General features: G+C 73.6%; 37 protein-coding genes. 13 read left to right on the top strand and 24 right to left on the bottom strand.

All coding sequences use genetic code 11. From position 1 onward, the window contains the following. Positions 1 to 1,820, bottom strand: a 1,820-nt coding sequence (locus AB6N24_RS09605; protein ID WP_412869175.1) for a glycosyltransferase, incomplete at its 3' end; no start/stop codon positions are given. Positions 1,821 to 2,053: 233 nt separating this feature from the next. Between AB6N24_RS09605 and AB6N24_RS09600 the strand changes: the two genes are divergently transcribed. Further along, positions 2,054 to 3,430, top strand: coding sequence for a TrkH family potassium uptake protein (locus AB6N24_RS09600; protein ID WP_412869174.1), 1,377 nt, complete (start codon positions 2,054 to 2,056; stop codon positions 3,428 to 3,430). Further along, entirely contained in the window at positions 3,423 to 4,127 is a 705-nt protein-coding gene (locus AB6N24_RS09595) for a potassium channel family protein (protein WP_412869173.1), read from the top strand. The genes AB6N24_RS09600 and AB6N24_RS09595 overlap by 8 nt, the downstream gene beginning before the upstream one ends. A gap of 78 nt (positions 4,128 to 4,205) precedes the next feature. Here AB6N24_RS09595 and AB6N24_RS09590 read toward each other — a convergent pair whose 3' ends face one another. Beyond that, positions 4,206 to 5,147, bottom strand: coding sequence for a hypothetical protein (locus AB6N24_RS09590; RefSeq protein ID WP_412869172.1), 942 nt, complete (start codon positions 5,145 to 5,147; stop codon positions 4,206 to 4,208). Positions 5,148 to 5,394: 247 nt separating this feature from the next. Here AB6N24_RS09590 and AB6N24_RS09585 point away from each other — a divergent pair, with 247 nt between their 5' ends. After that, complete coding sequence (locus AB6N24_RS09585) at positions 5,395 to 6,219, top strand: DUF4253 domain-containing protein (protein WP_412869171.1); 825 nt, start codon at positions 5,395 to 5,397, stop codon at positions 6,217 to 6,219. Positions 6,220 to 6,308: 89 nt separating this feature from the next. Here the strand turns inward: AB6N24_RS09585 and AB6N24_RS09580 are convergent, their stop codons facing one another. The 5 genes from AB6N24_RS09580 to AB6N24_RS09560 form a co-directional block, all read right to left on the bottom strand. Next, positions 6,309 to 10,211, bottom strand: a complete 3,903-nt coding sequence (locus AB6N24_RS09580) for an alpha-L-arabinofuranosidase C-terminal domain-containing protein (protein WP_412869170.1) — start codon at positions 10,209 to 10,211, stop codon at positions 6,309 to 6,311. A gap of 76 nt (positions 10,212 to 10,287) precedes the next feature. Beyond that, on the bottom strand, positions 10,288 to 11,346 hold the full coding sequence (yjfF, locus tag AB6N24_RS09575) for a galactofuranose ABC transporter, permease protein YjfF (protein ID WP_412869169.1): 1,059 nt from the start codon (positions 11,344 to 11,346) through the stop codon (positions 10,288 to 10,290). After that, the gene (locus AB6N24_RS09570) at positions 11,346 to 12,392 is read right to left on the bottom strand and encodes an ABC transporter permease (RefSeq protein WP_412869168.1); all 1,047 of its coding nucleotides are present in this window, start codon (positions 12,390 to 12,392) and stop codon (positions 11,346 to 11,348) included. Before AB6N24_RS09570 ends, yjfF begins: the two co-directional genes overlap by 1 nt. Continuing rightward, entirely contained in the window at positions 12,389 to 13,885 is a 1,497-nt protein-coding gene (locus AB6N24_RS09565) for a sugar ABC transporter ATP-binding protein (protein WP_412869176.1), read from the bottom strand. The genes AB6N24_RS09570 and AB6N24_RS09565 overlap by 4 nt, the downstream gene beginning before the upstream one ends. A 212-nt stretch (positions 13,886 to 14,097) precedes the next feature. Further along, positions 14,098 to 15,117 (bottom strand): ABC transporter substrate-binding protein, encoded by a 1,020-nt coding sequence (locus AB6N24_RS09560; protein WP_412869167.1) that lies wholly within the window; start codon positions 15,115 to 15,117, stop codon positions 14,098 to 14,100. A gap of 181 nt (positions 15,118 to 15,298) precedes the next feature. Between AB6N24_RS09560 and bla the strand changes: the two genes are divergently transcribed. Continuing rightward, positions 15,299 to 16,399, top strand: coding sequence for a class A beta-lactamase (gene bla, locus AB6N24_RS09555; RefSeq protein WP_412869166.1), 1,101 nt, complete (start codon positions 15,299 to 15,301; stop codon positions 16,397 to 16,399). 100 nt (positions 16,400 to 16,499) lie between these two features. Here bla and mmsB read toward each other — a convergent pair whose 3' ends face one another. From mmsB to AB6N24_RS09525, 6 genes are all read right to left on the bottom strand, one after another. Then, the gene (mmsB, locus tag AB6N24_RS09550) at positions 16,500 to 17,684 is read right to left on the bottom strand and encodes a multiple monosaccharide ABC transporter permease (protein ID WP_412869165.1); all 1,185 of its coding nucleotides are present in this window, start codon (positions 17,682 to 17,684) and stop codon (positions 16,500 to 16,502) included. Continuing rightward, positions 17,681 to 19,222, bottom strand: a complete 1,542-nt coding sequence (gene mmsA / locus AB6N24_RS09545; RefSeq protein ID WP_412869164.1) for a multiple monosaccharide ABC transporter ATP-binding protein — start codon at positions 19,220 to 19,222, stop codon at positions 17,681 to 17,683. The genes mmsB and mmsA overlap by 4 nt, the downstream gene beginning before the upstream one ends. Positions 19,223 to 19,340: 118 nt before the next feature. Then, entirely contained in the window at positions 19,341 to 20,483 is a 1,143-nt protein-coding gene (gene chvE, locus AB6N24_RS09540) for a multiple monosaccharide ABC transporter substrate-binding protein (RefSeq protein ID WP_412869163.1), read from the bottom strand. 328 nt (positions 20,484 to 20,811) lie between these two features. Next, positions 20,812 to 22,320, bottom strand: a complete 1,509-nt coding sequence (gene araA, locus AB6N24_RS09535; RefSeq protein WP_412869162.1) for an L-arabinose isomerase — start codon at positions 22,318 to 22,320, stop codon at positions 20,812 to 20,814. Beyond that, on the bottom strand, positions 22,317 to 23,093 hold the full coding sequence (locus AB6N24_RS09530; RefSeq protein WP_412869161.1) for an L-ribulose-5-phosphate 4-epimerase: 777 nt from the start codon (positions 23,091 to 23,093) through the stop codon (positions 22,317 to 22,319). Before AB6N24_RS09530 ends, araA begins: the two co-directional genes overlap by 4 nt. Before the next feature lie 33 nt (positions 23,094 to 23,126). Continuing rightward, positions 23,127 to 24,761, bottom strand: a complete 1,635-nt coding sequence (locus AB6N24_RS09525) for a xylulokinase (RefSeq protein ID WP_412869160.1) — start codon at positions 24,759 to 24,761, stop codon at positions 23,127 to 23,129. A gap of 218 nt (positions 24,762 to 24,979) precedes the next feature. Here AB6N24_RS09525 and AB6N24_RS09520 point away from each other — a divergent pair, with 218 nt between their 5' ends. Beyond that, positions 24,980 to 25,309 (top strand): hypothetical protein, encoded by a 330-nt coding sequence (locus AB6N24_RS09520; protein ID WP_412869159.1) that lies wholly within the window; start codon positions 24,980 to 24,982, stop codon positions 25,307 to 25,309. Positions 25,310 to 25,375: 66 nt separating this feature from the next. Further along, complete coding sequence (locus AB6N24_RS09515) at positions 25,376 to 25,630, top strand: hypothetical protein (RefSeq protein WP_412869158.1); 255 nt, start codon at positions 25,376 to 25,378, stop codon at positions 25,628 to 25,630. 3 nt (positions 25,631 to 25,633) lie between these two features. Here AB6N24_RS09515 and AB6N24_RS09510 read toward each other — a convergent pair whose 3' ends face one another. From AB6N24_RS09510 to AB6N24_RS09495, 4 genes are read right to left on the bottom strand one after another with little or no spacing between them, the layout of a single operon-like run. Next, positions 25,634 to 26,623: a LacI family DNA-binding transcriptional regulator gene (locus AB6N24_RS09510; RefSeq protein ID WP_412869157.1), complete on the bottom strand. Its 990-nt coding sequence runs from the start codon at positions 26,621 to 26,623 to the stop codon at positions 25,634 to 25,636. Positions 26,624 to 26,667: 44 nt separating this feature from the next. Then, positions 26,668 to 27,495 (bottom strand): pyrroline-5-carboxylate reductase, encoded by an 828-nt coding sequence (gene proC, locus AB6N24_RS09505; protein WP_412869156.1) that lies wholly within the window; start codon positions 27,493 to 27,495, stop codon positions 26,668 to 26,670. 35 nt (positions 27,496 to 27,530) lie between these two features. Then, positions 27,531 to 28,262, bottom strand: a complete 732-nt coding sequence (locus AB6N24_RS09500; RefSeq protein ID WP_412869155.1) for an ABC transporter permease — start codon at positions 28,260 to 28,262, stop codon at positions 27,531 to 27,533. Then, positions 28,259 to 29,080 (bottom strand): ABC transporter ATP-binding protein, encoded by an 822-nt coding sequence (locus AB6N24_RS09495; protein WP_412869154.1) that lies wholly within the window; start codon positions 29,078 to 29,080, stop codon positions 28,259 to 28,261. The genes AB6N24_RS09500 and AB6N24_RS09495 overlap by 4 nt, the downstream gene beginning before the upstream one ends. 288 nt (positions 29,081 to 29,368) lie before the next feature. Here AB6N24_RS09495 and AB6N24_RS09490 point away from each other — a divergent pair, with 288 nt between their 5' ends. Continuing rightward, positions 29,369 to 30,166, top strand: coding sequence for a thermonuclease family protein (locus AB6N24_RS09490; RefSeq protein WP_412869153.1), 798 nt, complete (start codon positions 29,369 to 29,371; stop codon positions 30,164 to 30,166). Between the two features lie 4 nt (positions 30,167 to 30,170). Here AB6N24_RS09490 and AB6N24_RS09485 read toward each other — a convergent pair whose 3' ends face one another. Then, positions 30,171 to 31,829, bottom strand: a complete 1,659-nt coding sequence (locus tag AB6N24_RS09485) for a DUF7059 domain-containing protein (protein WP_412869152.1) — start codon at positions 31,827 to 31,829, stop codon at positions 30,171 to 30,173. Positions 31,830 to 31,988: 159 nt separating this feature from the next. Between AB6N24_RS09485 and AB6N24_RS09480 the strand changes: the two genes are divergently transcribed. From AB6N24_RS09480 to AB6N24_RS09465, 4 genes are all read left to right on the top strand, one after another. Beyond that, positions 31,989 to 32,558 carry a hypothetical protein gene (locus AB6N24_RS09480; protein WP_412869151.1) on the top strand — a complete coding sequence of 190 codons (570 nt, stop codon included), beginning with the start codon at positions 31,989 to 31,991 and terminating at the stop codon, positions 32,556 to 32,558. A gap of 73 nt (positions 32,559 to 32,631) precedes the next feature. Beyond that, on the top strand, positions 32,632 to 33,711 hold the full coding sequence (locus tag AB6N24_RS09475) for an amidoligase family protein (protein WP_412869150.1): 1,080 nt from the start codon (positions 32,632 to 32,634) through the stop codon (positions 33,709 to 33,711). After that, positions 33,708 to 34,475, top strand: a complete 768-nt coding sequence (locus tag AB6N24_RS09470; protein ID WP_412869149.1) for an RNA polymerase sigma factor — start codon at positions 33,708 to 33,710, stop codon at positions 34,473 to 34,475. The genes AB6N24_RS09475 and AB6N24_RS09470 overlap by 4 nt, the downstream gene beginning before the upstream one ends. Beyond that, the gene (locus tag AB6N24_RS09465; protein WP_412869148.1) at positions 34,472 to 35,287 is read left to right on the top strand and encodes a hypothetical protein; all 816 of its coding nucleotides are present in this window, start codon (positions 34,472 to 34,474) and stop codon (positions 35,285 to 35,287) included. Before AB6N24_RS09470 ends, AB6N24_RS09465 begins: the two co-directional genes overlap by 4 nt. 126 nt (positions 35,288 to 35,413) lie before the next feature. On the opposite strand, the gene AB6N24_RS09460 is transcribed toward AB6N24_RS09465, so the two are convergent. Further along, entirely contained in the window at positions 35,414 to 36,190 is a 777-nt protein-coding gene (locus AB6N24_RS09460) for an endonuclease/exonuclease/phosphatase family protein (RefSeq protein ID WP_412869147.1), read from the bottom strand. Positions 36,191 to 36,422: 232 nt separating this feature from the next. Continuing rightward, a complete protein-coding gene (locus tag AB6N24_RS09455; protein ID WP_412869146.1) occupies positions 36,423 to 38,720 on the bottom strand; it encodes a sodium-translocating pyrophosphatase in 2,298 nt (765 codons plus the stop codon). 327 nt (positions 38,721 to 39,047) lie between these two features. Between AB6N24_RS09455 and AB6N24_RS09450 the strand changes: the two genes are divergently transcribed. Together AB6N24_RS09450 and AB6N24_RS09445 are read left to right on the top strand one after the other, a co-directional pair. Further along, positions 39,048 to 39,587 carry a sigma-70 family RNA polymerase sigma factor gene (locus AB6N24_RS09450; RefSeq protein ID WP_412869145.1) on the top strand — a complete coding sequence of 180 codons (540 nt, stop codon included), beginning with the start codon at positions 39,048 to 39,050 and terminating at the stop codon, positions 39,585 to 39,587. Further along, a complete protein-coding gene (locus tag AB6N24_RS09445; RefSeq protein ID WP_412869144.1) occupies positions 39,584 to 40,669 on the top strand; it encodes a hypothetical protein in 1,086 nt (361 codons plus the stop codon). The genes AB6N24_RS09450 and AB6N24_RS09445 overlap by 4 nt, the downstream gene beginning before the upstream one ends. 189 nt (positions 40,670 to 40,858) lie before the next feature. Here AB6N24_RS09445 and AB6N24_RS09440 read toward each other — a convergent pair whose 3' ends face one another. From AB6N24_RS09440 to AB6N24_RS09425, 4 genes are all read right to left on the bottom strand, one after another. Next, positions 40,859 to 41,194: an STAS domain-containing protein gene (locus AB6N24_RS09440; protein WP_034630011.1), complete on the bottom strand. Its 336-nt coding sequence runs from the start codon at positions 41,192 to 41,194 to the stop codon at positions 40,859 to 40,861. A gap of 126 nt (positions 41,195 to 41,320) precedes the next feature. Beyond that, positions 41,321 to 41,992, bottom strand: a complete 672-nt coding sequence (locus tag AB6N24_RS09435; RefSeq protein WP_412869143.1) for an anaerobic ribonucleoside-triphosphate reductase activating protein — start codon at positions 41,990 to 41,992, stop codon at positions 41,321 to 41,323. After that, the gene (locus AB6N24_RS09430; protein WP_412869142.1) at positions 41,989 to 43,803 is read right to left on the bottom strand and encodes a ribonucleoside triphosphate reductase; all 1,815 of its coding nucleotides are present in this window, start codon (positions 43,801 to 43,803) and stop codon (positions 41,989 to 41,991) included. Before AB6N24_RS09430 ends, AB6N24_RS09435 begins: the two co-directional genes overlap by 4 nt. 398 nt (positions 43,804 to 44,201) lie before the next feature. After that, positions 44,202 to 44,941, bottom strand: a 740-nt coding sequence (locus AB6N24_RS09425; protein ID WP_412869141.1) for a 5-oxoprolinase subunit C family protein, incomplete at its 5' end; no start/stop codon positions are given.

Genomic DNA, 44,941 nt, shown 5'->3' with positions numbered 1-44,941 from the left:
GCGGGCCGGGTCGGTCCGGCGATGACGGTCGCGTCGGGGGCGTCGGGGGCGTCGGGCGCGGGGGGGCGGGAGAAGCCCACCGCGGGGGGGGGCGGGGGGGAGGCGGGCGCGCGCGGGCGCGGGCCGGGCACGAGCGCGCCGGCCGGCGCCGGGGCGGCGTGCTGGACGTGCTTCCAGCCCGCCTCCCGCCCGAGCGAGATGTCGAGGACGCCCTTGACGTACACGAGGTCGAGGAACGCGTCGAACAGGAGCTCGGGGACCATGAGGACCGCGAGCAGCCGCGCCCGCCACCCGCCCTTCCAGACCGTCACGACACGCTCGACGGTGAACAGCACGCCGAGCCCCATCCAGAACGGGAACCAGATCCAGCCGTCGCTCGAGAGCAGCATGAGCGCCATGAGCGCGAAGTAGCAGAACAGCGCGATGACGCCGTAGCCGATGCCAAGCTGCTGGGCCCAGTACCGGAAGGTCTTCGGCGTTGTCCCGTACGCGCCGAGGTTCTCCAGCGCCCCGCGCTGCCAGCGCAGCCGCTGCGCCCACAGCGTGCGCCACGTGGGCATGACCTCCGTGACGACGGTGCACTGCTCGGGCGAGATCATCAGCGCGCCGAGCGACTTGAGCGCGAGCGTGAGCTCGTTGTCCTCGGTGAGCGCCGCGGTGTCGTAGACGTCGCCGCGCCGGCCGGGGAGCGCGCCGCCGCGGCTCTCCGCGACCGTGCGCAGCGCGAGCGGACGGAACAGCGACGCCGTCCCCGTCAGCACGAGCACGCGCCCGCGCCGCCGGCGCATCTCCCGGCCGTACCGGATGTACTCGTTGCGCTGGAGCTGCCCCAGCATCCCGGAGCCCTCGTGCCCGTAGAACAGCCCGCCGACCGCGAGCAGCGCGCGGTCGCTCGTCAGGCGTGCGACGGCGACCTCGAGGAACCCGTCGTCGAGGCTCGTGTCGGCGTCCATGATCATGACGACGTCGTTGTCGCCCTGGCCGGGCAGCACCTGGCGGAGCGCCTGGTTGAGCGCCCCGGCCTTCTTCTGGGTGTTGCCGACCGACTCGAGCACCTCGACGCCCGCGCGGCGCGCGACCTCGACCGTGCCGTCGGTGCAGTTGTCGGCGACGACGACGATCCGCTCCGGGCGGTGCGACTGCGTGAGGAGCGAGGCGATCGTCGCGGGCAGCGACGCCTCCTCGTTGTGGGCCGGGATCAGCACGGTGACCGTGACGGGGCCGGCCCAGACGCCGCGCGTGCGCGCCATGACGAGCTTCGGGGCGAGGGGGTCTGTGCGGACGTCGGCGGAGCGGCGCGAGCGGTTCGCGATCCGCCGCTCGAGCAGCGCCACGCCGGCGGCGACGAGCACCGCGAAGGCGACGGCGGCCACGAGCACACGCACGGTCGGCATCTCCGTGGCGTAGAGCACGTGCCAGAAGCCGAGCAGCGTCGTCTCCGCGGGGCGGTGGTCCTCGAGCGGGACCCCGGCCCCGACCGTGACCCAGAGGAGCGCGGCGGCGGACAGGGCGATCGTGAGCACGACGAGGCCGATGACGCGCTGGAGCCACGGGACGTCCGCGGGTGTGGCAGCCGTGTCGTCGGGCCGGTCGGCGGAGGCGTCGGGGCCGTGGAGCGGACCACCTGCCGGCGCGACGGTGCGGGCGTCCAGCGCGGGCTCGGGGTGGGCGTCGGCGTGGGGCGCGGGGTTCGCGTCGACGGAGGTGGCGCGGCGGCGGGCGACCCGGGGCGCGGGGTGGAGCACGTGCGCGCCCCGCGTCCGCGTCCTCGTCGCATCGACCGGGTGGTCGACGACGCTCACGCCGCCCTGCTCGTCCATGATCACCGTCCGTGGCCGTCCTTCCCCCCTCCGTGGGGTTGCTCCTCTCATCGGCAGGCGCACCGGTTATCTTGAACGTTCAACCAAGTCATCGGGTGATGTGACTCCGCGCACCCGGCCGGCGGACGTCGTCGGGCGCGGCAATCGCCGCGGGGCGTGCCAGAGTGGTGCCCGTCAGAGGTCCCGGCGCGCGCCAGAGACCGCGAGGTCGCGCCGCACGTGCAGGAGGTGGGATGGCTCGGGGCCTCCCGGCAGCGTTCTGGTCCGGTCGCGAGATGGTCGACCGGCTGGCCCGCCAGTCCCCCGCGCGCCTCGCGATCGGCGTCTTCGCCTCCGTCGTCGCGGTCTTCGCGGGCCTGCTCTCGGCGCCCTGGGCCACCGCCTCCGGTGAGCGCGCGTCATTCGTCGACGCGCTGTTCACCGCGACCTCGGCCGTGTGCGTGACCGGGCTCGTCGTCGTCCCGACCGGCACCTACTGGTCGACCGCCGGGCTCGTCACGATCCTCGTCGGCATCCAGATCGGCGCCCTCGGCGTCATGACGCTCGCGTCGATCCTCGGCCTCGCGGTCTCCCGCCGGATCGGGCTCACCCAGCGCCTGCTCGTGACCTCCGAGACGAAGACCACCCGCCTGGGCGAGGTCGGCTCGCTGCTCCGGACCGTCATCGTCACGTCGCTCGTGCTCGAGGGCGCGATCGCCGCCATCCTGGTCCCCCGGTTCCTCATGCTCGGCGAGAGCATCGGGGACGCGGTCTGGTACGGCGTGTTCTACGCGATCTCGGCCTTCAACAACGCCGGCTTCATCCCCACCGCGGAGGGCCTCGAGCCGTTCGTCTCCGACTGGTGGGTCCTGCTGCCCATCATCGTCGGCGTCTTCATCGGCTCGCTCGGCTTCCCCGTGCTGCTGAACATCGGCAGCCGGTGGCGCCGCCCCAGCACGTGGAACCTGCACTCGAAGCTGACGCTCACCACGAGCGCGGCCCTCGTCGTCGTCGGCTCGGTGCTCGTCGCCGCGTTCGAGTGGCGCAACGAGGGGACCTTCGCGCCGCTCGACTGGCCGGGCACCATCCTGGCGTCGCTGTTCGCGGGGGTCATGCCGCGCTCGGGCGGGTTCTCGACCGTCGACGTCGGCGAGATGCACGAGGGCACGTGGCTCATCAACGACGCGCTCATGTTCGTGGGCGGCGGCTCGGCCTCGACCGCGGGCGGCATCAAGGTCACGACGCTCGCGGTCATGCTGCTCGCCATCGTCGCCGAGGGCCGCGGCGACCGGGACGTCGAGGCGTACGGCCGGCGCATCCCGCGCGAGGCGCTCCAGGTCGCGATCGCGGTCTCGCTCGTCTCGGCGACGATCGTCCTCGTCGCGAGCCTCCTGCTCCTCGGGATCACCCAGCTCACCCTCGACAAGGTCCTCTTCGAGGTCATCTCGGCGTTCGCGACCGTGGGCCTGAGCACCGGCATCACCCCGGACCTGCCCGACGCCGGCAAGTACGTGCTCGTCGCACTCATGTTCATCGGCCGGACCGGCACGATGACGCTCGCCGCAGCCCTCGCGCTGCGGAGCCGTCGTCGGGTCATCCGGTACCCGGAAGAGAGGCCGATCATTGGTTGACGCACCGCAGCCCGGGACCCGCTCCGCCCCCGGCAGCAAGGAGCCCAAGCGCGACGCGGGCGTGCTCGTGATCGGCCTCGGCCGGTTCGGGTCCGCGATCGCCGCGACCCTCGAGCGCCTCGGGCAGGACGTGCTCGCCGTCGAGCGCGACCCGCAGCTCGTCGCGCAGTGGGCGGGCCGCGTCCCGCTCGTCGAGGCCGACTGCACCAACCCCGAGGCGCTCGAGCAGCTCGGCGCCCGCGACTTCCCCGTCGCGGTCGTCGGGGTCGGGTCCTACCTCGAGGCGTCGGTGCTCATCACCGGCAACCTCGTCGACCTCGGCACGCCGCAGATCTGGGCGAAGGCGATCAGCGCCGAGCACGCGCGCATCCTGCAGCGCATCGGGGCGCACCACGTCGTGCTCCCCGAGGCCGACGCCGGCTCGCGCGTCGCGCACCTCGTCTCCGGCAAGCTGCTCGACTACATCGAGGTCGAGGACGGGTTCACCGTCGTCAAGATGCGCCCGCCGCGGGAGACCCAGGGGTTCACGATCGCGCAGTCGAAGATCCGCGAGCGCTACGGCGTCACGGTCATCGGGGTCAAGAGCCCGGGCGTCGAGTTCGTGTACGCCGAGCCGGCCACGCGCATCTCCGCGAACGACCTCATCATCGTCTCGGGCCACGCCGAGCTGCTCGAGCGCTTCGCGTCCCGGCCCTGACCCACCGCGCGCAGCAGCGCCCCCGGACCTCGGTCGAGGTCCGGGGGCGCTGCTCGTCCGGGAGGTCCTGGACGACGGTCAGGAGCGCCAGAGGAGCGCGCTCTCGTCGACGTCGCCGTAGGAGCAGCCGACGGCCTGCCCGTAGTCGTTGACGGCGGTCAGCACCTCCACGCGCCCCGGCTGGCTCAGCGGGACGACCCGCGTCGGGCCGGCGCTGTCGCGCACGAAGCCCTGCTGCGTCGACCCGTCGAGCGCGAGCGAGCCGACGACGCGGCCGTACTTGTTCACGTCGACCGCGCCGGCGATGGCCGTGCCCACCGGGTCGAGCGACTCGACGCGGTCCGGGCGCGTCCAGCGCACCGCGTGCATGCGCCCGCTGTCCGACGCGTCGTAGGAGTACCCCACGACCTGGCCGTTGTCGTTGATGTCGTCCGCGAGCGCACCGGCACCCGCCGCGATCGGCGCGAGGCGGGTCATGCTGCCGTCGCGGTTCCAGCGCACCGCGACCTGGACGCCGTCCTCGAACACGTAGCCGACGACCTGGCCACGGTCGTTGAGCCCGTTGGCCCCGGCTGTCACGCCCGGCTCGGACAGCACCGTCACGACGCCTTCGCGGGTGCGGAGGAAGGCGCGGGACGTCCCACCCAGCTGCGAGGAGGTGCCGACGACGTCGCCGCGCTCGTTGATCGCGGTGACGAACACGTACGTGTCCTCGGAATCCACGGGAGTCAGCAGGACCGTCTCGGTGCCGTTCCAGACCGCCGTCTGCCCGTCGACCGCGCCGACGACCTGGCCGCGGTTGTTGATGAGCGAGGCGGACGTGAGGCCCCCGGGCAGCGGCTCGGTGCGGCCGTTGCGGTAGAGCGACGTCCGGAGCACGATCGTGCCGCGCTCGTTGATGTCGGTCGCGCACTCCGCGACCCCGAGCTGCGTGGTGCGGCCCTTGGAGTAGGCCGACGCGGGCGCCGCCATACCCGTGACCAGCACCGCGGCCGCGCACGCGGCGACGGAGACGGACATGACTGATCCACGCTTGTTCACTGATTTCCCCCCTGAGACGACCCGTCCGGGGCCCGCCGTCGAGCCCTGCCGCGTTCCGGTGCCGCCGGTGTTCATGTTCCGTCACGGGTGTATCGGACGCAACGGTCGAAGCCCCGGATACCCGACAGTTCACCCGCTCGCCGCAGCGGCGGGACGCGGCGGCCGGACCTCGCGTCCTCCGGGTGGCGCACGCGGCGCGTGGGCGGGCCGTGGTGGGATCGGGCGCATGTCGTGGTGGAAGCAGAGGTCCTCCGGGGAGCGCGCGAGCGCCGGCCCCGACACCGGCGTGCAGGTCGCGCCCACGGCGCAGCCCGGTGTTGACGCACCGGGCGGCCAGCGCGAGCGTCCCCCGCTCGAGGTGCTCGGGACCACGCGCTCCGGTCGGGAGGTCCGCGGGTTCCGCGCCCCCGCCGACCAGCTGCTCCCGTGGTGGCACGAGCTGCGTGCGCAGCACGCCACGACCGGGCTGTGGCCGGTGCTGCTAGGGCCGGACGTCGGCGACGTGGCGAGCGCGTTCTGGGACCACGCGGGCTACGACGACGCGCTCGAGCTCGACCGGGCGGCCGGCGCCACCACGGCGGACGTCGCCTCGGCGCGGGCCGCGCGGACGGAACCGTACGACGACGAGGACGCCGACGAGGCGGAGGAGGCGGACGACGCCCCGCCCCGGCGGCTCGAGCCGGAGCCGGCGCGGTTCACGGTCGCCGAGACCGACGGGCTCGTCGCGCTCGTGCCCGCCGAGCACGGCTGGCAGGTGCCCGCGGTGCTCGGCTGGATCGGGGGGTGCAACGTCGACCTGGACGTCGTCGAGCACGTGGTGACGCTGCGTGACTGGCACGAGCGCTTCGGTGCCGAGCTCGTGAGCCTGAGCGACGACCAGGTGCTCGAGCTCCTCGTCGCCCGCCCGCCGACCACGCCGGACGAGGCGCTCGCCGTCGCTCGCGAGCACTACGCGTACTGCCCCGACGTCGTCGACCAGGGCGTCGGGTCGCTCACGGTGCTCGCGCAGGGCCAGGTGGCCTCGTCGTCCTGGTACTTCTGGTGGGACTGAGGTGCTGACCGTCCGGGCACGCACGCCCGCGCCCCGGGTCGTGGATCGACCCGGGGCCCGGTGCGTCACCGCGGCGCCGGCGGCGACGCTCAGCCGCGCGGCTTCGGCTTCGCCTCGACCGTGAGCGTCGCCGTGCCCTCCGAGGGCGCGACGGTCGCCGTCCCGCCGTAGCGGGCCGTCACGGTGTGCGTCCCCGGCGCGAGGTCGGCCGGCAGCGTGAACCAGGCGCGGCCCTGGTCGAGGGTCGCCTCGCCGACGACCCGCTCACCCACGAGCAGCGTCACCGTGCCGTCGGGCCGGGTCGTCGAGCTGGGGCCGTCCTGCGCGCGGACGGTGACCGTGGCCTTCGACTCCTTGCCGGCCTTGACCTTCGCCGGAGCGAGCTGGACCGCCGTGGTCGACGGGGCCTTCGCGCCGCCCGGCGCGAGCCGGATCACCGTGACCGAGTGCGCGGGCGCGTCGTACGTGAACGCGTTGCCGAGCCGCTCGGACGTGCGCGTGACCGGCACGACGTTCTCCGGGTCCGCCATGGTGTTGGTCGCGGTGAGCGACTCGGCCGTGAGCTCGGTGATCGTCCCGGTCTCCGCGACCGGCGCGCCCTCGACGGTGACGTCCGTGCGGATCGTCTCGGCGGAGGAGTTCACGAGCTTGACGATCGTGTCGCCGGTCTCGCGGTCACGCGTGACGACCTGGTGGACGTCCTCGTCGCTCGTGGTGTCGGTGAACTCGGTGATCAGCTCGCCGTCGAGGTACGCCTTGACGGTGCGCCCGGAGACCTCGATCTTGACCCGGTAGGTGCGCCCGGTCTCGATCGTCGTGGTGCTCCCGGTGACCTCGGTCGCGCCGCCGCCCGTCGCCTGCTGGATCGCCGAGCGGGTGTTGTTCCACCCGCCGAGGTTCCACCAGTAGTAGTTCCCGGTGTCCTGGACGCCGAACATCACGAGGAATCCCTCGGTGCCGGAGATCTTCCGGGCGTCGACCTCGTAGGTGTAGTCGCTCCAGCCGGCCGCCGGGCCGGTCGTGCGGGCGTCCTCGACGCCGCCGTCGGACTGCACGTACTCCCCGTCGGTCACGGCCCACTGCCCGCTCGTGGCGGTCCAGCCGTCGGCCGTGCCGTCCGCGAAGTCCTCCGCGAGGAGCACCTCGCCCGTGTCGTTCGCGGTGACCCGGACGTCGTCGTACGCGGCCTGGGTGCGCCACGTGGACAGTCCGACGCCGCCGGTGACGTCCGGCGCGGCCTCGCCGCCGGCTCCGGTCAGCGTGCTCGCGAGCACCTCGTCACCCTGGTTGGTGGCGAAGAGCTTCTGCACGTAGTAGTTCGCGGAGCCGTACGCGCGCGAGTTGTCGAACCAGATCGCGTCCGGAGCCCACTGGACGTAGTCCTGGTTGGCGAGCAGCGGCGCGTAGGAGGCGAGCTCGATGACGTCGGAGTTGCGCTCGATGCCCGTCATGAAGGCGGCCTCGGCGAGCGCGTTGCCGAACGTGTTGCCGCGCGAGGCGTACTCGCCGATGAAGACCTTCGGACCGGTGCGGTCGTAGTCGTCGTAGCGGTGCGTGTTCGCGAGGAACCAGTCCGGGGAGTTGTAGTAGTGCTCGTCGACGAGGTCGGCGCCCTGGTCGCGCGCGAAGTCCCAGAGCTCGTCGAACCAGGCGCCCGCGGACGTCTGACCCGAGTTCGAGATGATCTTGATGTCCGGGTACGCGGCGCGGATGGCCTCGTGGAACTGCGGGTAGTTCGTCAGGAACTCGCGCTGGACCTCCTCGTTGCCCAGCCCGATGTACTCGAGCCCGAACGGCTCGGGGTGGCCGAGCGACGCGCGGACGGCGCCCCACTCGGTCGTGACGTCGCCGTTGGCGAACTCGACGAGGTCGAGCGTGTCGTCGATCCACTCCTGGAGCTTCTCGGGGTCGGTCAGCGGGGCGGGACCGCCGCAGCCGTTGACGCCGACCGAGACGACGGGCAGCGGCTCGGCGCCGAGGTCCTCGGCGAAGAGGAAGTACTCGAGGTAGCCGAGGCCGTACGACTGGTTGTAGCCCCAGAAGTTGTAGTTGGTCGGGCGCTCCTCGAGCGGGCCGATCGTCTCCTTCCAGCGATACGTGCGCTTCCGGTCGTAGCCCGGCGCCTCGTAGGGGTCGAACGTGCCGACGTTCGTGACGCAGCCGCCGGGGAAGCGCACGAACTGCGGGTCCATCTCCTCGATCAGCAGCGCGAGGTCCTTGCGGAGGCCGTTCTCGCGGCCCTGGTAGGTGTCGGTCGGGAACAGCGACACCATGTCGAGGCGCACGGTCCCGGTGCCGTCGGCGAGCACGACGAGGCGGCCCGACGTCGAGGTGCCGGTCGCTGCGATCTCGCCGGTGACCTTCGTCCACTCGTCGCTCGCCGCGGTCACGGTGGTCTCGCCCAGGACCTCGGTGCCGTCCGCCGACTCGACACGCACGGTCAGCGGGCGGTCGTGGTCGGCGGTGCGGCGCACGAACGCCGAGAAGCGGTACGTCTTGCCCTCCTCGACGTAGACGCCCGTGTTGTACCCGAGGTTGCGGATGCCGACCCCTGCACCGGCACCCGCGCCCGCCTCGTCGAGGTCGAGCCGCAGGTAGGTGCGGTTGTTCTCGTTGAGGCGCTCGGCGTCGTCGACCGCCTCGATGCTGCCCGTGGCGCCGCCGCGCTCGACCTCCTCCCAGGACGTGAGCGGGGTGTAGGACGCGTTGTCCGCGGTCGAGTACTCGAACGAGCGGTTCTGCACGAGCTCGGCGTAGAGCCCGCCGTCGGCCGCGCGGTTGATGTCCTCGTAGAAGATCCCGTACAGGTCGTCGCTCATGTCGACGGTCGGGCCGGACGCGTCGACCGTGATGGTCGCGTGCTCGGCACGGACGCCCTCGAGCGTGAGCCGCACCGCCTCGTCCCGCGGGCCGACGACGAGCGCGCCGCCGTCCGCGACACGGGCGAAGCCGCCGTCCGCGCCCAGCACCTCGAGCACGAGGCGCGAGCCGCCGGCGTCGACGAACCGCACGTCCGCGGGGTCCTCGCCCGCGTCCCCGAGCACGAGCGCCTCGTCGGCCACGACGACGGGACGGTCGCCCGCCGCGAGGTGCACCGCACCCTCCGCGCCGCCCTCGACGGGGGTCACGGTCAGCGCGACCGTCGAGTCCGGTCGCGTGGCGCCGAGCTCGAGTGCGCGTGCGTCGTCGTCGGTCGCGACCGTCAGGTGACGCAGCTCGTCGCCCGGGCCGTGCAGGGTCACGTCGCCCGTCGGCACGAACGGCTGCCCCTCGGCGGCGTCGAGCGCGAACCAGTCGAACACCGCCTCGTGCGCGATCCCGGCCTGCGACGCGAGCGCGTAGACGCCGACCTGCGTGACGTCGAAGCCGACGGCGACCTCGGCCGCGGTCGCCCAGGCGCCGTCGGCCCAGTAGCTCGTGGTGATCGTGTCGCCCGTGCGCTGGAGCCGGAGCACCTCCGAGGACGAGCCCGGCCGGGCGGTGAACGTCGAGCCGTACGTGGCGGCGGTCTCGACCCCGTTCTCGATCACGACGGGGCCGCCCTCGGCGAACGAGACGTGCGCGAGGCCGGCGCGGACGTAGTTGTCCATGTCGCGCCACGCGATCATCCCGGCGCCCTGGAAGTCCGCGGTGGCGGGCGCGGTGACCTGCGTGACGGCGGTGAAGTCCCCGACGGGGACGTCCACGAGCACGACGTTGCGCGCGGTGTTCGTGGTCTGCCAGGTGTCCCCGGCGAGCGACGTGAGCGTGAGGTTGCCGGGGTTCGCGGTGAGGGACAGGTTGGCGGGCGTCTCGTTGACCACCGACCAGTCGTCGCCGAGCGTGGCCGCGTCGAACTCCTCGACCCAGGCGCCCTCGGGGACGGTGCCGGGTGGCGGGGCGGCGGACGCCACGCCCGTCGCGGACGGCAGGGCGACGAGCCCGAGCGTCCCGACGAGCCCGAGGGCCGCGACCCGCGCCGGGAGGCGCAGGCGTGCTGACGGAGCTGTCATGGGATTCTCCTTCTCTACAACGTTGTAGAACGCGCGCGAGAAGGAGGCCCCTCCCCCCGCGAGACCTTCCGACCCGCTACACCCGGCGGCGCACCAGCAGGAGCCGCTGGATGACGACGAACGCCAGCAGCAGCGCGCCGATGACGATGCGCGTCCACCACGAGCTGAGCGTGCCCTCGAACGTGATGATCGTCTGGATCAGGCCCAGCACCAGCACCCCCAGCACCGAGCCGAGCACGAACCCGCTGCCGCCCGTGAGCAGCGTGCCGCCGATGACGACCGCGGCGATCGCGTCGAGCTCCATCCCGACTCCCGTGAGCGAGTAGCCCGAGCGCGAGAAGACCGTGAACAGGAACCCGGCGATCCCCGCGCAGGTCCCGCTGATGACGTAGATCAGCACCTTGGTCCGCGCGACCGGCAGCCCCATGAGCACCGCCGACTGCTCGCCGCCGCCGATCGCGTAGACCGTGCGGCCGAACCGCGTGTAGTGCAGGACGACGAACGCGACGGCCACGACCAGCAGCGCGATGATGCCGCTCGGCGTGAGCGACCAGGTCTCCCCGATCGGGATGCGCGTGCTCGAGAGCCACACGATCGTCTCGTCGGTGATCGGGATCGACGACAGGCTCACGACGTACGCGAGCCCGCGGGCCAGGAACATCGCAGCCAGCGTCGCGATGAACGGCTGTATCTCGAACACGTGGACCATGACGCCCACGACGAGCCCGAGCACCGAGCCGATGAGGATCACGAGCGGGATCACGACGGGCGCGGGCCAGCCGCTCTGGAACAGCGACGCCGCGGTGATGCCGGAGAGCGCGACGACCGCCCCGACCGACAGGTCGATGCCGCCCGCGAGGATCACGAACGTCATGCCGACCGCGAGCACCACGAGGTAGGAGTTGTTGATCAGCAGGTTCGAGATGACGCGGCCCGAGAGGAAGTTCTCGTAGCGGCTCGCCCCGAGCGCGAACATGCCGAGCAGCACGACGAGCGTGCCGATCACCGGGATGTAGCGGCGGTCGAGGTGCAGCGCCGAGGCGACGCGGGTCACGGCCTCGCGCACACCGCCGCCGGCGCGCGGCTGCGTGCCGCCCGTGGGGCTCGGCGTGCTCTCGATCTCGTGGGTGATCATCAGGCACCGACCTTCGCGGGGACGGGCGCGACGACGGCGGGGCGTCGGCGCGCGGCGAGCTTGGCTCGGACGACCGGGGACTGCAGGAGGCACACCGCGATGACGACGACGGCCTTGAACAGCGGCGTGACCGACGGCGGGACGCCGAGGATCGTCACGGTCAGCGTGAGGGTGACGATCACCAGGACCCCGACGAGGGTGCCCGAGAGCGAGAACTTGCCGCCCGCGAGCGACGTGCCGCCGATGACGACCGCGAGGATCGCGTCGAGCTCGATGAACAGGCCGGCGTTGTTCGCGTCGGCCGCCATCACGTTCGAGCTGATCATGAGGCCCGCGATGCCGGCGAACGTCGCGGCGAGCGCGTAGGCCGTCCAGATCAGGGTCCGCGCGTGCACGCCCGCGAGGCGCGAGGCAGCCGGGTTGATGCCGACCGACTCGAGCAGCATCCCCAGGGCCGTGCGGCGCGTCAGCACGGCGACCGCGACGAACACGATGCCGGCGACCCACACCGCGACCGGCAGGCCGAACCAGAAGCCCGAGCCGATCGCCTTGAACGGCGGGGAGTTCACGGTCGTGATCTGGCCGCCCGTGATGAGCATCGCGATGCCGCGGCCCGCGGTCATCAGCACGAGCGTCGCGATGATCGGCTGGATCCCGACCACGGACACGAGGAACCCGTTCCACACCCCGAGCACGAGCGACAGCGCGATCGCGATCCCGACCGCCGTGAGCACCGTGACCGGGCTCGCCGGGTCGGGCAACGACGCGATGAACGAGCACGCGACCGCCCCGGAGATCGCGACGACCGCACCGACCGAGAGGTCGATCCCGCGCGTGGCGATCACGAGCGTCATGCCGAGCGCGACGAGGAGCAGCGGCGAGCTGTTGCGCGCGATGTCGACGAGGGCACCGAACAGGTGACCGTCCTGGACCCGCACGCTCAGGAAGCTGCTGGTCTTCAGGGTGTTCGCGACAAGCAGCGCGACCAGCGCCGCGACCGGCCAGAAGATCCGGCTGCGCGTGAACGTCGTCAGTGCGTCCTTCATGACCGTCCTCCGCTGGCGATGAGCTCGACGACCTGGTCGAGCTCGACCTCGTCGCCGGTGACCTCGGCGATCTTCACGCGGTCCCGCAGCACCGCGATGCGGTGGCTCAGGCGCAGGACCTCCTCGAGCTCGGCCGAGATGAACACGACCGCCATGCCGTCCGCGGCGAGCTCGGCGACGAGCCGCTGGATCTCCGCCTTCGCGCCGACGTCGATCCCGCGCGTCGGCTCGTCGAGCACGAGGAGGCGCGGGGCCGTCGCCAACCAGCGGGCGAGCAGCACCTTCTGCTGGTTGCCGCCCGAGAGGTTGCGCAGCAGCGCGTCGGGGTCGGCGGGGCGGATGCCGAGCGCCTCGACGTACGTCGTGACGACCTCGTCGGCCCGCTTCGCGGAGATCCGCCGGGCCCACCCGCGCTCGGCCTGGAGCCCGAGCATGATGTTCTCCCGGACGGTCAGGTCGCCGATGACGCCCTCGCCCTTGCGGTCCTCCGAGGAGAACGCGATCTTGTGGCCGAGCGCCGTGCGCGGCGTGCGCAGGCGCGTCGGGACCCGCTCGACGACGAGCTGCCCGGTGTCCGCGCGGTCGGCGCCCGCGAGCAGCCGCGCGAGCTCGGTGCGGCCCGAGCCGAGCAGGCCCGCGAGCCCGACGACCTCGCCCGCGTAGACGTCGAGGTCGAACGGCTCGATGGAGCCCCTCCGGCCCAGGCCGATCGCCTGCAGGTACGGCGTGGTGTCGGCGCGCGCGGCCACCGAGCGCTTCGGGGCCTCCTCGAGCTGCTCGAGGACCTGCATCGACGTGCCGATCATCTTCGACACGAGCTCGAGGCGCGGCAGCTCGGCGGTCGCGTACTCCCCGACGAGCCGGCCGTTGCGCAGGATCGTCATGCGGTCGCTGATCTCGTAGACCTGCTCGAGGAAGTGGCTGACGAACAGGATCGCGACGCCGCGGGCGCGCAGCGTGCGCATGACCGCGAAGAGCTGGCGGACCTCGTCGGCGTCGAGGCTCGACGTGGGCTCGTCGAGGATGAGGACCTTCGCGTCGACGACCATCGCGCGCGAGATCGCGACGAGCTGCTGGACCGCGATGGAGTGCGTCGACAGCAGCGACGACGGGTCGATCGTGAGGTCGAGCCGCGCCAGGTGCTCGGCGGCGGCGCGGCGCGTGGCGCGCCAGTCGATCGCGCCGAGCCGCCGGGGCTCGTGGCCGAGCATGACGTTCTCCGCGACCGTGAGGTTCGTGCAGAGGTTGACCTCCTGGTACACCGTGCTGATCCCCGCGGCCTGGGCCGCGGCGGGGCCGGCGAACGTGTGGGGCGCGCCGTCGACGACGATGCTGCCGGAGTCGATCGCGTAGACACCCGTGAGGGCCTTGATCAGCGTCGACTTGCCGGCGCCGTTCTCGCCCATGAGGGCGTGCACCTCGCCGGGGCGGAGCGTGAAGTCGACCTCCTGGAGCGCCTTGACGCCGGGGAACTCGATGGAGATGCCACGCATCTCGACGACGGGGGTGGGCTGGCTCACGGGCTGACCTTCCGGCAGGACGACGCGGTGCGGGTGTCGCTCGGGGGCTCGGGCGCGCGGGCCCGGGGCGAGCACCGTGCACCGCAGCGGCGGGGGCACCGCCACGGTGCACGGTGGTCTCGTCCGGTCCGCCGCCGCCGCCACGGGTGGAGCGCGGCGGCGGCGGGCCGGTCGAGGTCGCGGGGTCAGTACTCCCGGGTGGGCAGGGCCTCCTTGGCCTGCTCCTGGGTGAACGTGGTCTCCTCGGTGATGATCCGCTTCTCGGGCGTCTCACCGGCGTCGACCTGCTTGACGATCTCGGCGAGCTGCGGGCCGAGCAGCGGGTTGCACTCGACGAGGAAGTTGAACTTCCCGTCGGCCAGCGCCTGCATGCCGTCCTTGACCGCGTCGACCGCGACGATCTTGATGTCGACGCCCGGCACCTTGCCCGCGGCCTCGATGGCCTCGAGCGCGCCCAGGCCCATGTCGTCGTTGTGCGCGAAGACGAGGTCGATGTCCGGGTTCGCCTGGAGGAAGCCCTCCATCACGGTCTTGCCCTCGGAGCGCGTGAAGTTGCCGGTCTGCGAGGCGATGATCTTGAGGTTGTCGTGGCCCTCGATGACCGACTCGAAGCCGGCCTTGCGGTCGTTGGCGGGCGCGGCACCGGTCGTGCCCTGGAGCTCGACGATGTTGACCTCCTCGTCGCCGTACTCGTCGACGACCCACTGGCCGGCCTTCTCTCCCTCGACGACGAAGTCGGAGCCGAGGAAGCTCACGTAGAGGGACTCGTCCTCGGAGTCGACCGCGCGGTCCGTCAGGACGACCGGGATGCCGGCCGTCTTGGCCTCCTCGAGCACCGTGTCCCAGCCGGACTCGACGACCGGGGAGAACGCGATGACGTCGACACCCTGCGCGATGTAGGACCGGATCGCCTGGATCTGGTTCTCCTGCTTCTGCTGCGCGTCGGAGAACTTGAGGTCGAAGCCGTTCTCCTTGGTCAGGGTCTCCTGGATCGACTTCGTGTTCGCCGCGCGCCAGCCGCTCTCGGCGCCGACCTGGGAGAACCCGACGGTGATGAGGTCGCCGCTGCCGGAGTCACCGGTCGCGTCGGCGTCCCCGCCGGCGTCCGTGTCCCCGCCACCGCACGCGGTGAGGCCGAGCGCGAGCACCGCGACGCCGGCGAACGCACCCGCGAGGCGGTGCCGAGCGTTCTTCCTGCTGACCATGCTTCTCCTCCTTGAGCAGCAACGCCGAGTCGTCTTCGACCCGTTGTACCCGATGTTAGCGCTCACATGTCGGATGACAAGAGACTCTGGATCACGGCTTGGTAACGCCGCACGAGACGAAGGTCCCGGATGCGTCCGTAGGATCACCCGCGACGGGGGCCGCAGGGACGAGAGGACCGGCATGCACGACGGAGCGCACGTCTGGCGCACGCCCACCACCACCGGCACGACCGGCACGACGACCGGCACGGCCCGCACGGCGCGGCCCGCCCCGACCAGGGACGCCGCGGCGCGCACGCCGCACGCCGGCAGCCCCACGCGGCGCACGGTCCTCCTCGCGGGGCTCGCGGGCCTCGTGGTGCCGCTCGTCGGGTGCACGCCCGGCTCCCCCGACGCCGCGGCCACGGCGACGGCGACGCCGTCGCCCACCGGGGCCCCGACCGCGTCGTCCGCGCAGGGCGCCCCCGCGATCGACACCGCCGGGGTCCAGGCCGCCCTCGCCGCGCTCGAGACCGAGTCGGGGCTGACCCTCGGGGTCGCCGCGATCGACACCGGGACCGGCGCCGTCGTCGGGCACCGGGCCGACGAGCGCGTGCTGCTCTGCTCGACGGCGAAGGTGCTCGTCGTCGCGGCCGCCCTCGCGCTGCGCGCCGAGCGCCCCGCGCTGCTCGGCGAGCCCGTCCCGATCCCGGCCGGTCAGGTCGTCGACCACTCCCCCGTGACCGCGGAGCACGAGGGCGGTGAGCTGCCCGTCGCGGTGCTGTGCGACGCGGCGATCACGCAGAGCGACAACACCGCCGCCAACGCGCTCATGACCCTCGTCGGCGGCCCGGCCGGCGTGACCGCGTACGTGCGCACGCTCGGCGACGAGCTCACGCGCCTCGACCGGCTCGAGCCCGAGCTCAACCAGGGCGCACCCGGCGACGAGCGCGACACCTCGACGCCCGCGCAGGTCGCCGCCGACCTGCGGCTCCTCGCCGTCGAGGAGGGCCTGCCGCCCGAGAGCCGCGACCCGCTCGTCGGGTGGATGCGCGGCAGCACCACGGGCGAGGACCGGATCCGTGCCGGCGTCCCCGAGGGGTGGACCGTCGGGGACAAGACCGGCACGGGCCCGAACGGCGAGGTGCACGACGTCGGGGTGCTCTGGCCGCCCGCCGGGGCCCCGGTCGTGCTCGCCGTCTACACCTCCCCGGCCGTGGCCGGCACCGGCTCGGTCGAGGCGAGCTCGGCGGTGGTCGCGCGCGTCGCGGCCCTCGTGACCGAGGCGTTCACCACCGCCTGAGCCGCGCTCCGGCAGGCGACGGCGCAGACGCAGGAAGGGCCCCCGTGCGCACGGTGCACGGGGGCCCTTCCTCGACCGCCTGCTCGGCGGCCCGCCTGCGTCAGCTGCGCGCGGTGCTCGCGCGGCGCTTGTTGTAGATGTCGAACGCGACGGCCAGCAGCAGCACGAGGCCCTTGATCATCTGCTGGACCGACTGGTCGATGCCCATGAGCTGCATGCCGTTGCTCATGACGCCCATGATCAGACCACCGACCATCGCGCCGGTGACCTTGCCGACACCACCGGTCGTCGACGCGCCACCGATGAAGCACGCGGCGATCGCGTCGAGCTCGAACATGTTGCCGGCCGCGGGCTGCGCGCCGTTCGAGCGCGAGGAGTACACGACGCCGGCGATCGCCGAGAGCAGACCCATGTTCACGAAGATCCAGAAGTTGACCTTCTTGACCTTGACGCCCGAGAGCTGCGCGGCGTGCAGGTTGCCGCCGATCGAGTACACGTGCCGGCCGAACACCGTGCGGTTCGTGATCACCGAGTAGGCGAGCACGAGCACGCCGAGGATGATGAGCACGATCGGGAGGCCGCGGCTGCGCGAGAGCTGGTAGGCGAACGCCATGACGACGGCGCCGATCAGGACGATGCGCAGCACGAACAGCGGGAACGCCTCGACGGTCTGCTTGTAGCGCAGGCGGGCGACGCGCGAGCGGAACGAGCTCACCGCGTAGCCGACCACCGCGAGGGCGGCGATGACGAGCGTGAAGACGTCGAAGCCCTGCCCGCCGAGGAAGCCGTTGAGGAACCCGCCGGCGACCTTCTGGTACTCCGCCGGGAACGGCGAGAGCGAGATGTTCTGGAGCACCTGGAGCGTCATGCCGCGGAACAGGAGCATGCCGGCGAGCGTCACGATGAACGCGGGGATCCCCACGTAGGCGACCCAGAAGCCCTGCCAGGCGCCGACCAGGATGCCGACGGCGAGCGCCGCGAGGATGCCGACCCACCACGGCTGGCCGCTCTTGATCACCAGGACCGCGGAGACGGCACCCGTCAGCGCGACGACCGAGCCGACCGACAGGTCGATGTGCCCGGCGATGATCACGATCACCATGCCGATCGCGAGGATCAGGATGTAGGAGTACTGCAGCACGATGTTCGTGAGGTTGATCGGGCTGAGCAGGACGCCGTCGGTGAGGATCGCGAACAGGCCGACGATCGCGACGAACGCGATGTAGATGCCGCTCTGGCGCAGGTTGCGCGTGAAGATCTCCCTGAAGGCCGATACCGCAGTCATCGGACTGTCTCCCTTTCCTTGGTCATGAGCTCCATGAGGCCTTCCTGCGTCGCGTCCTCGCGCGTGAGCACGCCGGTGATGCGACCGGCGGACAGCGTGAAGATCCGGTCGCAGATCCCGAGCAGCTCAGGGAGCTCGGAGGAGATGACGACGACCGCCTTCCCCGCGTCGGCGAGGCCGTTGATGATGGTGTAGATCTCGTACTTGGCGCCGACGTCGATCCCGCGCGTCGGCTCGTCGAGGATGAGCACCTCGGGATCGGTGAAGATCCACTTGCTCAGCACGACCTTCTGCTGGTTGCCGCCGGAGAGCTTGCCCGTGAGGGCCATGACCGTCGGCGACTTGATGTTCATGCTCGCCCGGTACTCCTCGGCGACCTTGATCTCCTCGTTGCCGTTGATCCAGCCGAGCTTCGAGATCCCGCCGAGGTTCGCCGCGCTGACGTTCGAGCGGATGTCCTCGATGAGGTTGAGGCCGTACTTCTTGCGGTCCTCGGTCGCGTACGCGATGCCGTGGTCGATCGCCTCGGAGACGGTCCGGGTCTGGATCTCCTTGCCGTGCAGGAAGACCTTGCCGGAGATGTTGCGGCCGTAGCTGCGCCCGAACAGGCTCATCGCGAGCTCGGTGCGCCCGGCACCCATGAGCCCCGCGATGCCGACGATCTCGCCGGCGCGCACGTCGAGGTTCGCGTGGTCGACGACGACGCGGTCGACCTGCGTGGGGTGGTAGACCGTCCAGTCCTCGACCCGCAGGACCTCGGCACCGATCGTGGGCGTGTGCTCGGGGTACCGGTGGTCGAGGTCACGGCCGACCATCGCCTTGATGATGCGCTCCTGCGTGACCGCGTCGGCCTGCATGTCGAGGGTCTCGATCGTGCGGCCGTCGCGGATGATCGTCGTGGAGTCGGCGACCTCGGCGATCTCGTTGAGCTTGTGGGAGATCATGATCGACGTGATGCCCTGCTGCTGGAGCTGGCGCAGCAGGCCCAGCAGGTGCGCCGAGTCGGAGTCGTTGAGCGCCGCGGTCGGCTCGTCGAGGATCAGCAGCTTGACGCGCTTCGACAGCGCCTTGGCGATCTCGACGAGCTGCTGCTTGCCGACGCCGAGCTGGCCGACGGGCGTCACGGGGTTCTCGTGGAGGCCGACGCGCGCGAGGAGCTCGGCTGCCTCGTGGTTCGTGCGGTTCCAGTCGATGAGCCCGCGGCCCTGGCGCTCGTTGCCCAGGAAGATGTTCTCCGCGACCGACAGGAACGGCACGAGCGCGAGCTCCTGGTGGATGATCACGATCCCGCGGTCCTCGGAGTCGTTGATCGAGCCGAACTCGACCGTCTCGCCCTCGAAGCGGATCTCGCCGTCGTACGTGCCCGCGGGGTAGACCCCCGAGAGCACCTTCATCAGCGTCGACTTCCCGGCACCGTTCTCGCCGCAGATCGCGTGGATCTCACCGCGCCGCACGGCGAGCGAGACGTCCTGCAGCGCCTTGACCCCGGGGAAGGTCTTGGTGATGGAGTGCATTTCCAGGATGTTCTGGGTGGTCATGCTCGACCGTCCTACTAGGTGCGGAGTGGGGGTCCGCAGCCCTGCCGGGCAGCACGGTGGTGTGCTGCCCGGCGGGCTGGGTACCGGTGCGCCCGGGGGCGCCGGTGGTCGGGTCAGGTCACGCCTGGCCGGACGCGACCTGCTCCTCGGTCCAGTACTCCGTGTCGATCAGGAGCGACTGGATGTTGTCGGCGTAGACGATGTCCGACTCGAGCAGGAAGGACGGGACGACCTTGACGCCGTTGTGGTACGTCTTCGTGTCGTTCGCCTCGGGCTCGTTGCCCGAGAGGAAGTCCTCGGACGCCGCGACGGCCTGGGCCGCGAGCTTGCGGGTGTCCTTGAAGATCGTCGAGAACTGCACGCCGTCACGGATGAGCTTGACGGAGGCGATCTCGGCGTCCTGGCCGGTGATGATCGGCATGGCCGAGTCGCCGGAGCCGTAGCCGGCGTTCTGCAGCGCCGTGATGATGCCGCGCGAGATGCCGTCGTACGGCGAGAGCACGCCGTCGACCTTCTGGCCGCCGGAGTACGAGCCCGTGAGCAGGTCCTCCATGCGCTTCTGCGCCGTCTCCTGGAGCCAGCGCAGCGTGGCCGCCTGCTCGATCGTCGTCTGGCCCGAGGGCACGACGATCTTGCCGGAGTCGATGAACGGCTTGAGCGTGTCGAACGCGCCGTCCCAGAAGAAGTGCGCGTTGTTGTCGTCCAGCGAGCCCGCGAAGAGCTCGACGTTGAACGGGCCGGTCGCGGTGCCCTCGGCGCCGTCGGCCGTCTGCAGGCCGAGGCCCACGAGCAGCGACGTGGCCTGCTGGACGCCGACCTTGTAGTTGTCGAACGTGACGTAGTGGTCGACGTTCTCGGTGTCGCGGATCAGGCGGTCGTACGCGATGACCGGGATGCCGGCGTCGGCCGCGGCCTGGAGCTGGCTCGAGAGCGCGGTGCCGTCGATCGAGGCGACGATGAGCAGGTCGACGCCCTTGGTGATCATCTGGTCGATCTGCTGCGACTGGGTGGGGATGTCGTCGCCGGCGTACTGGAGGTCGACGGTGTAGCCGGCGCCCTCGAGGCCCTCCTTGACGGCGTTGCCGTCGGCGATCCAGCGCTCCGACGTCTCGGTCGGCATGGCCACGCCGACGGACTTCTGGCCGTCGTCGCTGCCGGCACCGGCGGACTCGTCGGACGTGCTGCCGGCGCCCTCGCCTGCGCATGCCGTCAGGCTGAGCACGAGAGCAGCACCAACTGCTGCGAACTTGAACCTCTTCATGACCATCTCCTCCTCGAGAGGGTGCTGCGGTGTGGTGGTCCGTGCTCCGGGGCGACTCCGCCCTGGGCCGGGAGCTCACCGGCGGCGCTGGGGACGCCACCGTGTGCACGGGGAAGCGTGCTGGACCAGTGTCCTGACGTTGGATTCAAGAAGTCAAGGCAGGGACCGGGCGATCGCGTTGCAAGTTGATAACGAGGGCGGGTGAGTTTCCGCAGGCCAGGAGCGCTCCCACGTCTCACCTGCCGACCCCCGGGCGCTACTGCACCCCGGTCCTCACCCGAGGACCGGGGTGCGCTTGCATTCACATGTCGAACGAAAGGAGTGGGCCTCAGATCGTCTGCGCGAGTCGGTAATACGCGGCGTTCCAGCGGACCTGCTCGCGGAACCCGCGACGGGTCGTGTCCTGGTCGATGACCAGCAGCTCCGTGCGCGCGATCTCGGCGAAGTCCTCGAACGCCTCGACCCCGACCGCCGTCGTGAGCACCGTGTGGTGCGCGGCGCCGGCCGTGAGCCACGACTCGGCGGACGTCGAGAAGTCCGGCTGCGGACGCCACACGGCACGCGCGACGGGCAGGTTCGGCAGGGCCGCGTCGGGGGCGACCACGTCGACCGCGTTGGCCGTGAGCCGGAAGCGGTCACGCATGTCCGAGAGCGCGACGACGACGCCCGGGCCCGGGTCGGTGTCGAAGACCAGGCGGACCGGGTCCTCCTTGCCGCCGATCCCCAGCGGGTGCACCTCGAGCGACGGGCGCGACGTCGTGAGCGTCGGGCAGATCTCGAGCATGTGCGCGCCCAGGATCTTCTCGTCGCCCGGCGTCAGGTCGTACGTGTAGTCCTCCATGAGCGACGCGCCGCCGGGCAGCCCGGCACCCATCACCTTGGCGGCGCGCACGAGCACGGCCGTCTTCCAGTCGCCCTCCGCGCCGAAGCCGAAGCCCTGCGCCATGAGCCGCTGGACCGCGAGACCCGGGAGCTGGCGCAGGGCGCCGAGGTCCTCGAAGTTGGTCGTGAACGCCGTGGCGCCGAGGTCCCCGAGCAGCTGCAGCAGCGCGAGCTCCTGGCGTGCGCCGTAGCGCAGCGACTCGTGGCGCTCGCCGCCGCGGCGCAGCTCGGGCGCGACGTCGTACAGGTCCTCGTACTCCGCGACCAGCGGATCGATCGCGTCCTCGGCGACGGCGTCGACCGCCGCGACCAGGTCGTTGACGCCCCACGTGTTCACCGAGACGCCGAACCGCAGCTCCGCCTCGGTCTTGTCACCCTCGGTGACGGCGACGTTGCGCATGTTGTCGCCGAAGCGGGCGAGCTTCAGCTCGTGCGTCGCGGCCCACGCCGCCGACGCCCGGACCCACGTGCCGATGCGCCGCTGGACGACGGGGTTGCTCACGTGCCCGACGACGGTCTTGCGCGCGACGTTCAGGCGCGACTGGATGTACCCGAACTCGCGGTCGCCGTGCGCGGCCTGGTTGAGGTTCATGAAGTCGAAGTCGATCGTGTCCCAGGGGAGCTCGACGTTCGCCTGCGTGTGCAGGTGCAGCAGCGGGGTGCGCAGCGCGTCGAGGCCGGCGATCCACATCTTCGCGGGCGAGAACGTGTGCATCCACGCGATCACGCCGATGACCCGGTCGTCCGCGTTCGCGTCGAGCGCGGCCCGGCGGATCGATGCCGAGTCCTTGAGGACCGGCTTCCAGACGATGCTGACCGGGACGTCCGAGGAGTCGTCGAGCTCGCGCGCGATCGCCTGCGACTGCTCCGCGACCTGGCGCAGCGTCTCCTCGCCGTACAGGTCCTGGCTCCCCGTGAGGAACCAGACCTCGCGGTCCGCGTACGGCTTCGTCATCGCGTGCTCTCCTGCTCTGTGGGCGTGACCGGCGACGTCGCCGGCTCGTCGGTCGCTGCGGGCGTGCGCCCGTAGACGTTCTGGTACCGGGCGTACAGCGAGTCGATGTCCGCCTGTCCGATCGGCAGCGGGGTGCCGAGCTGGAGGGAGATGTGCACGGTACGTGCGACCTCCTCGACCATGACGGCGGCCTTGACCGCGGCCTTGGCGTCCTTCCCGATCGTGAACGGCCCGTGGTTGCGCATCAGGACCGCGGGGCTGCGCGAGTCCCGCAGCGTCTCGACGATGCCCTGGCCGATCGAGTCGTCGCCGATGAGCGCGAACGGGCCGACCGGGATGTCCCCGCCGAACTCGTCGGCCATCATCGTCAGCACGCACGGCACGGGCTCGGCGCGCGCCGCCCAGGCCGTCGCGTACGTCGAGTGGGTGTGCACGACCCCGCCCACCTCGGGCATGTGCCGGTACACGTACGCGTGCGCGGCGGTGTCGGACGAGGGCGCGCGGGTCCCGTCGACGAGGTTCCCGTCGAGGTCGCACACCACCATCGACCCCGGCGTGAGCTCGTCGTACGTGACCCCGCTCGGCTTGATGACGAACAGGTCGTCCTCCCCGGGTCCGGCGGCGTCGACGACGACGCGCTGCGAGACGTTGCCGGCCGTCCACACCACCAGGCCCCAGCGCGGGAGCTCGGCGTGCAGGGTCGAGACCACCTCGCGCGTGCGCGCGACGACGTCGCGCACCTCCTGCGGGTAGCCGTCCAGGGTTCGCGTCATGCCCGTCCTCCTGCGTCGTGTCGTCCTGCTCGCTCAGGCGCGGGCAGGTCGGTCCTGGTGGCCGATCGCCTCGACCGCGGCGCGCTCGATCGCCAGGCCGGCGACGTAGTGGTCGAGGAACGTCGCGTAGCCCGCGACGTCGGCCGGGTCGGGCTCGACGACGTCCGCCGCCGCGTCGCCGAAGATCCTCGCGTCGAGGAAGGCGCCGAGCTCGAGCTCGTCGGCGGCGGCGAGGTACGCCGCGAGCACCGCGATGCCCCACGGCCCGCCCTCGCTCGCCGTCCGCGCGACCGCCACGGGGGCGCCGACCGCGGCGGCGAGCAGCCGCTGGGCGACGCCCGCGGTGCGGAACATGCCGCCGTGCGCGAAGAGCGTGCTGATGCCGACGCCCTCCGCCTCGAGCACCCGCATGCCGAGGCTCAGTGTCCCGAACGCGCCGTACACCTGGGTCCGCACGAAGTTGGCGAGCGTGAGCCGGCTGCCGGGCGTGCGCACGACGAGCGGGCGCCCCTCGGCCAGGCCGGTGATCGGCTCGCCCGAGAGGTAGTTGTAGGCGAGCAGGCCGCCGCCGTCGCTCTCGCCCTCGAGCGCCTCGCGGAGCAGCGCCCCGAAGACCTCGTCCGGCGCCGCCGGGGAGCCGAGGACGGTCGCGAACCGGCCGAACACCTCGGCCCACGCCCCGAGCTCGCTCGCGCCGTTGTTGCAGTGCACCATCGCGACGAGGTCGCCCGCGGGCGTCGTCACGAGGTCGAGCTCGTCGTGGACCCGCGCGAGCGGCCGCTCGAGGACGACCATGGCGAAGATGCTCGTGCCCACGCTGACGTTGCCCGTGCGCGGCGCGACGGCGTTGGTCGCGACCATGCCGGTGCCCGCGTCGCCCTCCGGCGGGCACAGCGGGAGGCCGGGCTGCAGCGTCCCGGTGGGGTCGAGCAGCGCGGCGCCCTCGGCCGTGAGCCGGCCGGCCTCCTGGCCGGCCACGAGCACCTCGGGGAGCAGCTCGGTGAGCCGCAGGCCCGGGCGGCGGGCGCCGACGCGCTCGTCGAACAGCCCGAGCAGGCGCGCGTCGTAGGTGCGGGTCGCCGGGTCGATCGGGAACATGCCCGACGCGTCGCCCACGCCCAGCACGTGCCGGCCCGTGAGCGCGCGGTGGACGTAGCCCGCGAGCGTCGTGACGGACGCGACGGCGGGGACGTGCGGCTCGTCGTCCAGGACCGCCTGGTACAGGTGGGCGACGGACCAGCGGAGCGGGATGTTGTAGCCGAACAGCTCGGTGAGCTCGGTCGCGGCGCGCTCGGTGGTCGTGTTGCGCCACGTGCGGAACGGGGTGAGCAGCTCGCCGTCGGCGCCGAACGCGAGGTAGCCGTGCATCATCGCGGACACGCCGAGCGCACCGAACGTCGTCGGCCGCACGCCGTGCCGCTGCTCCGCGTCGGCGAGCAGGGCGGCGTAGCACTCCTGCAGGCCGGTCCAGACCGCGTCGAGGGAGTACGTCCACACGCGGTCGACGTACTGGTTCTCCCAGTCGTGGCTGCCGCTCGCGAGCACCGTGCCGTCCTGGGCGACGAGGCAGGCCTTGATCCGGGTCGAGCCGAGCTCGATGCCGAGGGCGGTCGCGCCCTGCGTGATCGCGGCGCGCGGGTCGAGGGCGTGCTGGGGATCGACGGCCATGTCGCTCCGGTCCGTGACGTGGTGGGCACCCGGCGGCTGCGGCGGCGCGCCGGTCCGGGGGCGCCGTCGGCAGATCACCGCGGCGCGTCAATGTTAACGCTCACATGAGGGAAGTCAAGCAGGAGCGGGTCCGCCTCGCGCGTCACCGCACGCCTCGGGCCCCCGGTCCCGCCGGCCCTGTGAACCGGGGGCCGGCAGCTGCTCGCCCGCAGCACGAGGTGCGCCGCGACGACCCCCGAGACTACCCGCTCGCCCGCGGCGAGAGCGGGCAGCGGGTGGGCCGCGCGAGCCGGACGCGCCGTGCACGCCGCGACCCGGGCGCGCCGTGCACGCGCACGGTCCGTACCGCCGTCCGGGTCGGCGCCGACGCTGCGCGAGCGCCCTGGCTACCCTCACCCGCGCTCACCGCGACCGGGGCGGAGGACGTCCGGCTCGACGCCGGCCCGGTCGACTTCCGGGTCCGGGCCTCCCGGGCGCGGCTGGTCGACGGGCACCTCGTCGTGCCCGTCGAGGTGACCAACGAGTCCGGCGCCGACGGCTCCGCGTGAGGACCCAGCTTCTTCGAGGGAGGCTCCGTCACCCGCGGCGGCGTCACGTGCTCCGAGGGCACGAGCATGGGCGGGCTGCACGTGCTGCAGGGCGGCACGGCGGTGCACCCGCTCGACTACCCGGTGCCGTACATCGACCGGGTCGTCCACACGTGCGCGTGCGAGATCGACACCAAGAAGCGGGTCGACCCGGGCCAGACCGCCGTGTTCACCGTCGTCTACCCCGCGATCGGCTCGCCGGCGACGGTGACCCTGCAGCGCGGCACGGGCGAGGGGGACGTGGACTTCCGGCTCACGGACATCCCGGTCGAGCAGGGCTGAGCGTCAGCCCGCGGGCAGCACCGAGCTCGCCCGCACCACGAGCGTCGCCGGGATGGCCGGGCGCGCGACGTCCGACCCGGCCAGCGCGTCGCTCAGCACGTCGATCGCCAGGCGCCCTAGCGCCGCGAAGTCCTGGCGGACCGTCGTCAGCGGCGGGATGAAGTACGCCGAGCCCGCGACGTCGTCGAAGCCCACGACCGCGACGTCCTGCGGCACGCGCAGCCCGTTCTCCCAGAACGCGCGCAGCAGGCCGAGCGCGAGCTGGTCGTTCGCCGCGAAGACCGCGCTCGGCGCCCCCTCGCGCGCGAGCCGCAGCCCGACGGCGTAGCCGCGCTCGGCGGTCCAGTCGCCCTCGATGTGCTCGGGGACCGCGAGACCGAGCTCGGTGCACTCCCCGCGCCAGCCCGCGAGCCGGTCGCGTGCGTCGAACCAGTCCTGCGGGCCTGCGAGGTGCACGATCTCGCGGTGGCCCGCCTCGGCCAGGTGCCGGGTCGCCTGCCGCGCGCCGTCGGTCTGCTCGACCGTCACGGTCCGGATCGTCGAGCCGGCGGGCTGCGCCGAGCTCGTGATCATCACGACCGGGACCGGCGCGTCGAACGACGCGACCGCCTCGGTGACCTCGACCTGCGGGGCGATGATCGCGATGCCCTCGACGCCCTGCCCCATGAAGTGCTCGAGCGCGCGGTGCATCGTCGCGGCGTCGAACACGCTGATCGTCGCGACGCTCACGAAGTAGCCGGCGTCGCGCGCGGCCTCCTCGAGCGCGACGAGCGTGCTCGTCGGGCCGTACAGCACCGACCCCGTCGTCACGACGCCGATCGTGCCCGAGCGCCGGGTCACCAGCGCGCGCGCGGCGCTGTTGCGGCGGTAGCCGAGCGTCGCGATCGCGTCGAGCACGCGCTCCCGCGTCTCCGCGCGCACGCTCGGGTGGTCGTTGAGCACCCGGGAGACGGTCTGGTGGGAGACGCCCGCGAGCTGGGCGACGTCGCTCATCGCGGGCGGGCGCGGCGTACCCACGCCGGCGGTCACGGCGGTGCCTACTTCGCCGACTCGGCGGCGAGCTCGCGCGAGCGGTCCCGCGCGGCCTCCGCGGCGGCGAGGATCCCCGCGCGCACCCCGTGGGCGTCGAGCGCACGCACCCCCGCGACGGTCGTCCCGCCCGGCGAGGAGACCCGCTCGCGCAGCACCACCGGGTGCTCGCCGCTCTGCTGCGCGAGGGCCGCGGCCCCCTCGACCGTCGCGACCGCGAGCCGCGACGCGAGGTCACGCGTGAGCCCCAGCAGCACGCCGGCCTCCGCGAGCGCGTCGATCACGTAGAACGCGTAGGCGGGGCCGGAGCCCGAGATCGCGGTGACGGCGTCGAGGTCCTTCTCGGCGACCCGGACCACGAGACCGGTCGCGCCGAGGACCCGCTCGACGAGCGCGAGGTGCTCGTCGGTCGCGTGCGTGCCCGGCGCGATCGCGCTCGCGCCGTGGCCGATGACCGCGGGCGTGTTCGGCATGACCCGGACGACGGGCGTGCCCTCGGGCAGCCGCTGCTCGTAGAACGCGACCGGCAGGCCCGCGGCGACGGTGACGACGAGCGTCCCCGGCCGCACCGAGCCCGCGACCTCGTCGAGCACCGCCCCCACGACGTTCGGCTTGAGCGCGACGACGACGACCTCGGCGTGCCGGACCGTGTCCGGGTTCGTGTCCGACGCGTTGACCCCGTACCGCTGCGCGAGCTCGGTCGCGCGCGAGGCGTACTGCTCGGTCACGTCGACGTCGTCCGCGGACCAGCCCGCCGACAGGAGCGCCGAGACGACCGTCTCGCCCATCACCCCGCCACCGAGCACCGCGACGCGGACGTTCTGCTGAGTGGTCACGGCGCCAGACTACCGACGGGGCCCGCCGCGCCCGGTCAGGGTGTCCGCCGCCGGAGCGTCGTCGCCCCCACCACGACCGCCGCGAGGATGAAGCCGGTGAGGACGAGCACGTCGCCCCGCACGTCGGCGAGCCCGCCGCCGGCCGCGAGCACCTGCAGCGCGTCGACCCCGTAGGTGAGCGGCAGCACCCGGGAGACCGCCTCGAGCACGGCCGGCAGCTGGTCGCGCGGCAGCAGGATGCCGCACACGATGATCTGCGGGAACACGATCGCCGGCATGAGCTGCACGGCCTGGAACTCGGTGCGGGCGAGCGCGGAGGCCGCCAGGCCCAGGGTCGAGCCGAGGACCGCGTTCAGCACCGCGACCAGCCCGACGGCCCACACCGGCCCGGCGACGTCCATGCCCAGCAGCCCGACCGCGACCCCGGTCAGCACGAGCGCCTGCACCACGGCGGCGAGCCCGAACGCGAGCGCGTACCCGGCCACGACGTCGCCCCGCCCGATCGGCGTCGCCATGAGCCGCTCGAGCGTGCCCGTCGTCCGCTCCCGCAGCGTCGCCACGCTCGTGACCAGGAACATCACGATCATCGGGAACAGGCCGAGCAGCAGCGGGCCGAACTGGTCCAGCACGGGCGTGCCGTCGTAGATCCACGCGACGAGCCCCAGCAGCAGGCACGGCAGCGCGAGCATGATCCCGAGGGTGCGGTGGTCGTGCCGGAGCTGCGACAGCACCCGTGCGGCCGTCGCGAGCGTGAGGCGCGCGGTCACCCGGCGACCGCCGCGTCGCGCTCCACGAGCGTGAGGAACGCCTGCTCGACGTCCGCCGCCCCGGTGCGGGCGAGGAGCTCGGGCAGGTCCGTGTCCGCGACGAGCCGTCCCTCGCGCAGCAGCAGGAGCCGGTCGCAGCGCGTCGCCTCGTCCATCACGTGGCTCGACACCAGCAGCGTCGTCCCCCCGTCGCGCAGCCGGCGGAACAGGTCCCACAGGTCCCGCCGGAGCACCGGGTCGAGGCCGACCGTCGGCTCGTCGAGCACGAGCAGGTCCGGGCGGCCCAGCAGGGCCGCGGCCAGCGACACGCGCGCGAGCTCGCCGCCCGAGAGCCCGCCCGTGCGCCGGCGCGCGTGCCGGGTGAGGTCCACGTCGTCGAGCACGCGCGCGACGTCGTCCGGTCGGGCGCCGACGACCGCCGCGAAGTAGCGCAGGTTCTCGGTGACCGTGAGGTCCGTGTAGACGCTCGGCGACTGCGTGACGTACCCCACGCGGTGCCGCAGCGCGGGCGACCCGGCGGGCAGCCCGAGCACCTCGACCGCTCCCCCGGCGACCTCCTGGACCCCGACGACCGCGCGCATGAAGGTGCTCTTGCCGCTCCCGCTCGGCCCCAGCAGCCCGACGACCTGCCCCGCCGGGACCGTGACGTCGAGGCCGGGCAGGACGACCGTGCCGCCCTTGCCCCCGCGCACGACGCGCAGACCGGTCGCGCGCACCGCGGGCGACCCGGACGCCTGCCCCGCGTGCCGGCCGCTGCGCTCGCGGGGACCGGTCGCGACCTCGTCCGACGCGCGCGTCCCCCGGTCGTGGCTGCCCATGCGCCCACCCTGGCCCCGGGCCGGACCACGGTCAACGGCGGACGGCGCGCGCCCCGCACGGGCGTTCCCGGCCGCGGACCCGGGTGAACCGCAGGCCCCGGGGCCTCCCGTTGCGCCGGACGCGTGACACGGCGCGCGGACGCGACACGTGGCGTTCACACACCGGCGCTATGGTCCGACCACATCTCGCTCGACAGTCGTCCGTCCGGTGCAGTCGCCGGGCGGGCGACTTTGCCGCGCCCGGGACCGATCCCCGACGCGTGGCGGCGACAGTCGAAAGGAACGCTCGTGAGGACCAAGCTCGTGATCGCCGGCGCCGCCGTGCTCGTGGTGGCCGTGGGGGCCGCCGGGTTCGTCCTGCTCGACCGGGGGCCCGACGAGACGATCGCGACCGTCACCGCGGTCGAGTCCGGCGACACGCTGCGCGTGCGGCTCGACGGGCAGGAGCGCGTGCTCCACCTGACGAACCTCGCCGCGCCGGAGGGCGACGAGTGCCTCGCGACCGAGGCGACCGCGCAGCTCGCGGGGTACGCCGGCGTCGACTCCGAGCTGCGCCTCGAGGTCGAGGGCACGCCCGCGACCGAGGGCGACCTGACCGCCGCGGCGTTCCTGTCCGACGGCCGGCTCCTCAGCGAGGTCATGGCTGCCGACGGCCTCGGCTACCTCGTGATCGAGGAGACCGGCCGCACGTACGAGTGGGTCGTGCGCGCCGCGCAGGAGGAGGCCCGGTTCAACGCCGCGGGCCTGTTCTCGACCGAGGTCGACTGCACCATCCCCGGCCAGGTCTTCTCGGTCTCGGACCGCGTCGAGGCCGCGACGCTCGTGCTCGAGGAGGAGGCCGGCGCCCAGGTCCTCGCCGCGCAGCGCTCCGAGCTCGACGCGCTGATCGAGGAGGCGCACGCGCTCGTCGACCTCATGGGCACCGAGCAGGGTGGCGCCGTGTGGGACGTCCTGCGCGCGAGCGACCGCATCGGGTACGCCGCCCAGGCCCAGACCGCGGTCGCGACGCTCGAGCTCGCGCGCGGCGAGGTCGAGCTCGTGCTCAACCAGGAGGCGGGGACCCCCGCGACCGGCGCGCGCGGCTGACGGCTCAGGCGCTCGCGGGCACGAGCAGGCCGTCGAGGACGAGCCCGCGGACGCTCGGCAGCACGTCGGCCGCCACGTCGTCCGCCCCGACGCCGAGCAGCGCCGCGAGCGCGCCCACGACCTGCCCGACCGAGAGCTCGCCGTCGCACGCCCCGACGAGCCCGGCCAGGGCGGTCCCCGCGCGGACCGTCCGGCCGAACGCGCCGCCCTGGCGGAGCAGCACGACGCTCGGGTCAGCGTGCCCCGGGGTGAGGTAGCGCTCCTCGGTGACGTCGGGCGCGACGACGAGGTGCTCGCGCGCGAGGGCGTCGTCGTCCCGCCGCGCGAGCCACGTGTGCGCCGCGAGCGAGGCCGCGATCGCCGGGCCGAGCGGCTGGCGGACCCCGCCCGTGACCTCCTCGAGCCGGCGCAGCGTCGGTGGGCCGTCGAGCGGGCGGCGCAGCGTCACGATCCCGAAGCCGACGGCCTCGACGTCGCGCGACGCGAAGTCGTCGAGCCACGCCCCGTACCGCTGCGCCCACGCCTCGGGGTCCCTGTCCGGCGTCGTGCCGCCGTCGCGGATCCACGTCTCGGCGTACTGCGCGGGGTCCTGCAGCTCGCGCTGGACGACCCAGCCGTCGAGGCCCGACTCCTCGACCCACTCCCCCACGCGCTCGTGCCACTCCTCGCCGCGGCGCACCTCCCAGTTGCCGAGCAGCTGGGCCACGCCGCCGGGCGCCAGCACCGCGCCGACCCCCGTGACCAGCTCACGCACGATCGCGTCGCCCGCACGCCCCCCGTCGCGGTACTCGTAGAGCGGGACGTCGCCCGGCGCTCCCGCCGCCGGTGAGCGGGGCGTGATGACGAACGGCGGGTTCGACACGACGAGGTCGAAGCGCGGCTCGTCCGGGCCGCTCACCGGGCCGAGCATCGAGCCCGCGCGCAGCTCGAACCGGTCGCGCCCGACCCCCGCGAGGTCCGCGTTGAACCGGGCGAACGCCAGCGCGCGGCGGGAGATGTCGGTCCCCACGACCGCCCGGGAGTGCCGGGCGGCGTGCAGCGCCTGGATGCCGCAGCCCGTGCCGAGGTCCAGTGCCCGGGCGCGCGGGTCCCGCACGGTGACCTGCGCGAGCGTCGTCGACGCGCCGCCGACACCCAGCACGTGGTCCGTGCGCAGCGCCCGGCCGGTCGCGAGCTCGCCGAGGTCGGACGCGACCCACCAGTCGACGGTGCCGCCGGGGTTCCCGGCCCGGTCGGCGCCCGCAGCACCCGGCGCACCGTCCACGGGCTGCCCCGCGTCGAGACCGTCCGCCGCCTGGTAGGGGCGCAGGTCGACGCGCGCGCGCACGCCGTCGTCCGGCCCGGCACCCGCGGCCTCGACGAGCCCGAGCACCTCGGCCCCGTGCACCCCGAGGCGTCCGAGCGCCCGCTCCAGCGCGGCACGGGGCACGTCGACGCCCAGCACGAACGCCCGGACGAGCGCAGCACGCGGGTCGGTCGTGGCGGCCGTGACCCGGAGCGCCGGGACGCTCTCCTCCCGGTGGAGCGCGGCGGCGGCGAGCGGGCCGAGGAGGTCCTCGACACCCTCGACCGTGTACGCCGCGGCGGTGAGGTCCGCGCGCAGCGCGTCGAGCAGCACGGGGTCGGTGCGCGGAGTGTCGGAGCGGGGCGTCGGAGCGGTCACCGGCCCATCCTGCCGTGCACCGCGCCGGGGCCCGTCCCCCGTCTGCGCAGGTCCTCCGCAGGATCGCCACACACCGGTTCGTCCACCGGCTCCACAGGACGGCGCCGAGCCGCGTTCTCAGGGGGTACCGAGAAGCGCACCACCCCCAGGAGGAACACCATGAGCACCACGACCACCGCGCCGGCCGCCCGCAGCTCCCACCGCCGCCGCCTCGTCACCGTCGGCGTCGTCGCCGTCGGCCTGTCCGTCGCCGGCGCCGGGGCGGCGATGGCCGTCGCCCCCGCCTCCCCCGTCTCCCGCGTCGTCGCCGGCGCGCTCGCGGACGCCGGGGTCGACTGGTCGTTCATGCCCGCGGGCTACACCCAGGCGCAGTACGAGGCGTTCTGGGGCGGCGGCCACACCACCGACGACGTGGACACCCTGAGCGCGCTCTGGGAGCTCGACGTCGTCGAGACGAAGGCCAAGGCCGGGCAGATGCTGATCGACGGGCAGGCGCTGCCGCTCGACGGCCCCCGGACGCCGGTCGAACTCGACGATGCCGGTGCGGCCGTGCCCGACGGCGACGACCCGCGCGACGCGTTCTGGGGCGCCGGCTACACCTACGAGGACGCCGTCGCGCTGAGCGAGCTGTGGAGCACCGACGTCTACGAGACCAAGGCCACCGCCGGGCAGAAGATCCTCGACGGCGAGCAGCTGCCCATCGCGCCCGGCAGCACGCCCGCGTCCTGACCCCCACCGCCTGAGCCTTCCGGGCTGCCGCCGCCGCGGCACCCCGACGACCCGCCCCGAGGAGACGAGCCCTGTGGACGAGCTGACGTTGCGTACCGGCTTCGAGATCGAGCTGCTGGCACCCCCCGGATCGGATCGGCAGGTGCTCGCCGACGAGATCGCCGCACGCTGCGGTGGCCGCGTCCGGCGCTCGTTCCACGGGGACAGCGAGCCGTCGGCGGTGCCGGGGGTCGGGGTGTTCCGGCACCTGTCGCCGGCGTTCGACGTGGTCGACCCGCAGGGGGAGCCGGTCGCGCGCCTCGTCGACGACATCACGATCGAGGCCGACCTGGCCCCGGTGCGCGGGCTTCCCGGGCACCGGGGCTGGTACCGGGTGCTGTGCGACGACGCGCGGCTGCTGCGCCTCGTCGAGCGGCACGCCGACCCGGACGCGCCGCTGAGCTCGGTGCTCGACGGCGCCGCGGCGCTGTTCGGCGTCGAGACCGAGGTCTTCCCCGCCGCGGCGCGTCTCAACGACGCGACCGGGGCCAGCGTCGCGGTGGTGCTGCCGCTGCCTCCTGGGCGGGAGCGGCCCTGCGAGGTCGTCACCCCGCCGCTCGTGGCCGGGCACGCCGCGGCGCTCGAGCGGCTGCTCTCTCCGGCACGCGAGCTCGGCTTCACGGTGCCGCACGAGGCGGCGGTGCACCTGCACGTGGACGGCGCCCCGTTCCGGCGGCCCGCGAGCCTCGCGAACGTCGTCCGGCTCTTCGGCCACTGGCGGGAGGTGCTGTGGACCGTGCTCGGCACCAACCCGGCGTGCCGGCGGCTCGCCCCGCTCCCCGACGCGCTCCTCGACCTCGTCGAGCTTCCCTGGGAGGATTCCGCGGAGCGCTCGGGATGGGCGCGCCTGCAGGCGGTCGCCCGCTCCGCGGGGCTCACCAAGTACGCCGACGTCAACCTCACCCAGCTCGTGAGCCCACGCCCGCAGCGCGACACCCTGGAGGTGCGGATCCTGCCCGGCGACCTCGACGGCCACGCCGTGGTGCGGCGCGCCGCACTCGTCGAGGCGCTGCTCACCCGCTGCCACGACCCCCGGCCCCTGCCCCGGCCGCGCGCCGACGCGGCCCGGGACCCGCGCGGCGCGCTGCTCGACCTCGCGGGGGTGCGCCCGTGACGGCGTGGCCGCGCGTGTCGGGGCCCGACAGCGCCGCCGTGCCGGTGCTGCGCCCGGTGATGGACCGGCCACGGCTCGCGGCGGCGCCCGGCCGCACGCAGGCCGACGGGCACGCCGACCCCGCGCCGGTCGGTGCCGGGCTGGTCGGCGCCGGGCCGGTCGGCGCCGGACCGGGCGGCGCCGGACCGGTCGGCGCCGCAGAGCGCGGGCGACCGGCCCTCGTGCGCAGCGAGGGTGCCGCGGAGCGCCCGGCCGCCTCGGGTCGCCGGCTCGACGACGTCGTCCGCAGCCAGCTCCCCGGGCTCCTGCGGTACGCGACGGTGCTGACCGGCGACGGGCACGCCGCCGCCGACCTCGTCCAGGAGGTGCTGCTGCGTGCGCACGTGCGCTGGGGCCGCATCGCGCTCCTCGAGCGCCCGGACCTGTACCTGCGCCGCATGGTCACCAACGAGCACCTGTCGTGGCGGCGCCGCTGGCACGTGCGCACCGTGCGACCTGCCGCAGACGACGTGCTCGCCGCCCACACCGACCCGCAGGGCGACCACGCGCACCACGTCGTCGAGGACGACGCGATGTGGCGCCTGCTCGCCGACCTGCCGCCGCGGCAGCGCACCGTCCTGGTGCTCCGCTACTACGAGGGGCTCGACGACGCGGAGATCGCCGACGTCCTCGGCACCAGCCCCGCGACCGTCCGTTCCCACGCCTCGCGCGCCCTCGCCACGCTGCGGCGCACCGACCTGACCACCCGACCGGAGACGCCATGAGCGAGTACCGCCGAGCCGACGCGGACGGCTCCCCCGACACCCCCCGCGGCCCGGCCGCCTCGCCGGAGGACGAGCTCGCCCTGCGGATCACGCGGGCCCTCCAGGCCCGCGGCGCGGCGCACCCTGACCCCGCGCTCGTGGCCGCCCGCATCGAGGCGCAGCTCGACGACGCCCCCGGGGTGTCCTCGCTCAGCACGTTCCGGCGCCGCGGCGGGCGCATCGTCGCCGCGGGCGTCGTGACCTCGGCGATCGCGGTGGCCGGCGCGGGAGCCGCTGCCGCGTCGAACCCGTACTCGGAGGTCGCGCGAGCGGTCGAGAACGTCGCGCAGGCCGTCGGGGTCGACTGGTCGTTCATGCCCGCCGGCTACACGCGCGAGCAGTACGAGGCGTTCTGGGGCGCTGGCCACACAGTCGAGGACGTCGACGCGCTGAGCGCGCTGTGGGACCTCGGCGTCACCGAGACGAAGGCGAAGGCCGGGCAGCTGCTGCTCGAGGGACAGGCGCTGCCGCTCGAGGACGTCACGCGGGTCCCGCTCGACCTCAGCGAGTCCGGGCTCCCCGTGGAGGGCGACGACCCCCGGGACGCGTTCTGGGACGCGGGCTACACGTACGAGGACGCCGTCGCGCTGAGCGAGCTGTGGAGCGTCGACGTCTACGAGACCAAGGCGCAGGCCGGCCAGCTGATCCTCGACGGCGAGGAGCTGCCGCTCCGCCCGGGCTCCGCACCGACCCCGACGGCTGCTGGCGAGCTGCCCGGGGACGCGCCGGTCCGAGCGCCCCGGGCGCAGCCCGGGGGTGCCGGCGAGGAGTGAGCCTCCGCGCTCCGGGCACCGCGGGCGCAGCCGGGGGCGGCGAGCGGTGAGCCTCCGCTCTCCGGGCACCGCGGGCGCAGCCGGGGCGGCGGCGAGCGGTGAGCCTCCGCCCGGGCGCGTTCCCGGTCAGCCCGGCAGCTCGAGGTCCGCGACGATCGGCAGGTGGTCGCTCGCCCGACGTGCGGCGTCGTCGTCGGGCACGTGCGCCGCGCGGGGCACGAGGTCGGGGCTCGCGAGCACCGCGTCGATCCGGCGCCGTGGGCGCACCGCGCTGAACGTGCGGGCGGGCTCCGCGCGGACGCCGCCCGGCGCACCGCCGGCCGCGTCACCCGGGGCGGCACCTGCCGCGCCCGGTACCGTCCGGGCACGCCCTGCGTCCGCCGCCGCGACGTGCGCGTCCTGCAGGAGCGCGCCGAGCCGGCCCCACGTCTCGCCACCGGGCTGCTCGTTGAGGTCCCCCACGACGACGCAGGGACCAGGCGTCGCCTCGACCTCGGCGAGGATGCGGCTCAGGTGGCGTGCGCGCTCGAGCCGGTCGAGCGAGAGGTGCACCGAGACGACCCGCACCCCGTCGACGGTCGCGAGCGCGTAGCCGCGGCGCGTCCACGCCGTCCGGCGCTCCCGAGGGCCGAACCACGGCAGGCGCACCGCTCGCGCGTCCTCGACCCGCCCCGCGCGCGGGGACACCAGCAGCGCGGTCGTGCGCGCGCCCCCGTGACCCACCGCGACCCGCAGCCCCGCGTCGCGCGCGAACCGGCGCAGCCGCCACCGACCGAGCGGCCCGCGCGGCGGCTCCTGGACCCCGACCACGTCCGGGTCCGCGGCCCGCACGACCGCCGCCGCGGCGGGGGCGTCGAGCTTGAGGCCCTTGAGGTTGTACGTCATGACGCGCAGCACCGGCATGGCGCCCATCTCACCGCCTCGACGCCGCACGCGCCCGGCGACGACGTCCGGTCCCCCGTGCCCGTCCACGCGGGACGGCCGTCCCGGGTGGCGCCGGCGCGTCAGCCGGCCGTCCCTGGTGCGGCCGGCTCGTCGGCCCGGCGGCCGCCCGCACACGCACGAGGGGACCCGCCGGCCCCGGCGGATCCCCTCGTGACCTCCCGGCGCGGGTCGCCCCGCGCAGGTCCGGACGTCAGCGCACGAGCTGCGTCTCGTGCTCCAGGCGGCCCTCCTGGTCGACGCGCGCCGCGCGCAGCCGGGAGGCGATGACCGCGCCGAACGCGATGGCCGTCGCGGCGAGCGCGATCGCGAGCCGCAGCGCGTGGTTCGCGTCGTCGCCGACGCTGATCGCGACGATCGCCGGGGCGATGAGCAGGGCCACGAGGTTCATGACCTTGATCAGCGGGTTGATCGCCGGGCCGGCGGTGTCCTTGAACGGGTCGCCCACGGTGTCGCCGATGACGACGGCGGCGTGCGCCTCGGAGTTCTTGCCGCCGTAGTGGCCGTCCTCGACGATCTTCTTCGCGTTGTCCCAGGCGCCGCCGGAGTTCGCGAGGAACACCGCCATGAGCACGCCCGAGCCGATCGCGCCGGCGAGGAACCCGGCGAGCGGGCCGATGCCGAGCCCGAAGCCGACCGCGATGGGCGCGAACGCCGCGAGCAGGCCCGGCGTCGCGAGCTCCCGCAGCGAGTCGCGCGTGCAGATGTCGACGACCTTGCCGTACTCGGGGCGGACCTCGCCGGTCATGATCCCGGGGTTCTCCCGGAACTGGCGGCGCACCTCGAACACGATCGCGCCGGCTGCGCGGGTCACCGCGTCGATCGCCAGGCCCGAGAACAGGAACACCGTCGCGCCGCCGAGGATCACGCCGACGAGCGTGATCGGCGAGATGACCGAGTAGCTGAGCATCGCGGCGACGATGTCGCTGTCGATCGCGGCCTCCCCGACGTCCCGCAGCGACGTGGCCACCGCGTCGGCGTACGAGCCGAACAGGGCGGTCGCGGCGAGCACCGCCGTCGCGATCGCGATGCCCTTGGTCACGGCCTTGGTGGTGTTCCCGACCGCGTCGAGGTCGGTGAGGATCTGCGCGCCCTCCTCGGTGACGTCGCCCGACATCTCGGCGATGCCCTGCGCGTTGTCGCTGACCGGGCCGAACGTGTCCATCGCGACGATGACGCCGACGGTCGTGAGCAGCCCGCAGCCCGCGAGCGCGATGAGGAACAGCGCGAGCGACACCGAGCCGCCGGCGAGGAGGAACACCCCGCAGATCGCGGCCGCGATGATGCCCGCGGTGTAGACGGCCGACTCGAAGCCGACGCCGACGCCCGAGAGGACGACGGTCGCGGCACCGGTGAGCGACGTGCGTGCGACGTGCAGCGTCGGCTTCGACGTCGTGCCGGTGAAGTAGCCGGTGACCCACAGGATGATCCCGGCGAGGACGACGCCGATCGCGACGGCCAGCGTCGCGATGATCCGCGGGTCGCCGCCGTGGGTCTCCAGGCCGGCCGTGCCGCCGGTGAGCTCGGCGAACGTCGAGGGCAGGTAGACGAAGGACGCGACGGCCGCGAGCAGCACGCCGACGAGCGCCGCGGTGTAGAACCCGCGGTTGATCGCCGCGAGCCCGCTCTCGCTGCCGCGCACCTTGGTGATGACGACGCCGAGCACCGCCACGAGGGCGCCGATCGCGGTCACGATGAGCGGGAGCACGAGGCCCTGCTCGCCGAACGCCGCCTTGCCGAGGATCAGCGCGGCGACGAGCGTGACCGCGTAGGACTCGAACAGGTCCGCGGCCATGCCGGCGCAGTCACCGACGTTGTCGCCCACGTTGTCCGCGATCGTCGCGGCGTTGCGCGGGTCGTCCTCCGGGATGCCCTGCTCGACCTTGCCGACGAGGTCGGCGCCCACGTCGGCCGCCTTGGTGAAGATGCCGCCGCCGACGCGCATGAACATCGCGAGCAGCGCGGCGCCGAAGCCGAAGCCCTCGAGCACCGAGGGTGCCTCGCCGCGGTAGATCAGCACGACCGACGCGGCACCGAGCAGACCGAGCCCGACGACGCACATGCCGACGACCCCGCCGGTCCGGAACGCGATGCGCGCCCCTTCCGCCCGCCCGCCCGGCAGCGACGCGGCCGCGGCGACCCGCACGTTCGCGCGCGTGGCGAGCCACATGCCGAGGAACCCGATCGCGGCCGAGAAGCCGGCGCCGACGAGGAAGAAGATCGAGCGCCCCACCTTGATGCCCATGTCGCCGGGCAGCAGGAACAGCAGCAGGAAGACCACGAGCGCGAACGCGCCGAGCGTCTTGAACTGCCGCGACAGGTACGCCGACGCGCCCTCCTGCACGGCGCGCGCGATGTCCTGCATCTTCGCGGTGCCCTCACCGGCGGCGAGCACCTGACGTCTGAGCACGACCGCGTAGAGCAGCGCGGCGACGGCGATCGCGGCGATGACGCCGACGATGGTGAGGCTCGTGGGTCCGAGCGTGATCATGCAGCCTCCTCGGGCACCGGCGCGGCCCCCCTGAACCACGCCCGTCCGGATCGGCCCCGTTGCCGTCGGACGCGCCGAAGTCTAGCCAGATGCGGACGCACGGTCGCGACCGGTCGAGCACGGTCGAGCACGGCCGCACCGGACGGCGAGGCCCCGGCACCAGCCCCGACCGTGCGTCGCGGGCGTCGACGGCGGGCACCGCCGAGGCGGGGACGGCGTGGCGTCGCACGAGGAGGTGTGTCCGTCGACCAACGGTTCGGGACGCCCGGTCGTCATGATGGGCAGGTGCGCCGACCGGGTGCGCCGGACGTCGACGACGGAGGCGCAGTGGCCGACTGGGAGCACGTGCTCGACGTGCTGGTGCGCGAGCGCGGCGCGGCGCTCGTGCGGTACGCCGCGCTGCTGACCGGCGGCACCGCGGAGGCCGAGGACCTCGTGCAGGAGGCGCTCGTCCGGGCGTTCAGCCAGGGCCGCCCGCTGCGGGAGGCCCGTGCGGCGGAGGCGTACGTGCGACGGGCGATCCTCACGGTCTTCCTCGACGGGTACCGGCGGCGCGCGCGGTGGAGCGGCGTGCGGCACCTGCTCGTCGGCGCCACGACCACGGACGGGCCCGAGGACGCCTCGGCGTCGCGCGCGGACGTGCACGCGGCGCTCGCGACGCTGCGTCCACGGCTGCGCGCGTGCGTGGTGCTCCGCTACTACGACGACCTGACCGTCCCCGAGATCGCCCGCCGCCTCGGGCTGTCCGACGGCACGGTCAAGCGGTACCTGTCCGACGCGATCGACGCGCTCGAACGGGTGCTCGGGCCGCTGCCCGTCGCCCACACCCTCGACGTGACCCTGCTGCCGACCGGGAGGACCCGATGAGCACCGACCTGTCCCACGCGCTGCGCGAGGCTGTCGACGGCCCGCTCGCGGGGGCCGGCCCCGCACTCGACACGACCGGCCTCGCGGCGCGCATCCGGCGCCGGCGGGCGGTGCGTGCCGGGGTGCGCGGGACGGTCGGGGTCGGTGCCGCCGGCGCTGTCGCGCTCGCGGGTGCGGTGCTGGCCCGCAGCGACGACGCCGGCCTCCCCGCTGCCGTCCCGGGGGCCGAGCCGGGCGCCTGCGGGTCGTCGGCCGACTCGCTCGGCAGCACGGACGGGGACGTCTCGATCGAGGTCGTCGGCGCGGGGGTCGGGGTGCTCAGCGCGACGAGCTGGCAGTACGACTCGCGGGCTCCGCTGGGCTCGCTGCAGGGCCGCGAGCTCGCCGTCTCGTTCGCGACCGTGCAGTACGCGGGCCCCGGTACGACCGTCGAGCTGGTCCCGGCGCTCGACGAGGCTCCGCACCTCGCCGTGGTCCACGACGGCACCGTGGTCTCCGTCCCCGGACCGGCGCGACGCACACCGGCTCAGGAGGCCGTGGACTCCCAGGCCAGGCTCGACCCGAGCGGCTTCCGCCCCGGAGGGCTCGATGCGACGAGCGCCCTTCGTGAGCTCGTGGTCGACCTCGCGGCGTGCGGGACGGACGGTGAGCCGCTGCCGCCCGGCGCCTACGACGTCTACGCCTGGACCGACGCCGCGACGCCGGGCGAGCGCGTCGTCGACGGCCCCTGGGACCTCGAGCTCCTCGACCCAGCGACCACCCCCGTGCCGCTCCCCGCGGGGTTCCCCACCGACGTCCCGCTCGTGGACGGCGAGCTCGTCGAGGCCACCGCGCTCGACGGGACGACCGCGAGCGGCTGGCTCGTGACGGTCGGGGTCGCGGGGACGGACGGTCGGCAGCGGGCCCTGCGGTCGCTCGCGGACGCCGGCTACACCGTGGCGTCCGCCGAGCAGCTGGACGGCGGTCGCACCCCGCAGACGGGACTCACGGCGCTGGTCGACGCGCAGCACCTCGTCGAGCTGTCGGAGACGGTGGGCACGCGCCACGACCGTGAGCTGACGTACCGGATCCGGGAGCGCTGAGGCGCAGGCTCGGCACTCTCGGGTCGCTGGGGCGCAGCCACGGCGCGGACCACTCCGAGCCGCAGCCTCGGCGCGGACGGCTCGGCCCCGGCGCATCCCGACCGGCACGCACGCCCGCCTGGGCGAGGCGCGTCGCCCACCGCCGCCGGGTGGCGGCCGCCGGACGGCGCTGCCGGGTCCTCGGGAGGCTCAGGCCGCGAGCGCCGCGTCGACCGTCTCGTGGATCGTGAAGACCTGGGTCAGCGCCGTGATGCGGAAGACCTTGAGCAGGCGCTCGGAGTCGATCACGAGCTGGAGCCGGCCGCCGTGGCCGCGCACCTTCTTGAGCACGCCGACCAGCACGCCCAGCCCCGTGGAGTCCATGAACCGCACGGGCGTGAGGTCCACGACGAGGTCGGTGCGCCCCTCGTCGATCAGGCTCGCGAGACGCTCCCGCAGGACCGACGCGGTGTACACGTCGATCTCCCCGGAGACCTCGACCACCGTCACGTCGCCCACCGCCCGGCTGACTACTCCGACGTCCATGCCCCACCCCGTCTCGTCGGTTCGGCGTCATTCAAACAGAACCACGACGTGCGCGGGTGCTCCGCGCCCGTGTCGTCCCGGTACGCCACCCCGTGGGGCAGCGCCGCGCCCCCAGCGTGCCGGGTGTCAGCGGGCCGCGCCCGTCGTCGACCGCGCGCGGGCGTCCGCGAGCGCCTGCCGGTACGCCTCGGTGGTGCCGTCGGGCCGGACCTCCTGCAGGACGTGGTCGCGCACGCCGAGCCCGCGCAGCGTCGAGCCCAGCCGGGCGACGTCCTGCGGGCTCAGCACCGTCGGGTCGACCGTCGTGCGGACCTGCACGTCGACGCCCGAGTCGAGCACGAGGCGCAGGGACGCGAACGCGGCGTCCGCGCTGGGCCCGACGCGAGTGATCGCCTGATAGAGGGACGCCGGCGCCTTGACGTCCAGCCCCACCCAGTCGACGAGCGGCAGCACGTCCTCGAGGCGGCGCGGGTAGGCGCCCGAGGTGTGCAGCCCGACGAGGTACCCGGCGCCGCGGACCTCCCGCATCGCCGCCGCGAGCGCGTGCTGGCGCGTCGGCTCCCCGCCGGAGAACACGACGCCGTCGAGCAGGCCGTGCCGGCGTGCGAGGAGGTCACGGACCCGCGCCCACGGGACGGTGCCCGGGGTGCGCGGGTCGATCAGCGACGGGTTGTGGCAGTACGTGCACTCCCACGGGCAGCCCTGGAGGAACAGGGTCGCGACGAGCCGTCCCGGCCAGTCGCACGTCGACAGCGCGGTGAGGCCGGCGATCTCCAGCGCGTCGGGTCCACCGCTCACGCGCGGACCGGCTCGCGGAACGGCGTGCGCTCGGCGTGCTCGCCCTTCTTGCCGATGTTGAACGAGCTCACGGGCCGGTGGTAGCCCATGACACGCGTCCACACCTCGCACACGACGGGGTCCGCGCCCGGCCGCTCGTCGCCGCAGCGCTCGCACGTCGGGTGCTCGCCCGCGAGGTAGCCGTGGTTCGGGCAGATCGAGAACGTCGGGGTGATCGTGATGTACGGCAGGCGGTACGTCGACAGCGACCGGCGCACGAGCTCGCGGCACGCCTGCGCGGTGCTCAGGCGCTCGGACATGTACAGGTGCAGCACCGTGCCGCCCGTGTACTTGCGCTGCAGCTCCTCCTGGCGCTCGAGCGCCTCGAACGGGTCGTCGGTGAAGCCGACCGGGAGCTGCGAGGAGTTCGTGTAGTACGGGTTCGTCTCGGTGCCCGCCTGGATGATGTCGGCGTACCGCTTGCGGTCCTCCTTCGCGAACCGGTACGTGGTGCCCTCGGCCGGCGTGGCCTCGAGGTTGTACAGGTGCCCGGTCGCCTCCTGGAACTCGACCATGCGCGAGCGGACGTGGTCGAGCAGCCGGACCGCGAGCGCGTGACCGTCGTCGGTCGTGACGTCCTCGAGGTCCGACGTGAAGTTCCGGACCATCTCGTTGATCCCGTTGACGCCGATCGTCGAGAAGTGGTTGTCGAGCGTGCCGAGGTAGCGCTTCGTGTACGGGAACAGGCCCTCGTCGATGTACTTCTGGACGACCGTGCGCTTGACCTCGAGGGAGTCCCGGGCCAGGTCGAGCAGGCGGTCGAGCTCGCGCAGCAGCGTCCCCTCGTCGCCGCGGTACAGGTAGCCCAGGCGCGCGCAGTTGACCGTCACGACGCCGAGCGAGCCCGTCTGCTCCGCGGACCCGAACAGCCCGTTGCCGCGCTTGAGCAGCTCGCGCAGGTCGAGCTGGAGGCGGCAGCACATCGAGCGCACGTCGCCCGGCTTCATGTCGGAGCGGATGAAGTTCTGGAAGTACGGGAGGCCGTACTTCGCGGTCATCGCGAACAGCAGCTCGGCGTTCTCGGACTCCCACGGGAAGTCCTCGGTGATGTTGTACGTCGGGATCGGGAACGTGAAGACCCGCCCGCTCGCGTCGCCGTCGGTCATCACCTCGATGTACGCGCGGTTGATCAGGTCCATCTCGACCTGCAGGTCGCCGTACGTGAAGTCGACCGGCTCGTCCGCGACGAACGGCACCTGCTCGCGCAGGTCCTCCGGGCACGTCCAGTCGAACGTGAGGTTCGTGAACGGCGTCTGCGTGCCCCAGCGCGACGGGACGTTGAGGTTGTAGACGAGCTCCTGGATGCCCTGCTTGACCTGCGCGTACGTGAGGCGGTCCAGCCGGACGTACGGCGCCATGTACGTGTCGAATGAACTGAACGCCTGCGCGCCCGCCCACTCGTTCTGCATGGTGCCGAGGAAGTTGACGATCTGCCCGATCGCCGAGCTGAAGTGCCTCGGGGCGCGCGCCTCGACCTTGCCCGGGACGCCGTTGAGCCCCTCCTGCAGGAGCGTGCGCAGCGACCAGCCCGCGCAGTAGCCCGAGAACATGTCGAGGTCGTGGATGTGCAGGTCGCCCTCGCGGTGCGCCCGACCGATCTCCGGGTCGTACACGTGGCTCAGCCAGTAGTTCGCGACGACCTTGCCCGCGGTGTTGAGGATCATCCCGCCAAGCGAGTAGCCCTGGTTGGCGTTGGCGTTGACGCGCCAGTCGCTGCGGTCGAGGTACTCGTCGATCGACGAGCCGACCTCGACGACGGGGTGGTGCTGCATGGGAGTTCCTTCCGGCGGGGCTGTGCGGGGTGCGGGTGCGGGCTGTGCGGGGTGCGGGCTGTGCGCGGTGGTCGAGCGCGAGCGGTGGGATGGCGGTCCTCGGAGCGGCGCTGCGCGTCCGATATGCCTCCACAAGATGTGGTGGTCGGCGCGGCGCCGGGCAACAAGATGTGGCATTTCTATGCCCGGAGTCCCGGCGCCCCCGGGGACCTAGGTCCCGTGCGTCGGTGCTGCGGGCGGCGGGCCTGCGCACCGACGTGCCGGGTCGACGCGACACCTCGGCGTGTCGCTCCCGGCGCACCCGCGCCCGGACGGTCGGTGCGGCGCACCGGCGGGCGCACGCTCGGACGGCGCACGTCCCGCCTCCAAGACGGTCGCGGCTCGCAGACCGCTCCCCGTCAGCGCGTGAGCGTGAAGCCGACCGGGTCGCCGGGACGCAGCTGCGCCGCGGCGGAGAGGCCCGTCGAGGTCACCACGGCGAGCACCGGGTACCCGCCCGTCACCGGGTGGTCGGGGCCGAAGACCACCGGCTGCCCGTCCGGCGGGACCTGCACGGCGCCCACGACGAGGCCCTCCGACGGCAGCTCGCCGCGGTCGGCGCGCGGCAGCGCCGGGCCGACGAGCCGGAGCGCCACCCGGTCGCTCGACGGCGTCACGCGGTAGTCCCCGAGGGTGAGGACGTCGAGCGCGTGCGGGGCGAACCAGTCGAGCCGCGGCCCGGGCAGCACCGGCAGGACCACGCGCTCCGGCCACGCCTGCGCGGGCGCGACTTCCGGCCCCGGCTCCGGGAACCCGCGCGTGTCCCGGCCGACCGGCAGCACGTCCCCGGCCGCGAGCGGCGCCGGGCCGAGCCCCGAGAGCCGGTCGGCGGATCTCGACCCGAGCACCGGCGGGACGTCCACCCCGCCCCGCACCGCGACGTACGTCCGGAGCCCGTGCTCGGCGGTGCCGAGGCGGAGCCGCGACCCCGCCGGGAGCCGGAGCGCCGCACCGTGGCCGGCCGGTGCGTCGTCGATCCACGCGGGCCCGCGCGCGCCCGTGAGCGCGACGACCGTCGTCCGCAGCGCGTGCACCTCCAGGCCGCCGAGCAGGACCTCGAGGGCGGCCGCGCCCGGCAGGTTGCCGACCAGCCGGTTGC

This window comes from Cellulomonas jepli (assembly GCF_047229345.1).
Lineage (GTDB): Bacteria > Actinomycetota > Actinomycetes > Actinomycetales > Cellulomonadaceae > Cellulomonas_A.
This window is presented reverse-complemented; position numbering and strand designations above follow the sequence as displayed.

Coding starts and splice junctions, on each gene's coding strand:
- AB6N24_RS09440 (WP_034630011.1), bottom strand. CDS start 41,194: ATGGACGTCGGAGTAGTCAGCCGGGCGGTGGGCGACGTGACGGTGGTC.
- AB6N24_RS09525 (WP_412869160.1), bottom strand. CDS start 24,761: ATGGCCGTCGATCCCCAGCACGCCCTCGACCCGCGCGCCGCGATCACG.
- AB6N24_RS09570 (WP_412869168.1), bottom strand. CDS start 12,392: ATGAAGGACGCACTGACGACGTTCACGCGCAGCCGGATCTTCTGGCCG.
- mmsB (WP_412869165.1), bottom strand. CDS start 17,684: ATGACTGCGGTATCGGCCTTCAGGGAGATCTTCACGCGCAACCTGCGC.
- AB6N24_RS09600 (WP_412869174.1), top strand. CDS start 2,054: ATGGCTCGGGGCCTCCCGGCAGCGTTCTGGTCCGGTCGCGAGATGGTC.
- AB6N24_RS09480 (WP_412869151.1), top strand. CDS start 31,989: ATGAGCACCACGACCACCGCGCCGGCCGCCCGCAGCTCCCACCGCCGC.
- AB6N24_RS09445 (WP_412869144.1), top strand. CDS start 39,584: ATGAGCACCGACCTGTCCCACGCGCTGCGCGAGGCTGTCGACGGCCCG.
- AB6N24_RS09585 (WP_412869171.1), top strand. CDS start 5,395: ATGTCGTGGTGGAAGCAGAGGTCCTCCGGGGAGCGCGCGAGCGCCGGC.
- chvE (WP_412869163.1), bottom strand. CDS start 20,483: ATGAAGAGGTTCAAGTTCGCAGCAGTTGGTGCTGCTCTCGTGCTCAGC.
- AB6N24_RS09530 (WP_412869161.1), bottom strand. CDS start 23,093: ATGACGCGAACCCTGGACGGCTACCCGCAGGAGGTGCGCGACGTCGTC.
- yjfF (WP_412869169.1), bottom strand. CDS start 11,346: ATGATCACCCACGAGATCGAGAGCACGCCGAGCCCCACGGGCGGCACG.
- AB6N24_RS09590 (WP_412869172.1), bottom strand. CDS start 5,147: ATGTCCGTCTCCGTCGCCGCGTGCGCGGCCGCGGTGCTGGTCACGGGT.
- AB6N24_RS09495 (WP_412869154.1), bottom strand. CDS start 29,080: ATGGGCAGCCACGACCGGGGGACGCGCGCGTCGGACGAGGTCGCGACC.
- AB6N24_RS09465 (WP_412869148.1), top strand. CDS start 34,472: ATGAGCGAGTACCGCCGAGCCGACGCGGACGGCTCCCCCGACACCCCC.
- AB6N24_RS09455 (WP_412869146.1), bottom strand. CDS start 38,720: ATGATCACGCTCGGACCCACGAGCCTCACCATCGTCGGCGTCATCGCC.
- AB6N24_RS09565 (WP_412869176.1), bottom strand. CDS start 13,885: ATGCGTGGCATCTCCATCGAGTTCCCCGGCGTCAAGGCGCTCCAGGAG.
- araA (WP_412869162.1), bottom strand. CDS start 22,320: ATGACGAAGCCGTACGCGGACCGCGAGGTCTGGTTCCTCACGGGGAGC.
- AB6N24_RS09560 (WP_412869167.1), bottom strand. CDS start 15,117: ATGGTCAGCAGGAAGAACGCTCGGCACCGCCTCGCGGGTGCGTTCGCC.
- AB6N24_RS09430 (WP_412869142.1), bottom strand. CDS start 43,803: ATGCAGCACCACCCCGTCGTCGAGGTCGGCTCGTCGATCGACGAGTAC.
- AB6N24_RS09515 (WP_412869158.1), top strand. CDS start 25,376: ATGGGCGGGCTGCACGTGCTGCAGGGCGGCACGGCGGTGCACCCGCTC.
- bla (WP_412869166.1), top strand. CDS start 15,299: ATGCACGACGGAGCGCACGTCTGGCGCACGCCCACCACCACCGGCACG.
- AB6N24_RS09580 (WP_412869170.1), bottom strand. CDS start 10,211: ATGACAGCTCCGTCAGCACGCCTGCGCCTCCCGGCGCGGGTCGCGGCC.
- mmsA (WP_412869164.1), bottom strand. CDS start 19,222: ATGACCACCCAGAACATCCTGGAAATGCACTCCATCACCAAGACCTTC.
- AB6N24_RS09510 (WP_412869157.1), bottom strand. CDS start 26,623: ATGAGCGACGTCGCCCAGCTCGCGGGCGTCTCCCACCAGACCGTCTCC.
- AB6N24_RS09460 (WP_412869147.1), bottom strand. CDS start 36,190: ATGCCGGTGCTGCGCGTCATGACGTACAACCTCAAGGGCCTCAAGCTC.